This window comes from Lysinibacillus sp. NPDC093216 (assembly GCF_050280325.1).
Taxonomy (GTDB): domain Bacteria; phylum Bacillota; class Bacilli; order Bacillales_A; family Planococcaceae; genus Lysinibacillus.
Genome location: NZ_JBNNVB010000027.1, coordinates 1 through 57671, shown reverse-complemented (window position 1 = coordinate 57671; position 57671 = coordinate 1). Strand labels below are relative to the sequence as shown.

Below are 57671 nucleotides of genomic sequence, written 5' to 3'. Positions count from 1 at the left end.
TGATATCGCAGTAGCTGCAGGCAATGGCTTCGGTCAATATGGTGAAGGCTATGTGCGGGTTGGCTTACTTGTTAGCGAAGACCGCTTACGTGAAGCGATCAGTAGAATTGAAAAATTAAACTTATTTAACTCATGAAGTAGACTCTACCCGAAAAAATGTTCCATTAGCTCAAACTTGCTATGGGAACGGTTTTGTCTCTTTCTTGCGGATTCTTTCGCAACTAAATATTATAACAAAATAAAAAATTTTAAAAATTCAATTGACTTACTATATCCTATAATTTATATTAGTTCTATCGGATTTACAAAAAAATATTATAAATCTCTTATCAAGAGTAGCTGAGGGACTGGCCCTATGAAGCTCGGCAACCTCCTTTTTTAAGGAAGGTGCTAAATCCTGCAAACGATCATCGTTTGAAAGATAAGAGAGGACACTTTTTTATGAGCCTCTCTTAATTTTTTTAAGAGAGTTTTTTTTATTTTCAAAAACCGATAAAAAAACTTTGGAGGTATGTTTCATGAAAAAGAAAAATAAAATTTTATTAGGTTTAGCAAGTCTCACATTAGTAGCAGCATTAGTAGGCTGTGGTACTAAAGAAAATAGTAAGGATAGTCAAAGTAAGGCTATTAATGAAAATAAGATTGTAGTAGGTGTAACTTCTGGTCCACACGAACAAATTGCTGAGGTTGTAGCAAAAGTTGCCAAAGAAAATGGCTTAGAGGTAGAAGTAAAATCTTTCTCTGATTATGTTTTACCAAATACATCGTTAGCAGAGGGCGATCTTGATGTAAACAGTTATCAACACAAGCCATTCCTCGAGACATTTAACAAAGATCACAATACAGATTTAGTGCCAGTTGGAAAAACAATTTTAAATCCTCTAGGCATATACTCTGAGAAATATAAATCATTTGATGACGTTCCTGATGGTGCAACGTTCGGATTACCAAATGATCCAACAAACGGGGCTCGTGCTCTATTTGTCCTTCAAGAGGCGGGCTATATTAAATTAAAAGACGGTGCAGACTTAACAGCATCTATTCGCGATGTGGAAGAAAACAAAAAGAATTTGAAATTCATTGAATTAGAGGCTGCACAAATTCCAAAACAGCTTAGTGAAGTAGATGTAGCAGCTATTAATACAAACTTCGCTCTTGATGCTGGCATTAATCCTAAAAAAGACTCCATTCTTTTAGAATCTACGGACTCTCCATATGTGAATTACATTGTAGTACGTGCCGAAAACAAAGATGACCCAACGATCAAAAAATTTGTTGAAGCTTATCAATCTGATGAGGTACGCAATTTTATTGAAAAAGAATTCCAAGGCTCTGTAATTCCAAGCTGGTAAGTGACGATTAAGGACCATTCATAAAATCAAGAATCTGCGGGACTCCTACAGGAAAGCTAGCAGATTCTTGATTTATAGAAGGACTAAGAAAGGAGATATCACCGTATGATTCAACTAGAAAATATAACAAAAGAATTTAAAACTAAAAATGGTATCGTCAAAGCAGTAGATGGTATTAACTTGCATGTCAAAAAAGGTGAAATTCATGGGGTTATTGGCTACAGTGGTGCAGGAAAAAGTACTCTTATTCGCTGTGTCAATTTATTAGAACGTCCAACAACAGGAAAGGTATTAATCGATCATGTAGATATTACTTCCCTTTCTCTAAACGACCTTCGCAAAACTCGTCAAAAAATCGGGATGATATTCCAGCATTTTAACCTTTTAAAAACAGCGACTGTTTACAACAATATCTCGGTACCATTAAAGCTTCTAGGCTATAACGACTCCGAAGTGAAAAAACGCGTTGCAAAATATGCAGAAATTGTTGGCCTAACAGAGAAATTAGATAGCTATCCTAGCCAGCTTTCAGGTGGTCAAAAGCAACGTGTCGCTATTGCACGTGCCCTTGCCCAAGAGCCTGAGATTTTGCTCAGTGATGAAGCGACAAGTGCACTCGACCCCGAAACAACTGACGCCATTCTTGAGCTTCTCTTGAAAATTAATCGCGAGCTAGGCATCACTATTTTACTCATTACACATGAAATGAATGTTATTCAAAAAATTTGCGACGATGTATCTGTTCTTGAATCAGGGGCGGTTGTGGAATACGGCTCTGCTATAGACCTATTTTCAAAGCCTCAGCATCCAACGACACGAAAGTTTTTAAATACCATTTCTCAACGTAATTTATCCCCTTCCCTTATCGAGCAATTAAATGTTTCAGGAAGTGTTATTCGTTTAACATTCCTTGGTGAAAGTACAGGGAAACCATTACTAGCAGAAGTGAGTAAAGTTTATGATGTTCAACCGAATATTTTAACCGCCAATATCATTGAATTAAAAAACGGCATTGTCGGTAATATTGTCGTGCATCTACACGGTGAAGCACATATCGTAGAAAAAGCACTTAAGTATTTTACAGAAAACGGAGTAAGCGTTGAGGAATTAGGAGGCGAATTAAATGAATAGCATTCAAAGCTTCTTTGCAGATTGGTCAGATGTTATTGGGAAATCCATTATCGAAACCTTCCAAATGGTCGGGATTTCATTATTTTTCTCTATTTTAATAGGGATCCCATTAGGGCTTTTAATTGTTTTAACTCGCCCAGGACAATCGTTTGAAAATAAATTTCTCTATCAATTTTTCAATTTATTTATTAATATTATCCGCTCTGTACCGTTCATTATTTTACTATTCTTCATTTTACCGTTTACGAAGCTAATCGTCGGCACAACTATTGGTGTAAAAGGTGTTATTGTACCGCTTGTTGTTTATACAACGCCTTATATTGCGCGACTTATGGAAACTGCACTTTTAGAAGTTGATCCGGGTGTTGTGGAAGCTTATACAGCAATGGGTATTAAACGTCGTCATATTATTTGGAATGTCTTATTACGAGAGGCGCGCCCATCCATTATTTTAGGTTTAACGATTGCCACAATCGGTCTTATAGGAGCAACAGCAATGGCAGGAATGGTTGGTGCTGGTGGTCTAGGTGATCTCGCATACCGTTACGGTCATTTACGCTATGAGGTCGATGTAATGTATGCGACAGTGTTTATCTTAATCATTCTTGTTCAGATTATTCAATCAATAGGTAACCGCTTTGCTGCGAAGTTAAAAAAAGATTAGTAGGAGGATTATGATGACAAAGACAACACATAGCGATCTACTATTAAAAAATATTAATGCACAAGCCCCCTTTCCTATTTGCTTTGCAGATTTAGAAAAGGCAGTTGCAGAAAAAATGGAAGCTGGTCCGTTTGGTTACATCCGTTCAGGCGCTGGCGGTGAGCAAACATTAAGGAATAACCGTACAGCCTTTGAAAAATACTCTATTATTCCACGCTTTTTACAGGATGTTTCAAGTATTGATACATCAATTGAACTGTTCGGAAAAGTACACCCAACTCCGTTCTTATTTGCTCCTGTTGGCATGAACAGAATGGCGCATGACGAAGGAGAGCTAGCCGTAGCACGTGCAGCTGATCAATTAAAAATCCCTTATATTCAAAGCACAGTTTCAAGCTACGCACTCGAGGATGTGGCACAAACAGCTCCCACTGCTACTAAATGGTTTCAATTATATTGGTCAACAAATGAGGAAATTGCCTATAGTATGGCCGCTCGAGCCGAGGCTGCCGGTTTTGAGGCTATCGTTTTAACTGTAGATACAGTCATGCTTGGCTGGCGTGAAGAAGATGTTCGCAATCAATTTTCACCATTAAAGCTTGGGTATGCACGAGGAAACTATATGAATGACCCTATTTTTACTGCTTCCTTACCAGATGATTCATTTGAGTCATATGTACAAGGCGTGTTGCAAAATATATTCCATCCAACATTAAATTGGGACAATGTACGTGAATTAAAGCGCCGTTCGAATCTCCCTATTTTGTTAAAGGGAATCTTACATCCTGAAGACGCAAAACTAGCTATAGAAAACGGCATTGACGGAATTATCGTATCCAACCATGGTGGCCGCCAATTGGATGGCGTAATTGGTTCACTTGATGCACTTCCTGGCATTGTGAAAGCTGTAAATGGGCAAATTCCTGTTATTTTAGATAGCGGTGTATATCGTGGTATGGATGCTCTTAAAGCACTCGCTTTAGGAGCAGATGCAGTTGCCATCGGTCGCCCCTTCGTCTACGGACTTGCTTTAGCAGGACAGCAAGGAGTCGAAAAAGTAATGACGAATTTATATGATGAATTAAAAGTTTCAATCGCATTAGCGGGGGCAACATCTATAAAAGGACTTCGCGATATCACATTGGTGAAAAAAGATGGAGTCGATAGTAAATAAATTTAATACTGATGAACGCTAAAAGCAGCGTAAGTCATTCACTCAAAATAAAGCGGTCCTGCATTTCGAGGTGGCGATCCGTCTCTTCGAGGGTTTTATCCGGCATTTCGGGGCGGCTTTCCGTCTCTTTGACGTTTCTATCCGTCTCTTCAGGGGGTTCTTTCCGTCGCTTTGTCGTTTCTATCCGTCTCTTCGAGGGTTCTTTCCGTCACTTTGGCTCTTCTTTCCATCACTCTGTCGGGGCTTTCCATGATTTTGGCTGTTCTATCCACGACTTTGGCGGGGCTATCCACGATTTTGGCTGTTCTATCCACGACTTTGACGGTTCTTTCCGTCGCTCTGTCTTCTATCCGTCTCTTCAGGGTAGCTTTCCGTCGCTTTGACGTTTCTTTCCGTCACTTTGGCTCTTCTTTCCGTCACTTCGGCCTTTCTATCCGTCGCTCTGTCTTGTATCCGTCACTTCGGGGGTGCTTTCCGTCGCTTTGACGTTTCTTTCCGTCGCTTTGGCTCTTCTTTCCGTCACTTCGGCCTTTCTATCCGTCACTCTGTCTTATATCCGTCACTTCGAGGGTGCTTTCCGTCGCTTTGACGTTTCTTTCCGTCGCTTTGGCTCTTCTTTCCATCACTCTGTCGGGGCTATCCATGATTTTGGCTGTTCTATCCACGACTTTGACGGTTCTTTCCGTCGCTCTGTCTTCTATCCGTCTCTTCAGGGTAGCTTTCCGTCGCTTTGACGTTTCTTTCCGTCACTTTGGCTCTTCTTTCCGTCACTTCGGCCTTTCTATCCGTCGCTCTGTCTTGTATCCGTCACTTCGGGGGTGCTTTCCGTCGCTTTGACGTTTCTTTCCGTCGCTTTGGCTCTTCTTTCCGTCACTTCGACCTTTCTATCCGTCGCTCTGTCTTGTATCCGTCACTTCGAGGGTGCTTTCCGTCGCTCTGACGTTACTATCCGTCGTTTTGACTCTTCTTTCCGTCGCTTCGGCCTTTCTATCCGTCGCTCTGTCTTGTATCCGTCACTTCGAGGGTGCTTTCCGTCGCTTTGACGTTTCTTTCCGTCGCTTTGGCTCTTCTTTCCGTCACTTCGACCTTTCTATCCGTCGCTCTGTCTTGTATCCGTCACTTCGGGGGTGCTTTCCGTCGCTCTGACGTTTCTATCCGTCGTTTTGGCTCTTCTTTCCGTCACTTCGGCCTTTCTATCCGTCGCTCTGACGTTTCTATCCGTCGTTTTGACTCTTCTTTCCATCACTCTGTAGGGGCTATCCATGATTTTGGCTGTTCTATCCACGACTTTGACGATTCTATCCACGATTTCGGCTGCTTTATCCACGACTTTGACGATTCTATCCGTCGCTTTGACCATTCTTTCGATCACTTCGCCGGTGCTTTCCGTCACTTTGGCCCTCTATCCGTCACTTCGATGGTTCTTTCCGTCACTTTGGCCCTTCTATCCGTCACTTCGATGGTTCTTTCCGTCGCTCTGTCTTCTACCTGTCACTTTGGAGGGCGCTTTCCGTCACTTTGGTCCTTCTATCCGTCACTTCGCCTCTTCTATCCGTCGCTCCATCTTCTATCCATCACTTCGACCTTTCTATCCGTCTGAATCTAAAAAAGGGCTACCTCACAATTGAGGCAGCCCCATTTCTTATTGAATAACGCCTAGCTCACGACCGACTTTTTCATAGATTGCTAGAGCGTCGTCCAGCATTTCTTTTGTATGTGCCGCTGTAGGCATGTTACGAACACGTCCTGTGCCTTTTGGAACCGTTGGGAAAACGATTGATTTAGCGTAGACGCCCTCTTCAAATAGGCGACGTGAAAATTCCTGCGTAAGCTTTTCATCACCAATAATACATGGTGTAATTGGTGTTTCAGATGCACCGATATTAAAGCCTAGCTTAGCAAGACCCGCTTTTAAATAATCGCCATTTTTCCACAACTTATCGTGAAGCTCTGTTGAGTCAATCAGCATTTGTACTGCTGCTGTAATTGCTGCTACATCACCTGGTGGTAATGCTGTTGAGAATAAAAATGGACGAGAACGTACTTTTAGCCAGTCAATTAAATTTTTCTTACCTGCTACATATCCACCAACAACACCAATTGCTTTAGAAAGTGTACCAATTTGGAAGTCAATTTCTTTTTCTAAACCGAAATGCTTCACAGTACCCTTTCCTTTACCTGTTACGCCTGATCCGTGTGCATCATCGACGTATGTTATTAACTCAAACTCTTTCGCAATCTCAACGATTTCTGGTAATTTTGCAATATCACCGTCCATTGAGAATACACCATCAGTAATGACCATGACTTTATTGTATAAGCCTGATTCTTTTGCTTCCTTTGCCTTCGCACGTAAATCGTCCATATCTGAGTGATTAAAGGCAATGATTTTCGCACGTGATAAACGACAGCCATCAATAATCGATGCATGGTTTAATTGGTCTGAAAGAATCGCATCATTTTTATCCATAACAGCTGAAATAGCTGCCATATTACAGTTAAAACCTGATTGGTAAGAGATCGCTGCTTCTGTACCTTTAAATTCAGCAAGCTTTTCCTCTAATTTTACATGTAAATCAAGTGTGCCATTAATTGTACGAACTGCTCCAGCCCCTACACCGTATGTCTCAATTGTTTCTTTAGCAATACGCTTTAACTCTGCATTCGTTGCTAAGCCAAGATAGTTGTTTGATGATAGATTAATTAGATTTTTGCTACGTACCTGAATAATTGGTCCGTTTGCTCCCTCTACTGGATCAATTTCATTGTATAAGCCTTGATCGTGTAAGGCTTTTAGGTTTTCATCTAAAAATGCATTCAATACTTTTGACAAGCGTATCATCCTTTCCTAGGAACACTATTCTAGTTCCTAGTGTAGCACAAGCATACTATTAGAAAAATTACTTTGTTAATCTTTCGAATAGTGGGGCAGTTTTTTCTCGCCAAAGGGATGATGATATACAATTATCTAATAATCGACGGACAGTATACTCCGCTTCTGCGTAACGCTTCGAATAACCCATTGCATCCTGCATCGCCTCTTTATACTTTGCCCGAATATCTTCAATTCGAACTTCTGCTTCCTGTGAAATTGCGCAATGTTTCCCTATATCGAAAATTTCATCCCCTAGTCTTCCGTCCTGTGGGTCAAAGATATGAGGCTCTGTACTATCAAAAATACAGAAATTCAATTCCGGGATAATAACCATGTCAACCGAGTTTGAATCCAAGCCACACCAAATAATTTGTGCATCAAGTCCTCTTGCATTTGCTTCGTCTGCTAAACCTTTCATTAAAGAAGATTTACCTGTACCTGGCTTCCCTTTGATCATCAATCTTTTAGATACATTTTTTGTTATGCTATCTACTGTATTTTCGGCGCCTCTCGGTGTTAATGTTCCGAGTAAGCGATGGGTGCGCATTCCTGTTTTGTTTAAGACGATTGATTGGAAAACATCTGTCTTTAAATTTTCAACCTGATCATTCAACGCCTGCCAGTTCATACAACTCTGAGTGACTACTTCCCAATCATCATGGATCTTTATAGCATTATTAAGCTTCGAAATACACTTCTCACACCATGACTCTCGTTCCGTCATTGCATCAGCGAGCTGTTCGCCGACCCTTTCAAGCTGAATTTCTTCTAAGCAATCATAAAATGACATCACCCGATGCTTTGTTCCAAGGAAAACCGGTTCAATCCCCCACCCCGATGACCATACAAATAGTCGATTACATCCTTGAACATACACTGCCTCAACAATATCCTCCAGCAAAGCATGCTTGAACCACTCCACTGCAAAGCCTTGCTTCACATAAAAATACCCAAGCTCTTTAAGAAGCTCTGATCCTTTAAACGTCGGTGCACCCTGCAAAATATAAACTAATTCAGCCTCATCCATCATTTCTTTATATAAATGTTTAATTCCTTGCCCAGTCAGTGCGTGTCCATAATAGTAGGTCACATTTCCGTTCAATTTCGATCCCCCTTTATCTTATGCCTTGCATTATATGAAGGAACCTTAAAAAAAATGAAGAGCTACTTTTATTTTTTACAAATAAAAGTAGCTTCTTATTTAATAGAATGGCTTCATGCCCTCTATATTACCAATACACTTCATCAATACCTTTCGACAATAAGGTAACGAATATTGCACAATATAGCCTGATGTTAAAGCAATCATCACAGTGCCAACGCCAACAGGACCTCCGAGTAACCAGCCAAGAATTGTTACAAGCACCTCGATACCCATTCGTGCTGTTTTAATCGTTCCTCCAAATTTTTCAACAAGAATCATCATTAATGTATCCCGAGGACCTGCCCCCATATTCGGAGCAATATACATACCACAGCCAAAACTTAAAACAAATAAACCTACCACAAAATAAGTTATCTGTATGCCATAAATATTTGTTGACGGCAATAGCCAATTAAAAACATCTATAAAAGATCCGATAAGTAGCATATTGAGCCATGTCCCGATTTTTGGCCATTCTCTTAAAACAATTGAAGTTGAAATAACAATTAAAAGCCCTGTTAAAATAGACCATGTACCAATTGATAAACCCAAATTCTGAAATAAACCCACATGCAACACATCCCAAGGGCTCGTTCCTACGATTTTCCCTTTAATGGACATTGTAATTCCAAGCGACATCACTATTAAGCCACCAATAAAAAACGTCCAACGCCACCCCGTAATTTTCCTCATTTCATATCCTTCTCTCTATGTATGATATTGCTCTAACAGCACCCTATTTTCTACAAAAATCCTACTCTTACTTCCTGACAACTTAAATAAAAAAACTACCCAGCATATCATTCTTGGGTAGTGATAATTGGTGCGAGCTTTGCCTTTGTTGCAGCGACTAAATCATCTAGTTGTACATGGATTTGCATGCCGATTTTCCCGGCACTTACAATAATACTTCCTTGCTCTTGAGCCGACGCGTCGATGACAGTTGGATAAAGCTTTTTCATCCCGATTGGAGAGCATCCGCCTCGTACATAGCCTGTATAGCTGAGCAACTCCTTGACAGGGAGCATGTCGATTTTCTTCTCGCCTACAACCTTTGCAGCAGCTTTTAAATCAAGCTCATCTGCTACAGGGATAACAAATACAAAAAGCTTTTGTGCACTTGCCTTTGCTACTAATGTTTTGAAAACGCGAGAAACTGGGTGACCAATTTTTTCAGCAACCGAAATTCCGTCAACTTGGCCGTCACCAGTCTCATATTCAATTACTTCGAACTGTATTTTTTGTTGCTCCAACAATCTTATAGCATTCGTTTTTGCATGCTTTGCCTTAGCCATGTTAAAAAACTCCCATCTGCAGCATTAGGCTATCATGGAGAACATAGAGTCACTTCCTGGTGGATAGCCATCTTTCGCCATTTGTATATGAGTAGCATATTTTTCAGAAGCGTATTTAAATGTTCGCGCCTTATATGCCTCTGCATAACTCTTACCGAAAATTGTATCTGCAAATGGATCCAATTTCAATTCCTTCGAAAAACGTTCTGGTACTTTAACTTCAATTACTTCACGTACAAAAGTAGGCTCATCTAGATCACTTTCATCTAGCTCTTGGCCATTTAATTGTGCTTGCATTTGTTGTATTTGAGCATTTGCACTTGCCGCTACACGTAAATCTTGTGGTGATGGCTGCGCGGGTGCTAGCGCTGTATTCCTCACCTGATCTAAAATTTGTAACGTCTCCTCATCTACATGCTCTAGCTGTGAATTTTCAAGAGCTTCAGGCTTTTGCGTTTGCTCATGAGCGAGCACATTCTTTTTCGTTTGTTGCAAATCTTGAATGATTGCTTGCTGTTGAGGCGTAATTTCGTTGGATTCCTCTTTTTGTTGCTCATAGAGTTCTTGATCTGTATGCCCTAAAAGTAAATTTTCTAGCTCAAGCAATAACGGATTTTTCTTTGGCTGAAAATACAGTGAGTTTTTTCGATATGCATCACCCGCTTGTTTTCGCTGTAAAATCTTTTTACGATTATACTGTGATGTAATTCTTTCTTGTTCTATTAAACTTGATAGTTTCATATAAATTCACCTCGGCTTTCTTATTTAATATGCAAGTTAAATAATAGATATGATAATCTCTTCTCTAATAGTTTCTGTACACTAATTATCGGAATTTTCTTTACCAAATTCAAGAACAAATTAATACTAAGCTCCTAAAGGAATAATCCCTTTTCGATAAAACAAGCACAAAGACCTATCATCAAATTCGTTTTTTCGTTCATTTATTACTGTAATATATAATTTCAATAAAAATTATTACTGTTACCACTTTATAAATGGTGTTAATTCACCACTAAAAAAACAGTCCCTCAGCAAGGACTGTTTGTTTCTATCTATCTTTTTTAGGTTTAATAAGTATACTTTTATAGGCTAAGTAACCAAGCCATGCTCCGAGTGTATTTAAAATTAAATCATCAATATCTGCCGACCCAACTGTAAAAATAAACTGGATAGTTTCTACCGCTAGACTAGAGAAAAAGCCTGCCCAAATAACTGTCCGAGCTTTACGAAACTTTTTTGATAATAACGGAAGTAAAAAGCCCATTGGGGTAAATATTAATAAATTGCCTAGTAAATTAATAATAATGATATCCAAATTAAAATACTGAGAGTAATTTATATAGCGAAGAATTGTATCAAAGGGAATAAAATTTGTGGTTAAACGCCAGTCACTATAATCAAACAGCCCTAATTCATTTAGGGAATATTCGCCATTTAATAAAATAATGATTACATTCACAAGACGATCAATGACCAGTTTATAAAAAGCTATAACGGAATAAATACAAAAAAATATCCAACCTGTTACCTTGATTGGTAAATAATATGTATCTATCAATGAACGATAAGGTAATGGTAGCTTGGCACTACCCTGTATATTATTTTTTGTCATGCCTATACCACCTACTTCCCTATATCCTCTCATCATTTTAATATGCTCCACTTCCCCAAGCAAGTGGTAATAATAAGATGGGTAAAGCGTTTTAAAGCATACTAGCATATTAGGAGTACTTTTTCCCTCTATACTATACGTTTGTCCAGGTTCAATTAGAAAGACAAATAAACAAATTTTAACAAAATACCCCCTCAGATGAACAAAAAAAGCTGCCTCAATTTAACTGAGACAGCATTCTTTCAGACTTTATACTGGATTTACTCCGTGCTTACGTTCTGAGAATAATAAGTACTTCGACATATACAGCTCTAAACGTGATTCAAGTGCTTTTCTTAAATCATTTGGCTCAATAACATCGTCAATGATTAGCTCTGAAGCTAGACGATAAACATCGATTTCCTCTTGATATTCCTTGCGTTTCTCTGCAATAAAGCTCGCTTGCTCCTCTTTTGGAAGTTCAGCAATTTTATTTGCATATACTGCGTTGACCGCTGCCTCCGGGCCCATTACAGCAATTTGTGCGTTGGAAAGCGCAATACAGCAGTCTGGCTCAAAAGCCGGACCTGCCATTGCATACAGCCCTGCACCATATGCCTTACGAACAATGACCGTTAATTTAGGGACAGTCGCCTCACTCATGGCAAAAATCATTTTCGCACCATGGCGTATAATCCCAGCTTTTTCAACTTGCGTACCAATCATAAAGCCTGGTACATCTGCAAGGAAAAGAAGCGGAATATTGAAAGCATCACAAAGAGAAATGAACTTTGCTGCTTTATCAGCTGAATCATGGAACAAAACGCCACCCTTTACGCGCGGTTGATTGGCGATAATTCCAACGGATTGCCCATTAATGCGCCCTAATCCAGTAATTAATTCTGGAGCGAATAATTTTTTCACTTCACAAAACGAATCTTCATCAATAATACGTTCAATTAGTTTATACATATCAAAAGGAACGTTTTGATTTTTTGGTATTAGCTCTTCAATCGATTTATCAAATGAAGCTGGTGGCTTTGGAGCCTCTACCTTACCGCGCTCTGCATAATTATTCGGGAAGTAGCTCAAATATTTACGAGCATAGGCAATTGCTTCCTGCTCGCTTTTAGCAAGTACATCTCCGCAACCGGAAACAGAACAGTGCATTTTCGCTCCACCCATCGTTTCCAAATCTACCTTCTCACCAATAACCATTTCCGCCATACGCGGGGATCCTAAATACATCGATGCATTGCCCTCTACCATGACCACAATATCGCAGAATGCAGGGATATAGGCACCTCCTGCTGCAGAAGGTCCAAACAGTAAACATATTTGAGGGATTTTACCTGAAAGCTTTACCTGATTATAGAAAATGCGTCCTGCTCCTCTTCGACCAGGAAACATTTCTAATTGGTCAGTAATACGTGCACCTGCCGAATCGACTAGATACAGTAATGGGCAATTTAGCTTTTCGGCTGTTTCTTGAATACGAATCATTTTTTCTACTGTACGTTTACCCCAAGAGCCAGCTTTAATCGTCGAATCGTTTGCTAATACACAAACAGTACGGCCATGGATTTTACCGATTCCTGTTACAACGCCATCTGCCGGTAAGTCACCAGCTAAGCAGTTTGCGTACAAGCCATCCTCTGATTGCAGCCCATCATCTAATAATAATTCGAGTCGTTCACGTACAAATAGTTTTCCTTGCTGCGCATTTTTATCGTGATATTTTGGTAGACCACCTGCTAAAATTTGTTCCTTCATTGTTTTAGTCGTATTTTCTGTCGGTACATTGCTCATATTTAATTCCTCCTTTTGCCCATTCGGTTACGCCTTAACATAATTGCGATAGCACTTCGTATAACTTCTTCCTTACATTACAATAATCGGTTCATCACCCTAGCGTGGGGTTGATTTCCGTTACGGCTGGACGCTTTGCCGCTGACGCTTCGCTTTCGCGCAGAGCAGAGCTTCCTGGGGGCGTCCGATGAGCCGCTTCACTCGCGGGGCTCGCTCCAGGGTCTCATCTGTGACGTTGATCCCCAAGGAGTCGCCAGCCTCCACTCCAATCAACTTATACATGTGGCATACTTTTAAAAAATATATCCACAACTTTTTGATGATGAGCATAGATTTTATTGTTTTTAAAATCCTACTTTAAAACCATTCAAAATCCTTCATCAGAGTCTTTACTTCCCTAAGTATTGCGGTGTTCGCTTTTCTTGGAAAGCGAGTAAGCCCTCTAATCGATCTTCAGTAGGAATCAGAGCATTATATGCAAGTGATTCGATTTTTAAACCCGTAGCTAAATCTACTTCAACCCCTTGATTCATGGCGATTTTCGCCTGAACTAAAGAAAGTGGAGCATTCTTTGCCATTTCGAGTGCAAGCTGCTGCGCCTTTTCAAGTACTTCATGCCCCTCATGAACATACTCCACAATACCGTAGCTTCTCGCTTCCTCTGCATTTAATCGACGTGCTGTATAAATTAATTCCTTCGCTTTTCCAATGCCAATTAGTCGTGGAAGTCGTTGCGTGCCTCCTGCCCCTGGGATGATGCCGAGAGATGTTTCCGTAAGGCCAATCTTTGCATGTGCAGCTGCAAGACGTAAATCACAGGCTAACGCTAGTTCGAGTCCGCCACCAAAAGCAACACCATTTAGTACGGCGATAACTGGTTGAGCGAGTGCTTCTACCTTTGCTACCGTCGCCCCGATTAATTGCACAATCTGCTTTACTTGTCGGTCTGGCATCCCTTTACGCTCTTTTAAATCTGCTCCTGCGCAAAAAGCTTTTTCCCCTGCTCCTGTTAGTAAGACAACTCGCACGGCCGGGTCACCGTTTATGTTGTCGAGAGTCGTGCTAAGTTCTTGGAGAAGTTGTACTGACATTGCATTCGCAGCTTCAGGTCTTGAAAGTGTAATAAGCCCAATGCAACCATCTAATAATTCAAAACGAACGAGTTGCGTCATAATTGACTCGCACTCCTTTCATTACGGGCAATCGCCATTTGTTTAGAGGCAACTGCTTTCCCTAGTTTCTGTTCAATAAATAGCGCAGCCTCTAGCACTTTATTCAGCTCTACACCCGTTTTAATACCCATTTCATCTAATAAATACAGTAAATCTTCCGTAGCTACATTACCTGATGCTCCTTTGGCATACGGACAGCCACCAAGTCCACCAAGCGCACTATCAAACTTCGTAATTCCCATTTTTAAAGATTGAACAATATTCGCTAGTGCTGTGCCACGTGTATCATGAAAATGCATCGTGAAATTTTCCGCAGGGTATCTTTTTAGCAATTCTTCTAAAAGACTTTCCACCTGTGTCGGTACACCAACACCAATCGTGTCACCCAGCGAAATTTCATCGACACCCATTTCTAATAATTTTTCTGTTACTCGTAAAACCTTTTCTGGTTGTATGTAGCCTTCATACGGGCACCCAATTACCGTTGAGATATAGCCTCGTACATTTTTATGCGCTGCCTTTGCCCCTACCACAACTTCCTGTAATATCGGAAATGTTTCATTAATCGATTTATTAATATTACTTTGATTATGGCTTTCACTTGCCGACATAAACACGCTCACTTCATCTACTTCAGCCTGCAATGCACGTTCTAATCCACGCATGTTCGGTACTAGTGCCGCATACGTGATATCTTTTTGGCGTTTAATGGCTTGAAGCACCTCCACTGCATCAGCCAGCTGTGGAATCCACTTCGGATGCACAAAAGAAGTTACCTCGATATAATTCAATCCAGTTTGACTAAGTAAATTCACTAACTGTACTTTATCGGCAGTTGCAAGATGCGTTTTCTCATTTTGCAAACCGTCACGAGGACCCACTTCCTTTAACGTGACATGCTTTGGTAGCTGCATAAAGAAACCTCCTTATTCGATTTCTAAAATATCATCATCAACGTTAATGAAATCCCCTTCGTTCGCAATGATTTTTGTGACCACGCCATCTTCTTCTGCTGCAATAGGAATCTCCATTTTCATCGACTCTAAAATTGCCACATCTTGTCCTGCTGTCACTTTCTCGCCCTCTGCTACAACGATTTTCCATACTGTTCCTGCCATGCTCGCTTTAACTGTTGCCATTGTAAATCCCTCCAAATGTATGAATGTACGTCTAGCGCATTCGCACTAATATTTAAGTGCGAATGCTTTAATTTATTTTGTCTCTGCTAATTGCGGTAGATAATATTCTTCTACAAATTTAGTTGTTGTATAGCCCTTTAAAAATTGTTCATGTGTGACTGTTTTCAGTAGCATTGGAATATTTGTTTGAATTCCTTCTACTTTATACGCTTTAAGCGCCTCGATAAGTCGTTCACACGCAATTGCTCGTGTTTCTCCCCACACTACTAATTTGCTAATCATCGGATCGTAAAAAGGTGTTACCGAAGTGCCAGCCTCTACGCCACATTCATGGCGAATACCTTCACCTGTTGGTAATTCAAAAGCCGTGATTGTGCCTGGAGAAGGGAAAAAGGTCGAAGGATTTTCGGCGTAGATGCGTACTTCAATCGCATGCCCTTTTCTTTGAATACTATCGCGCGTAAATGCTAATGGTTGTTTTGCCGCAATCTTTAATTGCTCCTCTACAAGATCCAGTTTCGTAATTTCCTCAGTCACCGGATGTTCCACTTGTAAGCGTGTATTCATCTCTAAAAAATAAAAGTTTTGCTCCGCATCTACTAAATACTCAATCGTTCCAGCATTCACATATCCAATATGCTGAACTGCCTTGACTGAAGCATCTAACATACTTTTTCTTGTTGCTTCAGAAATGAAAGGAGATGGTGCTTCCTCAACTACTTTTTGATTTCTACGTTGAATCGAGCACTCCCGTTCAAATAGTGGTACGACATTGCCATCATGATCCGCAATAATTTGTACCTCGACGTGATGAGGATTAGCAATAAATCGTTCCATATACATCGTGCCATCACCAAAGAATGACTGTGCACGCTTTTGATTTCCTTCAAAGGCTTTTGCCAATTCTTCTGCATTTTCTACGAGCTGCATTCCGATACCCCCGCCGCCAGCAGAAGCTTTTAACATAATCGGATAGCCTAGACGGGCAGCAATTTCAATAGCTTCTGTTACATCTTTCACCGGTGTCTCTACGCCTTCAACAATTGGTACACCTGCTGCCTTCATTGTTTTTCGGGCTTCTAATTTACTCCCCATCGAAGCAATCACGTCCGCGCTTGGCCCAATAAAAACTAAGCCCGCCTCTGTACAACGTTTAGCAAACTCAGCGTTTTCTGATAATAAGCCATAGCCTGGATGAACAGCTTCAGCACCGCTTTCCTTCGCTACTTCAAGAATACGATCAATATTTAAATAACTTTGTGCAACAGGTGGTTTTCCGATACAGAACGCCTCATCCGCTTCCTTAACATGTAAGCTTTCAGCGTCTGCCTCGGAATACACCGCAACTGTTAGGACATTTAGTCGTTTGCATGTTCTAATAACGCGTCTTGCTATCTCTCCACGATTTGCAATTAAAACCTTTTTGAACATAACACCGGCCCCCTTCTTACTTCACTGCTGGAACAAAACTCTCTCGTAATCTATACTTTTGAACTTTTCCTGATGCAGTCATCGGATAGTCGTCGATAAAGAAAATATGTCGTGGTATTTTATGTCTAGAGATTTTATCCCGACAATAATCTCGAATTTCTTCCTCTGTTGCCTGCTCTTCTTCACGCAAAATGATCCAAGCTGCCGCTTCCTCTCCATAAACAGGATCAGGAACACCTGCAACCTGTACATCTGCAATTTTCGGGTGTGTGTAAAGGAATTCTTCAATTTCTCGAGGAGATATATTTTCACCGCCGCGAATAATCATATCTTTTAAACGCCCTGTTACACGTACATAGCCCGCCTCATCCATCGTTGCAAAATCCCCGGTATGCAGCCAACCAGCCCCATCAATTGCAAGAAGCGTTTCTTCTTGGTTTTTATAGTAGCCTTTCATGACGTGGTAGCCTCTCGTACATAGCTCCCCTTGCTCATTTGGCGCAGCTTCTTCGTCTGTACCAGGAACGACGATTCTAACTTCCAGATTCGGCAATGCACGGCCAACGGTTTCTACCTTTAACAATAGCGGGTCATCTGCTCTCGTTTGTGTAATAACAGGCGAGGATTCTGTTTGTCCGTAACAGATCGTAACATCCTTCATTCCCATTTTGTCGATCACGGCTTTCATCACCTCAATAGGACAATTAGAGCCTGCCATTACTCCAGTGCGTAACGTTGATAGATCGAAAGACGAAAAATTCGGTAAATTAAGTTCGCTAATGAACATCGTTGGTACACCATGTAACGCTGTACATTTCTCTTTTTCAACTGTTTGTAGCACTTCAGTAGGTGAAAATTCCTGCACTGGTACCATCGTCCCGCCACTAGTCGTAATTGCTAATGTGCCAATTACACAGCCAAAGCAATGGAAGAATGGAACAGGGATGCATAAGCGATCTTCGTATGTTAAACCCATACATTCTGCAATATTAATCGCATTATTAACTAAGTTATAATGCGTTAACATAACACCTTTCGGAAAACCTGTTGTTCCCGAAGTATATTGAACATTAATAACATCATCATAATGAAGCTCTTGCTGCCTTTGATCTAATTGCTCCTCTGTTATTTGCTTTGCAGCCGATAACACATCAGACCAGTTTAGCACTCCGGGGTATTTTGTCTCGCCAATTAAAATAACATTTTTCAATAAAGGCAGTCGCTTTGATTGCAAATTACCCGGTTCACAATGTTCAAGCTCTGGACATAACTCTTGCAGTGTATTCATAAAAGAATGGTCTCGATAATTTTCAATTAAAATAATCGTTTTTGCATCGGATTGCTTCAATAAATATTCCAACTCACTTGAGCGATAATTCGTGTTGACAGTGACGATCGGAGCACCCATTTTACCTGTACCAAATTGCAGCTGTACCCATTCCGGGACATTGGTCGTCCATACTGCAATATGCTCGCCCTTCTCTATTCCAAGAGCCATTAACCCTCTAGCTACTAAACGACTTTGCCGATTGAGCTCCTCGTAGGTCATTCGTAAATTCCTGTCTGCATACACTAATGCTTCCCGCTGTGGATATTTTTCCGATTGTTCGTCTAGCAATTGACCAATAGTTTGATACACAAGTTCTGCCATGAAAATCCTCCTTTTATGCTATTTAAGAAATTAACAGCCAATTAAACGAGAAATAACGAGACGTTGAATTTCAGACGTTCCCTCACCGATTTCCATTAACTTAATGTCACGCAGATGACGCTCTACGTCGTATTCTTTCATATAACCTGAACCGCCATGAATTTGAATGGCTTGATTACAAGTCCGGAAGCCCATTTCAGAAGCAAATAATTTTGCCATTGCCGCTTCCTTACCGAACGGTTTCTTTTGATCTTTAAGCCATGCCGCCTTATGTACTAACGTACGTGCAAGCTCTATCTCCATTGCCATATCGGCCAATTTAAATTGTATTGCCTGTAGTTTTGAAATGGGTGCACCAAATTGTTCACGTTCTTTTGCGTATTTTAATGATTTCTCATAAGCTGCCTGTGCAATTCCTACAGATAATGCAGCAATGGAAATACGCCCTCCGTCTAAAGTATTTAAAAATTGGCTAAATCCGCGTTTTTCATCCCCTAAAAGATTAGCCCTTGGTACACGAACATTTTGCAAAATAATCTCACATGTATTGGAACCACGTACGCCCATTTTGTCGTAATTGCAGTTGATCGTTACGCCAGGAGTATTAGTTGGCACAATGATAGCTGAGATAATTTTTTTACCATCTTCACGTTTACCTGTCACTGCAGTCACAATAATTTGACGTGCATGGCCAGCATTTGTGATCCAGCATTTTTCACCATTAATGATGTAATCATCACCATCAATTACGGCTGTTGTACGTGTCCCACCAGCATCTGAACCTGCATTGGGCTCTGTTAGACCAAACGAACCTAATGTTTCTCCCTTCGCTAACGGAACAAGCCATTCCTGCTTTTGCTCCTCTGTACCGAAATTATAAATAGGCGAAGCACCTAGGCTAACTGCTGCTGCATAGCTTAATCCTGTGCCGCCACACGCACGACCGATTTCTTCAACAGCAAGTGCGTAAGAAACAGTATCTCCGCCTGAACCGCCATACTCTTCAGGAAACGGAATACCTAATAAGCCTAGCTCTGCCATCTTTTCAAAGCTCTCTATTCTCATCGTCGATGTCTCGTCAACCTCACGAGCATACGGTTTAATTTCATTTTCAGCAAAATCACGTACCATGTCTCGAATCATTGCTTGCTCTTTCGTTAGTTCAAAGTTCATCCCCAGTCCCCCTAATGTTTAATGTGCCATAGCGGATTTCGTTCAGATGTCAGTTGCAATAAATAAATACCGACTAGTCGGTTTGTTTTAAATATTAATAAAACCAGTCTCTTCCTTCGCTGCTGGCTTCTCCTTAACCATAAATTGAACTGCTTCTTCCATTGCTTGTTCAGTGACAATCGCACGCAATACCATATCCGTAAAGACTTCTGTAATTTCCTCCATTGTTAATGGACCTGATTGCTTAAACCATTTGTATGTCCAGTTAATCATCCCAACAATAGCCATCGTTACAATAGTACAAGGTAGTTCTGTACGAAAATCCTTTGTTTGCTGGCCTTCCTCTATGACTTTTTGTAAAATATCCCGATATTGATCTCGTTTTTTATGAATAATTTCACTATATTCCTCTGGCAATGAACGGCTTTCCTCATAAAAAACAGTAATATGTGCTTGATACACATCAAATACTTGGGTCAGTGTTTGTAGCATCGCACATAAACGTGTAATCGGTGTATCGTATTTGTCATATGCCTCCTGCGACTGTTTAATAACATACGAAATAAATACATCGTGAATTTCATACAACAATTCATCTTTCGATTTAAAATTATGATAAAATCCACCCTTTGATGCACCGATGTATTCAACAATGCGATCAACAGTTACATTGTGATAGCCATCTTGCTGAAATAGCACTACAGAAGCGTCAACAATGCGTTGTTTTAACGTTTTCTTTACCATAGGCATCTATCATCCTTCTTTATAACTCTTTACTCCATCACTCTTTATAATTAGAAAAAGTTTTGGGTCATCACCATATTGTGTAGTTGATTTCCGTTCCGGCTGGGCGCTTTCCTGGGGGCGTCCGATGAGCCGCTTGGGGCAACAGGATGTTGGTCACGAAGGCGTTATCACAGGACGTGATGCTTTTAGCCTTCGTTCCCCTATGTGCTCGCTCCAGGGTCTCGGGCCAACACGATGTTGGTCACGAAGGCGTTATCACAGGATGTGATGGTTTTAGCCTTCGTTCCTCTATCGCTGATCCCCGAGGAGTCGCCCAGCCTCCACTCCAATCAACTTACGCACATGGTATATGTTTTAGCAAAATGCCATCCCATCTATCGGTGACGAAACCTAATTTTTCTTAATTATAAAAAAACTATGACACCATTAATATAGCATTCACAAAAATTGGTGTCTAGCACCATAGTAGATTTTATTTAAAATTACGAGAATTTATTTTACATAAAGCAGAATTTTTCAAATCACCACATATCAATTTCGCCTCGGTCTAATTGTAGCTGACGCTTCGCTTTCGCACAGAAAACATTTGTAGCTGTCGCTTCGCTTTCGGTACAAGAGAGATTTGTAACTGCCGTTTCACTTACGTTACATAAAACACTTGCTGAATGAAGATACGCAAACATACAATTACTGTATGATTTCCAACTTGTTTTCATTACTAAAATCCAAAAAAAATTCTCTAGCGCTGTATAAAAACACTAGAGAATCCCAAAAACATGATTATGAAGCTTTTGGTATTTTACGTAACCACGAGATGATGATTGCAATAATTAATGCAAAGCCTAAATACCCCATTGTTGAATAAACCTTCCCAACTAATGTCGTGAACCCTACTAAACTCGCGACAAAGCCTATTAAACCAATCACCACGATACCTATTTTAAAATATTTATGATCAGGTGCTATAAAACGTACTGCAAACGCATAAAGCATCCCTACAGCTGTATTGTACATCATGCCTAATAAAGCAATGGACATTAAGATACCCACTACAGGATGAATTTGTTTTGCTAGCTCTAATGTCGGCATTGCTGCCCCACCAACTACGTCCATTTTAACGAACATAGCGATATTAATTAGTATGATTAAGACACCGAGCATTAAACCCCCAAGAAGACCGCCTAAACCAGCAATCTTGCGCTCTTTTACTGTTCCCCCCATAACAATTAACATCGCAGTACCAGCAGCTATGTTATAAGATACATAGAGAAGTGCCCCCAATATCCAATTTGAAGCCGCAGATGTTTGCTCTTGCGCTAACACATTCTGTTCTGCGATGGTTAAGTCCATTGTGAAAATGGAGTAAATTAAAATAATAAAAACGATCCCCATTAAATATGGTGTCACTAAAGCTATTATATTAATAATATTTTTTACATTTAATAGCAATGTTAAAATCGTAATGATTACCATAAAAATACTGCCTATCATCGGATTTATATTAAACATTTGCTCGAATGTTGACCCCGATCCAGCAAACATAACAACCGCAACACCAAATAAGAAGAATGTAATGACAATATCTAATAGTACCCCTACATAACGTCCCCCAATTTGATAGATAACCTCTTTATGAGAGGTCGTTTGCGAATCTGCTCCTAATTGCGCTAGACTCATCCCTAAAAAGGCAAATGCGATTGTTGCGACAATTCCCCCAGCTATGCCGTAAAGACCGAAGCTCGTAAAGTATTGCATAATTTCTTGTCCTGATGCAAAGCCAGCACCAACGATTAATCCTACAAATGCGCCACCTATCTGCCAACTTTTTTTCATAGAACACCTGCTTTTTCTAATCAATTATTTTCATAGGCTTCCTAACGAAATATCATTCTTGTACTACTCAAGCCACGTTATTTATATGTTTTCTGCGCTGCTGTGAATAAATCGATTGTCTCCCTATTCACTTCATAGCCGATCCCCGCTTTTTGCGGAACTTCAATATAACCGTCCTTCACTATAACTTCTGGATCAATGATATCTTTTTCCCAATAACGGCTTGAGCCTGCAGTATCTCCAGGTAAAATAAAATTCGATAATGTAGTTAATGCCACATTATGTGCACGACCAATACCAGACTCCAGCATGCCGCCACACCAGACCGGGATGTTATTTGCTTCACAATAATCATGTATTTTCTTCGCTTCTGTTAAGCCACCAACACGTCCAATTTTTATATTAATAATTTTAGTACTGCCTAACTCAACAGCTTTACGTGCATCTTCTAATGAATGGATACTTTCGTCTAAGCAGATTGGCGTCTCGATTAACTTTTGTAATGCAGCGTGGTCAATGATGTCATCCGACGCCAATGGCTGCTCGATCATTGTTAAATTAAATGCATCTAGCTGTTTAAGTGTTTCAGCATCTGTGAGACGATAAGCTGAGTTCGCATCCGCCATAAACGCCACATCAGGGAACGTTTCACGTAATGTACGCATTACTGCCACATCCCAACCTGGCTTAATTTTGATTTTCATTCGTTTATAGCCTTCATTCACAAAGCCATCTACTACCGCTACTAAATCCTCGATTGATTGTTGAATACCGATACTGATCCCTACCTCAATATTGTCCTTCTTGCCACCAAGTGCCGCCGCGAGAGATTGATTCGTCTGTTGGGCATAAATATCCCAAATAGCACCTTCTATCGTTGATTTCGCCATATTATTTTTACGAATCGGTTTAAATAGCTCATTGACCTCATCTGGATGCTGAAGCTCTTTATTTAAAATAAGAGGAATTAAAAAATCTTCTAGCATATGCCAATTCGTTTGCAATGTTTCCTCGTTGTACCACGGTGAATGGAACGCTACAGATTCTCCCCAACCGATTGTCCCTGCCTCATCCTTGGCCTCTAAAACTAAAAAATCTTTATCATTAAATGTACCAAAGCTAGTTGTAAATGGTTCTTTTAATTTCATCTTTAAATGTCGAATTGTAATTTCTTTAATTTTCATATTAATTTGCTCCTTCCAGACTTAAAGTTTCTAATTTTACGAGGACATACTCGTTGTAATTTTCTTGCTGCTGCAATTGAACTGCAGCATAACCTTGTGCAAATAATCGCTGTAAAATATGTCGCGTTTTGAAACGCCATTCCAATGCTAATGTCGGGTCTTGCAGCTTCAATGCTTGAAAGTCCTTCGGCACAGGCAATGTATATAAATTTTCGTTATATTTTAAATCTTCAGTTATATCTAAGTATGGGAATCCTTGTTCATTTAGTACACAACTTGCCACTGGTACGGCATCAGTTGCATCTATTGAAACACTTTTACTTACGTAATCAGAGGTGATATACCAGCACACCTCAAAACGATCTGAAGGCAGTCCCTTATTTAAGCCATCCTGCATTTCTCCATAGCAATTTTCTATATACGTATAACAAATACCATATAATTTAGACAGATTGAGAAAACCATTTCGTGTTTCCAGCGGATCAAAGGTCCACACCATTAAATCATAGCCTCGTTCAATAGCAATAGCTTGCTGGGCATATTTTAGTTTTTCACCTATTCCTTGGGAGCGGTAATTTTCGTCTATCCCCAACATATGGGAGCATAAATAACTTTTGCCCTCTCGAAACCCCGAAAAACCGTAGCTAAAGCCAACTAATTGATCACCATCAAAGGCACCAACAACGATACCGCCATTTTTCACAGCCGTTAAAGTTTGATGAATGGGAATAGAAGGCATCCCCCAAACGTCATATTCCAATTGCTGAACTTGCTCCAGCTGTTCGATTGTCTTTATTTCCCTTATGTCAATCATCGCTATCACTTCTTTCTATTCTTTATCTCATATTCTATAAAGCTCTTAAAATAGCTCTCGTGATAATGTTCACTCCGGTAATAAGTCGCTCTCGATTAAAAGTCATTTTCGGATGATGTAATCCCGGTGTTACACCACAACCTAAGCCAAGCATTGTTGCTTTCAGGTTCGGACGTTCATACGTATAAAAATGAAAATCCTCTCCTCCAGGAGTGACGACTGGTGAAGCACATGCCCTTTCCCCAACTACGTCAACAATCGCTGAATTCATATGTTGTAATGCCTCATCATTCACTAACGCTGCAACAATATGCGCATCTACATTTAAAGAAATTTTCGCACCATACATCGCTTCTACCGATGCTTTTACACGTTCAATACCATCTGTGATAGCTTGCATTACTTCATTTGTTTGTGCTCGTGCATCGATGCTAAATGTTGCTTTCCCCGGAATAATATTCGTCGAGGTTCCTCCTGCATTAAATTGTGTCATTTTGACTGACGCAGAGACATTGGGGTCCGTCCAAATTTTTTGTAAGCCTTCGACAATCGCTGCCCCTACCTCAATAGCATTAATGCCGAGTTCAGGTCGTGCGCCATGTGCCTCTTCTCCAATAATGGTCCCAGTGAAAAGCTTTGCAGCACCATGGTACAATGCCGGGGCATATGTTCCGTCCCGCAATTCTTTTAACGGACGAACATGGACACCAAATAAGTATTCTAAATGATCGATAAGCCCCTTCTCAACGAATGCGCGAGCGCCCTGTGCTTTTTCTTCAGCAGGCTGAAAAAGAATACGTACTGCGCCAGGGAGTGATTGCTCCATATCCTTTAACACTAGTGCCGTCCCAATAGCCATCGTCATGTGGCCGTCATGACCACAGGAATGATTAGCCTTAAATTCACCATCTACTTCCTGCCATAAAGCATCAATATCCGTACGAAATCCGACTTTCGGTATCCCTTCCCCAATATCGACATACAGTCCCGTCATATCCTCAAACAACTGAGGCTCCATCTGTGCCTCCTTCAATAAATTGGCGATATATTGCGTTGTCTTCTTTTCCTGCCAGCTAATTTCCGGATGCTCATGTAGATGTGTAAAAATATCAGCCAATCTAGGCTGTAAGTTTTGTAAAACTTGATTCATTGTCTTCAACTCCATCGATTTGCTAAAAAGCTATTTTGGAAATCATCATATTTTACGCGTTGATTTTCATAATAGTCGTGATCTTGTGCAGTCATACCTGCAATCAGTGTATTTAAAAATGAAATCAGTGCTGGCATTGCGTCAATCGTAGACATTTCCTGTTGTTCATTCACAAAGGTAATCGTTGCATATTGCGTAATAGGTGCAATTTTAGAATCTGTAATACCAATAATCTCGCAATTTTTTTCTTGAATTTCAGCTGCAAATTGAATCGGCTCTTTAAAATAGCGATGGAACGATAAAATAATGACCACACTATCCTCATCGATTTCTTGTAAAGCTCTAATGATTTCACTAGTTTCAAAATCTAAAAGCATTACGTTAGGACGTAGCATATTTAACGTAAAATACAACCATTGTGCCGCTAAATGGGAAGAACCATTCCCAGCAATATAGATTTTTTTCTTCGTATGTAGCAGGTTAGAAGCACGATTAAAATCTTCCTCGTTAATGTTCTTAGCAACATTTAAAATACTCGATGCATCCTTTTCCATCGTTTTTTCATAAAAACGTGGTGTTTCAAAAAGTACCTGCTTTGATTGCAAATAATTGTGCAAGCTACTAGTATGGCCTTCATTGAATAGATGCATCGTAATCTCCCGCTGCAACTCAGCATAACCCGATAATCCTATAGCGTAGCAAAAACGGATAACCGTCGTTTCACTTACCCCCGCCTTTTCCCCCACATAAGCAGCTGAATGAACACCAACAGTCTGCAAATTTTTGAGGATAAAGATCGCTACCTTTTGCTGACTCTTCGAAAGCTCCTGATATTTATGTTGAATGACTTGTTGAATTGTTTGATTATCCATCAAAGAAGTACATCCTTTTTATCTTAGTTTTTGAAGTTTAAACTTCATTTTCATGTTACATACAGTAGCATAAATATTTTCATAATTCAATATATTTTCTGAAATTTCTGTTTATAACGAATAAAAAAGCGGGAATGTTAATTTATTTAACACTCCCGCTTTTTTTATTTATAACTATTCATCAAACTTCATCCCTTTTAACAAATCTGCAAACGCATTATTAATAGGTTCTGCTTCTTTTTCTTGCTGTTTCATGTATTTTTGCACGCTACGCTTATCTACTTTGCCACCGCCTTCTTTTTTACGACGGGCTTCAAATGCAGATAACTTTTCACGATAACCACATTTACATACGAAGATTTGGCCATCACCTTCACCACGTAGTTCTAGCTTTTTCTTACATTGTGGGCATCGTGCGTTTGTAACGCGTGATACGTTTTTACGATGTCCACAATCACGGTCTTGGCAGACAAGCATTTTACCTTTTTTACCGTTGACTTCAAGCATTGGCTTGCCGCAATCAGGACATGATTTTGTTGAGATATTGTCATGCTTATATTTTTTATCACTTGCTTTAATTTCAGCGACTATTTCTTGCGTGTGCTTTTTCATTTCATTGATGAACACATCTTTTTTCAACTTACCTTTTGAAATGAGCTCAAGCTTTTGCTCCCACTCGGCTGTTGTCGCAGGAGAACGTAATTCTTCAGGTACTAAGTCAAGTAATTGACGACCTTTGGATGTAATGTGAATTTCTTTGCCGCCACGTTTTTCGATTAAGAATGAATTAAAGAGCTTCTCAATAATATCTGCACGTGTTGCAACTGTCCCTAATCCACCTGTTGATTTCAAAGTATCTGCAAGCTTCTTGTCGTTCGTTTCCATATACTTCGTAGGATTTTCCATAGCTGATAGTAATGTCGCTTCTGTAAAACGTGCAGGTGGCTTTGTTTGACCAGATGTTTGGGCAATTAGCTTTGTTTTTAATACTTGTCCTTGTTCTAAACGAGGAAGCAGCTGCTCTTTGACATCATCCGTTGATTCTTCATCATCAAAACGATTTTGATATACTTCTTTCCAACCTGCAACTGTTACGGTTTTCCCTTTAGCGATGAACTTCTCCTTACCGATTTGAGCTTGTACTGTTAATTGCTCATATTCTTGTGCAGGGAATAATACTGCTAAAAATCGTTTTACGACTAAATCATAAATTTTACGCTCTTTATCATTGAATGCAGATAAGTTCACATAGCCTTCAGTTGGAATGATGGCATGGTGATCGGACACTTTACTGTCATCTACAAATGATTTATTCGCTTTAACCGGTTTTGTTAAAATTTTATTCGTTAATGTACGATATTCGCCGATGCCACATGCTTTTAGACGCTCAGGTAATGTGCCTACAATATCAGATGATAAATAACGTGAATCTGTACGAGGGTATGTCAGCACTTTATGGGATTCATATAGCTTTTGCATAATATTTAATGTTTCTTTTGCCGAATAGCCAAATAATTTATTGGCATCTCGCTGTAATTCTGTTAAATCATAAAGACCTGGGGCAAAAGATTTTTTAGGCTTGCGATCAATTGAGGCAATCTTTGCATCTTGATTGCCTAATGCTTTGACAATAACGTCGACTTTTTCTTTATTGAAGCTACGTGAATTACCATTTGCGTCTTGCCATGTAAGCTTTAACGAATCTGTTTGTGCTTCAATACCGTAGTACGTTTGTGCTTTAAAGTTTTTAATTTCATCTTCGCGTGCAGCAATCATCGCAACAGTTGGAGTTTGAACACGACCACAGTTCAGCTGTGCATTAAATCTTGTCGTTAATGCTCGTGTCGCGTTTAATCCGATATACCAATCCGCTTCGGAACGGGCAACAGCAGCAGCATATAAATTTTCGTAGTTTTTACCCGGTTTTAAATTAGCAAATCCTTCTTTAATTGCTTTATCTGTAACAGATGAAATCCATAAACGTTTAATTGGCTTTTTCACATTTGCTTTGTCAATAATCCATCGAGCAACTAATTCACCTTCACGCCCAGCATCCGTAGCCACAATGATTTCGTTGACATCATTACGTGTTAATTGTGATTTGACTGCATTATATTGCTTGCCTGTTTGCTTCATCACTACTAGCTTCATTCGGTCTGGCAACATTGGAAGGTCTTCTAAATTCCATGTTTTATATTTATTATCGTAGGCTTCTGGATCAGCTAATGTCACTAAATGACCTAATGCCCAAGTAACTATATATTTGTCACCTTCTAAAAATCCATTCCCCTTTTTATTACATTTCAAAACATTTGCTATATCACGTGCAACTGAAGGTTTTTCAGCAATAACTACACTTTTAACCATATATTTTCGTACTCCTTTACTAACTATGTACTGTCTAATATACCATAAGTTCGGGGCAGAAATTGATTAGAGCTACCTTCTTATTCTTCATAATAGTCATTGTCGGGGAACTGATTAGGTAAGCAAGTTAAAATGATCAGGTTCCCCACAGAGCTGATTAAACGGTTAATTTAAGGCTGTTTTCTAAAAGATTGTTGCTGTTAAAACATAAAAAAACAGAATAAATCTACAAAACGTGTAGAATCAACTCTGTTTTTTGGTTTGATATTTCGTAAATTGAATATTTAACTAAAGTACCTGTTTATCAATATTAGGATTATCAACCATCACATATAACGTAGCCCAATCGGAAACTTCTTCCCTTGTCATTTCACTTTTAAGAACTAATTTTTACAGTTGGTTGCTCCATTCTACACCACCCAGCTATCCTAAACTCAAGCCCCCGTTAGTGCAGTAAGGATTTAACAATTAGTGCTACGAATTATTTTAATGTGTTAGTTTCTCTATCTATTAGATGTTTACCTAAATCTACATTTGCTCTTTCATAGCCAGCCGTGACTTTCCAACCAAATATATTATTCTGGATTTTCACGTTTGATGTCGTATTAATAACATCTGAACCATTTGTTCTTAATAACAAATAATAAGTATTAGATACATCTGTTTCAACAACATCTATTAGCTGTGTAGAATCATTATCAAACACCGTTGTTATATATTTTTCAATTGCTTCATCACGAGTTGAAAAGTGAGTGGAATATTGATAAATACCAAAGGAAATAATAATTATGACCACGATTGAAAATAAGTAAATCAATAATTTTTTATACTTATTTTTCATGCTACCCCTCCTCTTTTACTTTTCTAGAAACTAATCCGACACCCTACAGAAAGTACCTACTTATTAAACTCGTTAGTTCAATAGGAATTTAATTGTTTGAACTAAACTCTATTAAATTAGATATATTGTATTCTTTTTCTATTTGTTCATTTTTATTGTTAGTCCATGACACGGTGATTTTTTCATTATTAAACGCTTTTCTAATATCATCATCATTCAAACCTTTTGTATAAAAAACAAATTCGTGGTGGTATGTTGCAAAATTTTCATTTTCATTATCCTGACTATACCATTCACCATTCCAATATCGTGTGATGTCATCTATTCCATTCAACACTTGCGGCAGATTCTCAAATTTATACATTTCGATTTTTCTTTCTTTCACTGAATCTGTATGTTCCATAGTGAAATTAAACTCAAAAATTTTAAAGTCTTCCTGCTTTGGTTCAATTAAATCTTTAGTAGCACCAATTTTTCTGTATTCTTCATCACTTACTGGAGAAACCTTGGCTTCAATTTCTATCAGTGGTGCTTTATCATTACATGCTGTTAGTAATACTAAACAAACTAACACAACGAAAATCAAACTTAATTTTTTCATAATCACACTCCAATATATTCAATATTTGGATATCCAAATTATAACATTAACTCTTCAACTAAACTCCCCCGTTAATTGAATAAAATTGCCTAATTTAAAGAGCAAATTCACGTTAATTGTGAATTTGCTCTTTTTCTATGCTTCAAAAAAATGTTTACGATGAACTGCATACTCAAACTCTCAAAACATATGTTGAGTTAACAGAATGTTCACAAAATAGAAAGGGGATGAATGAATGGATGCTCGAACTTTCAGACCTCGGAATGTGATTTGTATGACAATTGTTGTTTTTATATCGATGTTAATTGGTTACGGTATCTATATAAATTTTATTGATGTTCCTTTTCCATGACGGCCTTATTTCTTTAACTGACTTAACAAGAATTTTCGGTTGTCTAGTATGCGCTGATCTTTTGGCTTAAATTTACGCGCTGCTTCATTATGCTGATATGCATTTTCATAAAGACGCAAGCAATTGTATAACAAGCTTAGCTGTAAATGTGGAAGCCATGTGGAATAAGCATGCTTGTGTGTAGCCATTGTCTGTTCTATAGGTTGCTGTAATGCTTGTGAATACCAGTAAATAGCCTCTTTATTTTTCGATTGCTTCATAAAAAAGTGACCGATTCGACAGCATGTTTCTGGTCTTGGTCGATCATATAATAATGATTGTAAAATAGCTTGTGTTGCTTGTTTTGAATCGTGTAGCTGTTGGTAGCAATCCGCTAAATTTAAGCAAGCTTGAATTTGATTATCAGCAGGTCCTTTTGCGGAATCTAAGAAAATATTATAGTGATTGATTGCTTCTAAAAATCGCTGATGAATTTTGAGCTCATTTGCGTAATGAAAAGTTTCTCTAGCTGAAAATGGGTGCCCTTCTTTCTTTAAACGCTCATAAATATTAATATTGCGATGAATATCACTTTTTCTTGGCAAATGTGTAATTGCTATATCACTATGATAGAGCTGGCCTGTTACGTCTAAATATTCATGGACGGCACCCTGCCACTGAAAATTACGTGCACGTTTTACGAGACGAAATCTTTTTTCACTGGATTCTACACAGCCATCTGCATCGAGCGTTACATAATAATCCATGGAAACAGCATCGACATTTGGATGATAAAGTGACTGTTTAAGTTGTAGGAACTTTTGCTGATGTTCTGTTGTGATCACGTCATCTGCATCGAGCCATAAAATAAAATCTTTCGTAGCTTGTTGAAAGGAAAAGTTTCGAGCTTTGGCAAAATCATCGCACCAGGTAAAGTCGAAAATTCGAGAGGTATAGTTTCGGACGATATTTTTTGTACGATCAGTTGAGCCCGTATCAATAATATTGATTTCATCCACTAAATGTTGAACGGAGTCTAGGCATCTTTCAATAGTACATTCTTCATTTTTAACAATCATACATAAACTAATCGTAAACATCGGTCCCCTCCTTTTTTTGTAATAATATATGCAAGCTTAAAAATTTAACGAGGCTATTTACCATTTTATCTCCTAATTTTTTTAATTTATCACCCAACTTTTCCGTTTTATCGACATACGCCTCAAAAAGCACAAAAAAACGAACGCTACACACACGTTCGTTTTTAGTCTTATAAATATTGTTCACGCCACCGTAGTTGTTCTTTTTCTGTAAGCTGTTGTTCTAGGTGCGAATCCCATTGATTTAACAGTGCATTCCATATACGAACGAACAAAATATTTTGTTCTTTATCGTGAAGGACAAATTCAAGGCATGGGATATCATTGATTTGTTTAGCGTCTGTTTCAACAATTTTTGAAATTATTTTTTGAGAGGCTCCGGCTCCAGCTTCAGCTTTTTCCCCATCCTCTTGCTGTAGCGCTTCTATTAACATTGCTTCTTCGAAATGCTCCTGCTTCTCAGCCTCTTCATCCACATAGCGATATAGCTCTGGTAGATCATCGTATTCTTCTATATTGTCCTCGTCGACAGCAAGAAATGCAAGATGGCATGGGCTATAGTAAAGATTAGCCATTTCTACATCTAGCTCCTCTTCGAAGATGCCACGTTCCAGTTGCTGCTGTCCTTTAGAGGTTAATCTATAGAAGTTTTCCGTTTGCTCAATAAGACTTACTCGAGACATTAACGATACTAAATCCTCAATAAATAACGGATCGACTAGTAATAGCTCACTTAATTCTTGTGCGTTTGCAAAATCCGCTTCCTGTATGCTCATTAACAGCATTGTCATCAAGACATCCATCGTAGAACGACGAACTGGTTCATAGGTCACTTCTACTGTTCGAATCGGGATGCTCCATTGATCGGTTTTGACGATTTTAATATTGCGATTTTGCTGAATTTCTCGCATTAAGCGCTGCTGTAATTTTGACAATCTACATCACCTGTCCTTCATGATTACGCAAGCCGTTATAGGATTTCACGGTCTTTAACAGATTGCTGTACATCTCTCGTGTATCTGGATGCTTCGCACGTTTGGCAAACATCTCAGCACTTCCGACAAGTAATAATAGTTCCCGCGCACGAGATAAGGCAACGTTTAAGCGGCGATAATCTCTTGCAAAACCAACGTCTCCCCCTTTAGGCGTATTACGTACCATACTAACTAATATGACGTCCATCTCCATACCTTGGAACTTATCGACTGTCCCTGTTCTAAATTGAAGATGCGGTAGCTGTAATTCCTGTTGCAGAAGGCGATTGATTTTCTTTACTTGCTCCCCATAGAAGCTAATTACTCCAACACTTTTTTGTGCATCCTGAGGTATACGTCCAGCTGCTTTAGCTTCAATAACAGACTTATTCAAATCTATTAAAATACGACGAATTGTTTGTAATTCACCCTCATTGTAACGACTCGTTCCGCCCTTTACCTGCTCCTCTAAATAAGGTTTTTCAGTTGGAATATCAACCCATAACAAATGATCATCTCGGTTTACAAATTGTCCTTCTAGGCAATGGTCTCGTGCTGCATCCGAATCTGGTAAACCACATTGCAAACCATTTTCCTCTTTCGCGTAAAACGGTGTAATACTGTGCATAATTTTTTCATGCATTCGATACTGCAATGCCAGCATTTGCTTATGTGTTTGCGGTAAGTTATTAAATAAGCGTTCAAACAGTGATTCACGCAGTAAATTTTTCAACTCCTGTGCGCCGTCAAAGTTTGGATTTCCATCGAGCATTGCTTTTAATGTTTCCTCCAACGTATCGTCTCCAAGTAGTGGAGGTAGCTGATGATGGTCGCCTACTAAAATAACTTTCTTCCCCTTAAGCATTGGCAATAATAGCTCTGGTGGTGTTGCCTTGGATACTTCATCAATAATGACAACATCAAATGTCGGGTAGTTCTCCATAAACTCCTTACTTGCCGAAGCAACACATGTTGTACCGATAACATTCGCATGACGCACATATAATTTACGAATTTCATCTAAATCATATTCAGTAGCATTTTGCAGCTTGTCACGCCATTGCTCTTGTAATTTTTTTCGAAGAGGTAGTTGCTGTTCCTTGCGCTGTAATTCCACTATTGCTGTTTTCGAAGATGCAATTGCTTCCACCACTTCCTCGGAAGTGCGCTCTGGTGTTGATTGTAGAAGCTTTGTGCAAGCTGTGAGCTGCTTCTCCTTCTTCAGTCCAGCTATATTAATTTCTTTTATATTTTCTTCTAATTGTGTTAGCTGTTGTTCAATCTCTTGTAAGCTAGTCTGCGCTGTTTGAAGTGCCGCTTTCTTTGGTAGAAGCTGTGTATGAGCATGCTCTACTGCCTCAAGCTGTTGACGTGCTGTTTGAAGAGAAGATTTCGATTGTGACACAAGCATTTTTAAATGTTCTACAGACTCTTCTGGCTCGGCATCAATTTGGAATGCCTCAGCTAGCTGCTGAAGTCGTTCTGTATGTTGTAAAAATGGCTGCAATTGTCGCTGTAAGCTTTGAACGTCAAAGCTAGTAATCGCGCATTCTTGATGTACTAAGCCACCAATACCTTTACGCAAGGATTCAAATTCCCGATCTTTATGATCTTGTTGTTGTTTAAGAGCTACACCTTTTTGCCAGACAAAATCACGACGCATATATAAACCGAGCAAGAAACTCTCAATTTGCTCGGCAGGCGGTGTTTGTTCATCTTGAAAGGCTGTATTAAGCTGCGCAAAAACACCTGTTAAATTTTGCAACGAAAACGATTGAACTTGCTGCACTCTACTTTTAGCAAGGGCACGTTCTTTTTCTTCACCAGATACTAACGATTCCAGCTTTGCGATCGCTTTTTGCAAACGTGAATTGATGGTTGCCCATGCCTCTAAATCTTTGGCATCCTCTAAATGCTGCAAGCGATTAATTTGCTGTGACAGCACATAGGATGGGCGAATGTGATAGTGCTGTAAAAATCGTTCAATTCGCTCATAGGACGTTAAATTACTAATATATTGTTCGGCTTCCTTCATTAATCGAAGACGATTATTTTCCTCTTCATATTTCGATTGGATATCTTTGAACTGCAGTGCTAAATGCTGCTTTTGCTCTTGCAGCTCCTTATATTGAGCAGCTGCTTCCAATTGCTCCATTTTTTGAGTAGTTTCTTCTATAGTAAGCTTTAGCTGCTCTATAGATGGGCTTTCAGCAAGGGTTTGCTCGAGCGACTTTACAGCAGGCTCGATTTGCGCCAGCTGTTTTTCGTAATGCTCTTTATGTGCCTCATTCTCCTGCTGTTCAGCTTTTGCTGCCTTTAATTCTTTCTTTAACGCTTGTATTTCCTGCTGTAAAATGGGCTCGTCAATTGTGGCCTGTTCTTTTGCAGCTATTTCCTTTGTTAACTCCTCAAGCCACGCCTCAAGCTTTTCTAGCTCTTCTTCAGCCTTGGTAATACTTGATTTTAGTTCTTGTTCACGTTCTGTAAAGGCTGTAATTTCCTCTTCGATCGCTGCAAGAGTTTGCTCACGCCAATGAAGCGCAACATTTTCCTCAATAAATTTCTTACCCTCTTCTTCAATACTTTCCGTTCTACCGTAACGTAAAATTCGAATTTCTTGATTGGAAAGAAGTCGTCCTAATGCATTATCCACGGCTAGATTTGATTGAGAAGCCACGAGTGTTTTTAAGCCTGCCTTAACATTTTGCTGACAAATTTCAGAAATAACAGTTGTCTTCCCTGTACCAGGAGGTCCTTGAATGACATACAAATCTTCAACAGACAATGCTCCTAAAACAGCCCGTCTTTGATATTCGTTTAAATTATTGTGAAAAACAATATCCTCTCGAAGCTTTGATGCTCGGACAGTTGGACGTTTTTCAAATAGTATTGTCTCTAAATTAGGGTTAACTGCCTCGCCTTTTTCTAGCTTTGTAAAACCATTGCGCAATCGTCTAATTTGACTCAATGTCGCAAAATTACTAAAGCTTGCTTGCTTTGAACGAAGGTTAAGTTGATCTTTACGTGCTAAATCCTGCACAAAGGGCTTTAAGTCAATTTCTATTGTCTGCTTCCCTGCATGAGCCTTTAATACTTGTCCAATTTCACCGCGTACCCCTTGAATGCTCACACTTAACCCTTCAAGCTTCTTCCATTCCTTCGATTTTATATATGGGCAGACAATTGTCAGCCTAGTAAAATCTTCATTAAAATAGCTTTGCTTAAACTCTGTATGAATATCATCAATGGTCGCATCCCGTTCTTGAATTTTTAAATAGCCTTCCCAGCTCGAGATACGCTTTTTCACATATTCCGTGCGTTCCTCGGCTATCGGTAGCCCTCTTATTTTCGTATGAAGATCAAGCGGTATCCCTGCTCCATTATTAGGTCTTGTAACAAATTCTAATGCTGCTGGTAAGCGCCGGTTTGTATTGATTGGGCCCCGCATATGTACAAAACGAATATTTGTAGCTAGCAATCCTTCAACCTTTAGCACACAATCCATAATGGCTGTTTTCTCAGCAATGACGTCGGTTAGCCTTTCATTTTGCTCCGCATTAAAATAAATCGATAAAAATGTTTCACCAACTGTTTTTGCTTTGCGCTTTTCGATATAGACGGTGAATGTTTTTTGTAAGGCAAAAAAGGCATGCTCATTTGCTGAGCATTCCTCTACCGCTTCCTTCGCCTTATTAGTCAATATTAGACTACAGCGTTGTTTTTCTAGTATAGCGATGTCCTGCATGAGCAGCCCTCCCTTCCGTTTCACTAAAAATCTATTTTATCACATCGTAAAAGGATACTTGAAAAGAAAAATCCCCTGCACAGTGATTTCTTTCCACTGCACAAGGGATGAATTTTATTTTAATGTTGATCAATCGGTTCTTTCGGCAATGTTTTGCTCATTTCACAATACTGTACAAAAACACGAGCCAATTCACGTAAACGTCTATGAACATCTTCGTCGACAATCTTATTATCTGCATCAAAGTGAGATGTGTGTGTGTATACATAGTTCGGCGTTACAAGTGCACGGAAGTAATCTAAAATTGGTTTCAACTGATTTTCTACTACTAAATGGTGCTGATACGTACCACCATTTGCCACAATCGATACAGGCTTATAGCGCATTGTTTTCGGATGCAAGAAGTCAAATGCATTTTTTAAAACGCCTGGAATCGATGCTTGGAAAATCGGTGTAGCGATAATATACGCGTCCGCTTCTTCGAACTTTTGAATCATTTCCTTCATGTCATCATTTAACGGTGAACCGTCTACAATTTGATGCTTATATTGACTAAAATGCATAATTTCTAACTCGAAACTTGCATCTAATTCTTTAATATATTGCTCCACTTGTTCTAAAATAGCACCAGTTTTACGACCAAACATTGTGCCATCAACGAGTAAAATTTTCATTTTCACTTTGCCTCCACATTCATTTCTACAATAATATTGTAACAAATGAAAAGAGGCACGGAAAGAATTGTGGTGGTTGAAACCGTAAATTCAGTCTTTAGGCGGAATGGAGTCTACGCAGGAAATATGATTTTGAAAAAGACTTTGGCATGTTGATTGTTTGTTATTAAAATAATATTTTCACAAATGAATTTGTTACTACTACTTAGAAGACGCTGATTATTACTACGGGCTACTCGCTTCCCTGCGTATTAAGTTGATTGGAGTGGAGACTGGGCGACTCCTTGGGAATTAGCGATAGAGGAACGAAGGCTAAAACCATCACATCCTGTGATAACGCCTTCGTGACCAACATCCTGTTGGCCCGAGACCCTGCAGCGAAGCGAAGCGGCTCATCGGACGTCCCCTGGAAGCTTTGCTCTGTGCGAAAGCGTAGCGACAGCAACAAAGCGCCCAATCGAAACGGAAATCAACTCCACGTTACGGTGATGAACCTTTATTTATCCTGACGACGTTGGAATTTTACTTCTTTATCAACAACGGTTTCCTCTATTTTATATTTATCTCGATTAATCACGACTTCACGATTTACTTTATCGCCTTCATCGTTAGAACTCGATAATTTGCGATTATCCCAATTAAATAAATTCTCCCTTGAAACATCCTCACCCTGCGTTTCAGGGAAATCTAGCTTAGCCAATTCCTGAGATGGATAAATTGTAACCGGCTGTTTATTGCCATACAGCGCAATAACGATCATCGCCTTCGCAACCTGGGAAGCTTCTATAGCTCTTGAACGCTTTAATGGCCCAACTAATAACGGCTTTACTAGCTTTAAAGCTTTCTCTCCCGCCTTTTCACCTAAGCGAAATTCCTCTCTATCGCCAACCAATAAAGATGGGCGAATAATTGAAAGTCTCTGTAAACCTAGCTCTATAAGGTCATGTTCAAGCTTTCCTTTTACTCGATTATAGTAAAATGATGAACTTTCATTTGCCCCCATTGCTGTAATGACTAGCATATGTGGGATTCCTCGATTTTTCGCTAATGAGGCAATTGTTAGCGGATATTCAAAATCAACTTTCTCAAATTCCTCACGTGATCCTGCCTTTTTAATCGTTGTTCCTAAACAACAATAAAGCTCATGTGCAAATTCGATATCTTTTTCCTCTAAAGTATCAAAATTACGAATTTTTACTTCTAGCTTCGGATGCGTAAATGCTAGCGCTCTTCGTGCAATAACCGTAACTGAAACATATTCATCGTTTTCACATAATTGTTCTACAAGAGAGGTACCTGTTAATCCAGTAGCCCCTACAACAATCGCTGCGCGCATTCCCATTGGTTGTACCCCCTTCTATGTTCATATGTCCCAGAAGTCACTCTGCCGGAACAATAGTTTTGCTGAAAAACTGCAACAATCCTATGTATCTTCTTGCAAACTCTACTTTATTTATCGGTCAAAGAAAGAGCTCTTACTCATTTAATTTTATGTTTTTATCAATTATGCCTCGGTCAAAATGATTTAATAATCCTAATTTTTTACACATACTTGCCCTTCATCCACCATAGTTTAAATAGACGGATGAAAGGATGGGATACATTTGCAAAACGAAATTCAAACAACGGAACTAAAAAAGACGATTGTTTTCATTATTGAAAGCTGTATCGATAAAGGGCTGTATCCTTTTGAACGGGTTGCCACGCTGGCCAAGCTACTTACAAATGAAAAAGTTTTCATATTTGTAAAGACCCCTTCAAATGATGGGATTCAAATTTTAATGAATGAAAATCTCTCGCCAATCTTATTTGAACATTTCGATGAGCTACCAAAGCAAATGAAAGGTATTCAGCCTGATTTAATTGTAAGGGATGGTCGTAACTCTGAAAGCTGGCAAGTACAAAATTTACGACCATTCTGCAAAACAATCATTCATTTTGATGATTTGGGTGAAGGTGGCCAAGCCTGTGACTGTGTATTGCTAGCACTCTATCAAGAAGTTAAAGATTATTTACCATCTCATTATATTGGTGGTAGTTTCAACTTCGCATTACCACAAGCTTTTCAGAATTTTGATGATCGACCAGACAGTAAAATACCTGAAAACCCACCTCATATTGTTGTTGCTTTTGAGGATGGGGACGAGCATAACTTAACCTACCGTACTCTTCGACACTTAACGCAGCTACAAATTCCACTACAAATTACAGTGATGATTGATGCTAGCTATCGACACGCAACCGATGATCTGCAAATGATGGTGCTTAGTCGTCGTAATACTGCCATTCTTCGTGATAAAAACGCACTCCTTAAACTATTACCAAAAGCAGATGTTATTATTTGCAACGCTAACTATACACCTTATAAAATCGCCTCTTATGGTGTACCTTGTATTACTCTTGCACAAACTGAGGCTGAGCTATTACATGCCTTCCCTCGCGAACAGAACGGCTTTATTCACCTTGGACTAGGTCGCAAAATGAAGCAATCACAAATTCAAAACGCTGTCATGGAATTTTTATTACATGAGGCCCGAAGCGAACGAGCTGTTAAAAAACAACGACAGCTCAATCTAGCAAGTAACAATGAAGCACTACAGTCATTACTTTTAGATTTCGCTTACGATCGACACAATATCGCTTCTACTTAGTGATTCTTTGCAGGTGGATATGATACAATATAGTAGAAATTTCACTTTCATTTTAAGAAGTGAATTCAAGCAACATAAGTACCCGATTGATAGTAACTAATAAGCGGTGGGGGATATAAAAACCTCCATCGCTTTTACACGCTTTCGTTATACAAATAAACACATAAAGGAGCAATCATCATGCCATCAAAAAGTGATATTGAATATCAAATTAAAGAACTTAAAATGGATTATATGAATTTACAAGGCGACATCGAAAAGCTTGAATCTACAGGTCATAATGATCAAGTAGCAAAAGCAGAGCAACGCCTTGCAAATATGGAAGCAACGCTAGCGGAATTAAATAAACAATTAGCAGAACTATAAAAATGATATTAGCGGTTATAAAAAAAGCTTAGCCGCTATCTCGGAGGAACATATATGGCAATATTAACAGTTGAAAATTTAGGTCATTCATTCGGTGACCGCACGCTTTTTAAAGATGTCTCTTTTCGTCTAGTTGAAGGTGATCATATTGGTCTTGTAGGTGCAAACGGTGTTGGTAAGTCAACATTAATGGGCATCATTACGGGCCAAGCAATCCACGATACTGGTAAAGTTGAATGGCTTCCAGGAACGCATTATGGCTATTTAGATCAGCACACTGTATTGACAGCTGGTCGAACTATGCGTGATGCATTACGTGACGCCTTTCTCCCTTTATATAAGAAAGAAGAAGAGCTTAATGAAATTACAGGAAAAATGGCTGAAGCAACACCTGAAGAATTAGAAGTTTTACTAGAGCAAATGGCTGAGGCGCAAGATGCTCTGGATGCAGGTGATTTCTATTCGCTTGATATGAAAATTGATGAGGTTGCACGAGGTCTTGGTCTTGATGCAATCGGCTTAGACCGTGATGTCGCTGCTCTTTCCGGTGGTCAACGTACAAAGGTTTTACTAGCTAAGCTATTACTTGAAAAACCAAAAGTATTATTACTAGATGAGCCGACAAACTATCTTGATGAAGAGCATATTACATGGTTGAAAAACTATTTAAAGAACTATCCACACGCTTTCTTACTAATTTCGCATGATACAGAGTTTATGAATGAAACGGTGGATGTTATCTTCCAACTAGAGTTTTCAAAATTGACTCGCTATACTGCGACATATGAAAAGTTTTTAGAGCTTGCTGAAATCAATAAACGCCAGCACATCGATGCTTATGAAAAACAACAGGAATTCATTAAAAAACAAGAAGATTTTATTGCGAAAAATAAAGCTCGCTACTCAACTACTGGTCGTGCAAAATCTCGCTCCAAGCAGCTTGACCGCTTAGAGCGTATCGACCGTCCTGAAACAGCTGTAAAGCCTGAATTCGGCTTTAAAGAGGCACGTTCTTCTGGTCGTTATGTAGTAGAGGCTGAAAACTTAGTCATTGGATACGACAAGGAAAAGCCATTACTTCTTCCACTTACATTCGCTATTGAACGTGGAGAAAAAATTGCTCTAGTCGGTATGAATGGTGTCGGTAAATCAACATTATTAAAAACGATGTTAGGCAAAATAAATCCGCTAGATGGAAAAGTGATTCGTGGTGACTATCTTTACCCATCTTACTTCGAACAAGAAGTAAAAGCTGAAAAAATTACACCTATTGATGATGTGTGGAATGCCTTCCCTTCTATGGAGCAAGCACAAGTACGTGCAGCATTAGCACGCGCAGGACTAAAAACGGATCATATTACTCGCCCACTTAATTCTTTATCTGGTGGTGAGCAAGCAAAGGTACGTTTATGTAAGCTCATGATGGATGAAGCAAACTGGCTTCTATTTGACGAACCGACAAACCACTTGGATGTCGATGCAAAAGATGAGCTAAAGCGTGCCATGAAAGAATTTAAAGGCACAATCGTACTAGTAAGCCATGAACCTGATTTCTATGAAGGTTTAGCGACAAAGGTTTGGGATGTCCAAGACTGGTTTACTTCAGGACAACAAAACTAGAAATATTATCAATATGGGCAGTTACCGGCGTGATTCATGGATCACTCGGGACTGCCCTCTTTTTTGTTTTGTGCCTCGATTGTGGGTAGTATCAATTTGACGGTGGCTTTGAGCTACATGAGTGGTTTTTTGGTCTACCTGAGCAGTTCCTTGGTCTACCTGAGCAGTTTCTTGGCCGACCCGATCAGTTTCTTCGTCTACCCGATCAGTTTTTTGGCCTACCTGAGCAGTTCCCCTACTATCCAAGCTATTGAAAACAGCCCTCTTCCCGGCCCCAAAATAAAAAATTTATTTATCTATGCATAAAAGCCAGCATAAAATCATATTAATAATCAGTGGATTAACAATATATCTATCTCCTTTAAATCAGACTATTTCTCTCTATATTAGAACAGCTCTCTTTATACTATGAACTTCTATTATTAATATTGAGTAAACTTACATCATTGTAAGCTGAATTTGCGAAACTTTTCGCTCTTTTACGCGTATATTTTAGTGTAGTAGAAAAAATTCATTTCTGTTTAAAATTTTTCAAATAACTATTGATTTATATATAGCTTACTAGTAAGATATATGTATAACCTAATTAACTTACTAATAAGATATATATTAAATATAATCCTAAAAAAGAAAGCGGGGAATGAAGAATGACAGTTACAATTTATTCACAAGCGAGCTGTTCTTCATCCAGAAAAGCATTAAAATGGTTAAAAGATCACAAAATCGAATATAAAGAAAAACGTATTACTTCACATCCACTAACACTTGCTGAATTTAAAGAAATTTTAAGCATGACAGAAGATGGAACAGACGAAATCATTGCAACTAACTCAAATGATTTTAAAAATTTAAATGTTGATATTGATCAGCTCTCTATTCAAGAGTTGTTTGCCATCATCCAAGCTCACCCAAGAATGTTACGAAGCCCAATCTTAATTGATGAAAAACGTATTCAAGTTGGGTACAATGAGATGGACATTCGCCGTTTTATTCCACGCAGAGTACGTGCTTATGAGTTAAACGCGATGACAAGATTGGCACAAGAAAGTTAAAACAGTTTTGGAGTTGACCTTATATGGATCAAGAAAAAGAAAGAGCCATTACCTCGTTGTTTGAAGTAGTATCTTCCATTGAGCGTAAGTGGGCAAACGAGTGGAATAATCATAATGTACTCGGCTTTTCAAAATCCCATATTTTAATTTTAGACTACTTATCGCAGGAGGGACCAAAGCGCCCTTCTGCCATTGCTGATCGGTTAAAAGTGACGACAGGTGGTGTCACTGTTTTAACAAGTAAGCTCATTAATGCTGGCTTTATTGAAAAAACACAGCATGCAACAGATCGCCGAGCATCCCAATTGAAAATTACAGTTGATGGCGAAAATATTTTAGAAGATTCCCGTCAGCAAGTTAGCGCAATTATACAAAATATGTTTGGTATGCTGTCAGCTGATGAGGTACAAACATTACGAGATATTTTTGCAAAATTACTCAACGTTGAACCTAATCGACATGAGTAAACGCTTCATTTTCACACCGTAAAAAGTTAGATATGAATCTAACTTTTTGCGGTGTTTTTCTTTTTGGGCGAGTTTACGGTAACTTCCCCACCCCAATCGCTTCTATCAGCGATTTCCGATGCTTTATCAGCGATTCTGAACCTTTTATCAGCGATGTTTGGGGTTTTATCAGCGATTCTTGCTCTTTTATCAGCGATGTTCACCGGTGTTGACGGAAATAACTGCAGAGTGATGGATAGAACAGGCAAAGTGACTTGACTAAAGTCACTTTGTCTAGCGGTGGGATTTCGAGGTTTAGCAGAGTTCCTTGCTTGTTAGCGGCGCAACTCTTTGCTTTAGCGGCGTTCTTTGCTTGGTTTGCGGCGCAACTCTTTGCTTTAGCGGCGCTCCTCCTTTGGTTAGCGGCGCAATTCACAGTTTTAGCGGCGAATCCCAGTATAAGCTGGGAAATTTAGCAAAACTAAAGTCAGGGTTGAAAAACTTTGTATAGAATTTTACACAATATTAAGGGTTTGACTCGGTTTACCGGCGATTCTTGCTCTTCTATCAGCGATGTTCGGGTTTTATCAGCGTTTCTGCCCTTTTACCAACGATGTTCGATGCTTTATCAGCGATCCTAGCTTTTTTATCAGCGATGTTCGGGGTTTTATCAGCGATTCTTACTCTTCTATCAGCGATGTTCGAAGTTTTATCAGCGATTCTTGCTTTTTTACCAGCGATGTTCGGGGTTTTATCAGCGATTCTAGCTTTTTTACCAGCGATGTTCGGGGTTTTATCAGCGTTTCTTGCTCTTCTACCAGCGATGTTCGAGATTTATCAGCGATTCTTACTCTTCTACCAGCGATGTTCGGGGTTTTATCAGCAATTCCACCCCTTTTATCAGCAATGTTCATCCTCATCCTCCCTTGCTATAAAAATCCACACAAAAAAGATGCATCGCAAAATAATTTTGCGATGCATCTTTTCTTGGATTGGCCGAGCGAATACTTCCGACTAAGTAATTATGCTAGTGCGACCAATGCATTTAATTATGCTGGCAGCACAGACTCTACTATGGATGCATCGGCCATTAGCATTTCTTTTAAACGAGCTTTTGCTCGGAATAAGCGCGATTTCACAGTACCAATTGAAACTTTCATAATTGATGAGATTTCTGCAAGTGAAAATTGGTCTATGTAGAAATACCATAATGTTTTACGATAGATTGTATCTAATTGACCCATTTTATCCTGTACTAATTTAGTAACAATATCTTTTTCAATTTTTTCTTCTGTTGAAATGTCATTGTTGGGAACCAAATCTAATATCGGTACGTCTAATGTTTCAGGTTGGTTCATCATGTATTTACTACGTCGTGTCTTTTTACGATAGCGATCTCTAAATGTATTCATTGTAATTGTTGTTAGCCAAGCTTTAATATGCTCCACCTCGGCAACGCTATCTTCATAGCGCACAACTTTTACCCATACTTCTTGCATTAAATCTTCAGCTTCTACATTATTGCGAGTAAGTTTTAAACATAAGTGGTATATGTAACGATTGTATTCTTCATATACGCCTTCTAATTTTTCATTCATTGTGTATTCCTCCGCTTCTTGTTCTTGCTTCTATACACATTCTCGCAAAATAATGTATTACACTCTATCGTATTGGCTTTCAATTACATTACAATCGTGTAAGCTTAATTGCTTTCACTTGTAATATTCGTAAATAATGTTTTATTACTATATTTATTATTCGGAGAAAAGCTTTATAACACGCCCCTACTCCTTCTTTTTTATTGTATATTCAATAGTATTCCCTTAAATTTTTTAACGCAAAATAATTCGGATTTTTCATACATTTTAAACACTTAATACAACAGTCCCATTCGAAAAGCAGAAGCGACAACTTGAGTACGGTTTTTTGCTTTTAGCTTTGTCATTAAACTACTGACATAATCTCTTACTGTGTGCTCGCTTAAAAACAGGAAGCTACCTATTTTTTTATTGTCATACCCTTCTGCTAATAAACCCAAAATCATTGCTTCCCGTTCAGTTAAGTGAAGCTCTGAGGATTTCTCCGCTTTTTCACCTTTTCTTGATAAAAATAACCCTAAGCGTTGCCCAACTTGTTCAAGTAACTGTAATTCATCTTTAGTGCAATCAAATTCTTCACCTAGCTGATCAAATGTCAGCCACCCAAACAATTGATCTTCATGAATAATCGGTATAAAAATCACAGAGGACAAATCAAATAATTTTATATGCGCTTCTTTTACATAATTTTTAGGGTTTCTTAAATAAATAGGTTTCTTGGAACCAAAAACTAAATGTTGTGCAGTGAGCTGCCCCTTCATGCTCTGTACTTTTGAAAGCTCCGCCCCAATGACCCCGTAGAATTGATTTGACCATGGGGCATATGCATAAAAGACGCATCTTTTATATCGAAAATACTCTTCACATTTTTTTAATATATAGGCTAAATCTTGATATCCCGAGCAACGAATTAATAGCTTATTAAATTGATCTAGGAATAGAAGGTTTTTCAGTTCCAAACTTTCATGTGATTTGGAATTTGTCTTATACTCTTCCTCATACTTGTTATAACTTTGAACAAGATAAGTAAACATCGATAGTAAAAACATTAATATTACGTTCATTCGGCTATGTTTCTGTTGAATCATAAAGGTAATCAAGGACTTCTCAAAAATTAATTGAAACAGGTTAAAGCTTCTCATATCTATAATGGATAATTGTGATTGAAGCCACGTATCTAAATAATCACCATATGCTTCATTTATATCTTCAATATCGATATGAGTTAACAGAAGAATAAACGAATCCAACAGCATCGTAGTCCTTTTTCGTTCCGACTCAGAAATAGAAGGCTCTAGATTAAGATAGATATTTATATTTTCTTCTAGCTGTTTGCTATAGATTTTAATAAACAAGACGAATTCTTGGAATGTAACTTCTTCATTTGAATGGGTCATATAAATCCTGCTCCTTCACAATTAATTACCCTATAAATGGACGATATAAACTCAATATTATACAGCATCTTATAGGATAGTATTTCAGAATCAAACGAGTATGATGTAAATATACCAACAGCAAAATAAAAGGCGGGATAAAAAATGAAATTAAAAGATAAAGTAGCAATCGTAACAGGTGGCGCAAGTGGCATTGGCGAAGCGACTGTTCGCCTATTTGTTGAAGAAGGAGCAAAAGTAGTTATTGCAGATTTTTCTGATCGTGGACAAAGCGTTTCAGAAGAATTAAATAGTAATGGATATGATACTCTTTTCGTCAAAACAGACGTAACAAAAGAAGAGGATATCAAAAACATGATTAATGAAACGGTTAATAAATACGGTAAGCTAAATATTATGTATGCAAACGCTGGCGTAGCTGATGATGCTCCAGCACATGAATTATCCTACGAAAAATGGAAAAGAACGATTGATATTAATTTATCGGGTGTATTTCTTTCTGATAAATATGCAATTGAACAATTTCTTAAACAAGGTACAGGCGGTGTTATCGTTAACGCTGGTTCCATTCATAGTTTTGTTTCCTTACCAGCTCCAACAGCCTACTCCTCTGCAAAAGGTGGCGTAAAACTGTTAACACAAAACTTATGTACTACTTATGCAAAAGAAGGCATACGTGTTAATGCCGTATGTCCGGGATACATCGAAACTCCCCTACTCTCTGAAGTAGATGCTCAACAGAAAGAATATTTAGCTTCACTTCATCCACAAGGCAGACTAGGAAAACCAGAGGAAATAGCAAAAGCCGTGCTATTTTTAGCAAGCGATGATGCAAGCTTTGTCAATGGTACTACCCTACTTGTTGATGGCGGCTATACAGCTCAATAATCTATTACATGGTCTGAATTCGGTACATTTTACCGGGCTCAGATCATTTTTTTCTCTCAAATTCAAAAAAATGTTATATGATAAATGAAATACTATAAAAGGAGCTGGTTATATTATGATCTTTTCACCATTATTTGAACACGATGTACCTGAAGTTATTCTCCCTTAACGGAGAATCTTCATATCTCCGTTAAGGACAGGTATTGTCTAGAGATAACGGAGGGGAAAAAATGAAAAATACCTTATTAGGTTCCTTATATTTATCACTTGCTGCTAGCATTTGGGGCGGCATGTATGTAGTAGTAAAGGTAGTTGTCGATACCGTACCACCTTTAGAATTAGTATGGCTACGCTATATGATTGCAATAATTTCTTTGATCATCATTGGCATTATTACAAAACAATCGTGGCGAATTGATAAACGAGACTGGCTGTTAATCTTTATGATTGGGCTAATTGGAAATACGATTTCTATCGTTGCCCAAGAGATGGGTACTATGCTGTCTACTGCTCAAATGGGCGCCATCATTACAGCAACGACACCGGCATTTATGGTTGTTTTTGCGAGATTCATTTTAAAAGAAAAAATCACTTTAAAAAAAGCTGTTTCTATTATTCTAGCGACATTTGGGGTCTATATGATCGTAGGAAGTGCACATATCGATTCCTCACATCAATTAGGTGGGGTTGCTTTACTAATCGCTGCCCTAACCTGGTCACTGATGTCCGTCCTTATTAAACGGGTACCGGAGCAGTATTCACAAATCGTTGTCACTAGCTACGGAACACTTGTCGCTATCATTGTTTTAACACCTTTAGCCATTCCACGATTAAAAAATTTAGACTTCCATGCTATGGTAGAACCATCAATCTGGGGCGGCCTACTCTACTTAGGCGTTATCTCTACAGCGTGTGGTTTCTTACTGTGGAATCGTGGATTACAGATGCTGAACGCCGCAAGTGGTGGTTTATTTTTCTTCTTTCAACCAATCGTCGGCACCTTCCTAGGATGGCTATTACTAGGCGAACAAATCGGCCTATCCTTTTGGGCTGGAACTGCATTAATCTTTAGCGGTGTACTATTAGTTATTCGAGAATAAACATTAAAAGCTGAATGATCTCTCTCATTCAGCTTCTCTTATGTTGCAGAAGACCACTCTACTTTAGTTCATAGAATAGTTTATTTCACATAACGCCGTAAGTGTTTTGCTGTATATGAGTTTTCTATATCCAATAAGTCGATAGGATAACCTTCAAAAAGAACATTTCCTCCTAAGTTTCCACCCTCTACCCCCATATCGACGATCCATTGTGCTTGGCTCATAATTGGTAAATTATGTTCCAATACAATTAATGTTTTCTTTTTACTTAAAAGTTTTTTAAACAACACTAATAAATTATCAATGTCAGCTTCGTGCAACCCTGTACTTGGCTCGTCCAGCACAATAAGGTCATTACTTGGATCACCCAATATTTTTGCAATTTTTACCCTTTGAAGCTCCCCACCTGAAAAGGTGTCTAAACTTTGACCCAAGTGTATATAACCTAAATTCGCCATAATTAAATTGGACATAATCCTTTGAATACCTTGATCACTAAAAAATTCTTTGGCCTCTAAGGGCGTCAACTGGAGTACATCGTGAATACTCAATCCCTGCCACTTAACTGAGAGTGCTTCGTCGTTATATCTTTTCCCATGGCATTTCTCACAAACCTGATCAACGTCTCCCATATAGGCCAAGTCGAGTGTTACATGACCTTTCCCCTTACAAACAGGACAAGCACCCTTTCCATTGAAGCTAAATAAAGATGCACTTTTATGGGATGCACCAGCAAACAGCTCTCTTATTTTATCGAATACATTTAGATAAGTTAGCAAATTGGATCGATTGCTCCCATGTATAGGGCTTTGATCCAGTACTCTAGTTTTAGGATACTTTTTAGTAAATAAATAACGTATCAATGTACTTTTCCCAGAGCCCGCAACACCTGTCACAACAGTTAAAGCCTGTTTAGGTATTTTGACAGTTGCATCCCGAACATTATAAAGACTGACATGATTAAGTGTATAAAATGATGGAAAAGCAATTTTGTCTGTGGTGACTGTATGTTTTTTTGATAAAGCTTTTCCAGTGAGAGTATCAGAAATTAGGAGATCAGGATAGTTTCCTTCAAACGTTATCCTTCCTCCATTTGCCCCCGCATACTCGCCAATGTTGATGATATAATCAGCAGTTTTAATGATATCTGGATCATGATCAACTAAAACAACTGTGTTTCCTTTTTTCTTCAACCCATAGAAAATTCGATTGATGCCAACAATATTCTCTGGATGAAGTCCAATGCTTGGCTCATCAAAAATGTACAAAACATCTGATAATGAACTAGTCAAATGCTTCGTCATCTTTATTCTTTGAGACTCTCCGCCCGAAAGTGTTGTTATATTTCGGTTAAGGGTGAGATAATTTAGCCCTACTAACTGTAAGCTTTCAAGTTTTCCAATTAAATCTTCAATAATAAGTGATACAGTTGGATTATCGATAGATTGTACAAATGACAATAAATCATCAATAGACATATCCACACAATCTGCTATAGATTTACCTTTTATTTTAGCTGAATGTACTGTTTTATTTACTCTAGTACCCAAGCAATCTGGACAAGTACGAATTTCAAGGATTCTATCTAAATCAGATTGATATTTGGAATCTTCTTTTTCTACGAAACTTTTTTGAATCCTAGGAAGCACTCCGACATATGTAGAAGTCTTTGGCCAACGCTCAGTGGGGTTCTTCGGAGCACTTCCTTCATTGTAAAGTAGAATATTTAACTCTTCTTCTGTATATTGAGAGATATTTTTATCATTATCAAAATTCCCTGTCTCCGTATAGCGTGTTAGCCGCCAACCGCCAGGCTGAAATGTAGGAAAATTAATGGCGCCCTCATTAAGTGATTTGTCAAAATCAATCAATTTATTAACGTTAATCTGTTGCGTCTCTCCAATACCTTTGCAAACCGGACACATCCCATCCGGATTATTGAACGAATATGCCATTGAATAACCAATAAACGGAGTAGCCATTCTAGAAAACAGCAAACGCAGACTTGTATAGATGTCTGTGAATGTACCAACAGTCGAGCGAGCATTTCCTCTGACTTTTTTTTGATCAATGACTATTGAAACTGGCAAATTTTCTATCTTATCAACGACAGGCTTATCAAAATGCGGTAGTAATTGTTGAATATAACTAGAATAGGTCTCGTTTAATAGTCTTTGGGATTCAGCAGCTATAGTATCGAAAACCAAAGACGATTTTCCTGATCCAGATACACCAGTTACAACAGTGATTTTATGCTTTGGAATATCAAGAGAAATATTTTTTAGGTTGTTTGTCTTTGCCCCCTTTATTGAAATAAACTCATTCATGATCCTTCTGCCTTTCATCTTTAAGAGCCTTGGAAAACTTCATTGATAGCTCCGAAAACAACACCAACTCTTCCTCTGAAAATACTCTACCTGCAATTTCGTAAAGTTTGTCATGACCAGCTTCTATGTTTGTTATTAGCGCTTTTCCATCGGCAGTCAACATAGTGAATAACTCTCTTCCATCTTGGACATTTGGTTTTTGCTCCAGATAGCCTAAATGTTTTAGGTCTCTCAAAGATTTAGACAATTTCGTTCTACTTACCCCAAGAATAGTACTTATTTCTGAAGGTAATAATCTTTCTTCCTCTGATAACAGATGCAAAATATCATATTGTATCCAACTTATATCTTGCAAATTCACTTTATTTCTCTCTGCAACCAATTCACACTGCAAATTAACTAGAGTATTTTTTATATTTTCCACCTATTTCACCTCAAACATAGTTTCTATTTAGAAATTATATTTTTTTAGCAATCAATAATCAAGAATATACACTCCACATAATATTCGAACAGTTTCAATGTTAAGGTGATAGCCGAGAAATATCCAAGATACTATGAGGTTGATTTCTGTTACGACTGGGTGCTTTTCTTGGAGGTTAAGTGGGCATACGTTTAAATGTCCTCCTCAACTTTAAATAATGAATCAAGATGGACTCTGCCCCGCTTCATAGAGCATAATAAAAACCACTCAAATACGAGTGGTTGAATAAAACTTATTAAAGTTTGATAAAGATGTGCATTCCTCAATTAGTTTGAGATAAAAGATTCCGAACTTAGGTGCTCACAATATTCCCTTATTAATTTCCATTCATCATTTTGTTCTTTCCTAAATCTCTTAACAAATAATTTCACTACATCTATAAATTTCCCATCCATTTCAAAGGTTACCCAAAACGTTGCAATCACTTCATTTTCAGATGCAGGTGTAATGTGCAATTCTTTAAAGTGCCATTTTGGATCATGACCTTCATAATGTTTATATGCCTCTACCCAACCGTTACAAGTTTCTTCGTATCCCCAATCTGAAATATCAGTACCAGGTCCAACCCACCGTACTACTATATCCGGTGAAATCAACGCATTCATTTCCTTTGCATTGCAACCATTCCATACATTTTGAAAATGATTAAAAAAACTTTGAAAATCTTCGATTAAAGTTGTCGTAGAAGACATTTGAAAACCCCCTCATAAAATATAGTTCACTAAATACATTAACATAAACTAAAGATTTGGAATTTTTTATAAAAACATTCCTGTTTGTAAATTAAATAATATACTTAGATTCTCTTTTTGGCACCTTGCTATCGATAAGGCTCTTTGCATTCTCCCTATATACAAAAATGCTCCTTCACTAAAGTTTTAGTATAAATTTCTTTTAAATAGCCCACATTAAATAGTAGTGAACCACATCTAATAGTAGTATAATCAATTTAGGCTATCCATAAAAAATAAAAAGGATGGTTTTCTAAATTGAATAACAAATCATATACGTCCAAAATTTTTATTCAAACAGAGACATTTTTGACACAGTGGGCAAAAAATTCATTAACTGATGAAGAATTAAGAGAGCTTGAATTTGAAATCGGTAATAACGGTGAATATCACGATTTCGTAGAAGGCACCGGAGGAGTGAAAAAGTTCCGTTTTTCTCCAAGTAGTCAAAATCGCAGTAAAAGTCACGCTTATCGCGTTTATTATTTACCTATGGATCATAGCCACTTTATTTTTTTAATGACAGTTTACGATAAGAAAGTAAAAATAAACCTAACAAAAGCTGAAAGAAATGCAATAAAAACAGTTGTGCAAAGATTAAAAGCAAGCGTAAGGAGTAAAACCCATTAATTCTTTCATGACCTCTAAATATTAAATTTTATAAATATTTCTACCACACTAATGCCCAGATTTTTTGAAGCAGAACCCGTATTAAAAAATGTGGAGAGGAAATTTAATCAATATCCATTTTCTTTAGGGGGTAAGCACTTATGACTAACCAATTTTTTGATGACATGATGAAAAGTATTCAACAAGCGCAAGATTTTATAGAGGGTAAGCCAGGTAGAACAAGATCCCGTGAGATTATTGTAAGAGAGTTACCACAATATAATTCTCAAGCTATTAAAGAATTACGTACTCAATTACAATTAACGCAAAAATTATTTGCTGGTTTAATGGGCGTATCAGTTCGAACAGTGGAATCTTGGGAAAATGGTCAAAATCAACCTAATGGTTCAGCAGTACGCTTGATGGAATTTCTTAAAAATCATCCTCAATTAAAAGAAGAGATCATTAGTGGCGATGATGAAATGTACTTATAATGATAGTCACAACCTCTGAAGTTGATCCAAGAAGTCCTTTTTTACATGACTTTCTGGATCAACTTTTTCCTTTTATCTAAATAAATAATATCCCCATATAAAACTGCACCTTAGATTTCTTATCAACAGTTTGACTAACACCTGTGGAATGTATAACCAACTTGAGGTTTAAATCAAATTCATTGAACTACTCCCACCCTAATGCAGTCTCACAATCAACTTCCGCCAATATTTTATATGACGATAAAAAAATTTAGTTACATTGATATTGACCCTCCCCTTACAGGAAGCATTATATTTAAAACAGGAGGTGATTGTTATGCTTACAATCGGTGAGTTTTCAAAGATCTCACATCTCACATTGAAGACTCTTCGCTACTATGATGAAATTGGACTTTTAAAACCTGCATTCATAGACGCTAAAAACAACTATCGCTATTATAATATTTCTCAATTAGAAACAGCTTTATTGATTGCACGCTTAAAAAGCTATTTATTTTCGTTAGAAGAAATCAAGGTTATTTTAGCTAATTGGGAGGATGCCGAACTTCTTCACTCTAAAATGAAAGCCAAGCAGGAAAATCTGACACAACAGATTACATTTTATTCTTCGTTGTCAAAAAAATTAAAGCTTGATATTCAGCTATTAGAAGAAGAGGAAAATATCATGGGTTATTTAGATCAGATTGAGATTAAACTTGTGGATCACTTAACCTATCATATAATATCTCAACGAAAACAAATAAATACCGCTGATTTTCTAAGACACTTTAATGAGTTGTTTAGTAAAATTTTGTTTGAGAATTTATCACCTATTGCTAAACCACTCGCTATTTTCCATAGTTCAGAATATGAACCTGAAAATTATGATGTAGAAATTGCCATTCCTCTTGCATTGCCCACAAATAAAACAAAAGTATTTAATCCTGGTCTTTGCGCAATGGCTACGCTTATTGGCTCTTACTATGAATTACCTTCTATTCATACAAAGCTGCATGTTTGGATTGCTGAAAATAACTATAAACTGAACGGTGCTCCGTTTGAAATTTATCAAACGGACCCCTATAGCACACCGGAGGAGAGTAATATCATTGAGGTATATTTTCCTATAAAATAAATGAAGGAGCGTCTCACAATGTATGGTATTAACAAGTCAACGATAAAAGAAAAATTCTTGATTTTAGTTGCTGAGATTATCTATTTAATCATTGCCTATTATTTACTTTTCATTACATATGACAAATCAGGCATTTCACTAGGGCTTTTTATTGCATTAATTATTACAGCTATACGATTAACAGCTATGATGTTTATATGGTTGCCTAGGGGGATTGCATGGCAAGAAGCCATCATGAATAGTCTAGCTTTCGGGATTTATTATTTAGGTTTCCCCATTTTAATGATTACTAGTAATCAGGATCCAAACTTAATAGTACTTATTGTAGGCTGGATATTATTTTTAGGTGGCAGTATGTTAAACACGGTTTCAGAATTACTTAGAAAACCTTTTAAAGACAATCCTGAAAACAAAGGTAAACTATATACAGGCGGTTTATTTAAATATGCGATTCATATTAATTATCTCGGAGATTGCCTTTGGGTACTAGGCTTAGCGCTAATCTCTAACAATATTTATAGTTTGCTTATCCCTCTATTTTTATTCTTAGTATTTATTTTTGGCTATATTCCAAAATCTGATGATTACTTACAAAACAAGTACGGAGAACAATTTACATTATATAAACAGAAAACTAAAAAACTAATTCCTTTTATTTGGTAAATAGTAACGAAATTTGAAAACGGAGTATTCAAGATCACCTATTGTAGGGTGATCTTGAACTCGTTAACCAATTACCATTTCAACCAGTTATCTAAAGTAGCATTTCCTAACTCAATGTTGTAATCAGCAAACGCTTGTTGTTTCGGTGTTAATTTCTTTTCCACAAAAGAAAAAGCCTTACTGTGCTAGAAGTAAGACCTTTCTACTGCGGTAAAATATTTAATTGTCGATAGCTAATTTTAGATACCTTGGAAGAGCTACGCCACCATATCGTAAGGTAGAATTGTGCTTTATAGTGCATCCGTGCACTTGTTGATTATGTTATTTATTAATCTCGTTTACTAAACTATTGATAAGGTCAATAAGTGATTGCTTGGTGCTCTCGTCTTTCACTGTGGCATTATCATTAAATTTAGTTCCGACAGCCGGAACTAGCAACGATCCATTTTCAACAATAATCGTATCAATCATGCCTAGAGTAAGTAGTAAAGATTCATGCGCTTTGTCTCCTCCAGTAACTGATGGAGAAGCTGTTATAACAGCTACGGGTTTTTTATAAAGTTCGGCAGACGAAACAAGCCACTCTAAAGAATTTTTCAAAACTCCTGGAACACTTTTTGCATATTCTGGCGTACAGATTATAAGTGCATGTGCTTCAGCTAACGTTTTTCTAAAATTCTCTACAACAGCTGGTGGTTCCGTTCCATCTATATCTGGGTTGAAATGCGGAAGATCTTTTATTCCGTTATAAATAGAATAATCAATACCTTCAGGAATAAAAGCTGCTAAAGCCTTTAATATATTCGTATTAGAAGAACCTTCTCGAATGCTACCTGAAATAGCTATTATTTTTTTATGTTTCTCCATTCTATCACCTCTTGCATAGAATACTTGCACAAATACATAAAAATCAAAAATTTTGAACTATCTTATTGAATAGTAACTTAATCCCGCATTCATCTCACCTATAGAGGTGAGAGACTTCCATACCTGACACTTTGCTTTCGCTTCGTATGTTTAAGATATTATATCCCCTTGTATTGGCTCATTACCATCTTTAAAGGATACGAATGGACTTTCCATATACAATATCCGGGGAATCCATTACCTGAAAATGAATATGAGGTTCTGATGAATTACCAGAGTTTCCGCATTTCCCAATAAGTTGCCCTTCTGTTACGATGTTGATTTTACTAAAATTGCGTTCTTTTTAAAATGTGCAACCATACTAAATTCATTATTAGCATGTTCAATCACGACATAGTTTCCTGCTGCATTACGTTCATCCATTTCAACGCTTCGATTTCTTTTTAACAGTTATATTAATTTGTAGGATATAGCCATGTCTTTGGGGTTTGTGGGCTAGATTGGATATAAAATAAAAAACGCCAACTTGATAGCTGGCGTTAACATTTTGTGGCTGAATCCTATGTGATTGATCCAATAGTTCAGGGAGAGACTCATAAATCATTTTATTTTCCTAGCTTTTCATCTTTGATTGGCAAGTCGTTTAGTAAAATATCTTGAAGGGCGTTTTTCAGCTGCACATACTGCTGCTCTGAAATGTTGGTTTGCTTCATTACTTGACGTGACACTTCAGGTAGCTTTTGGCGTACTTCAATTCCTGCTTTTGTTAAATAGATTTGCATTTGTCGCTCGTCGTCTTTGGAACGCTCACGACGGACGTAGCCTGTTACCTCTAACTTTTTTAATACTGGTGTTAATGTACCAGAGTCTAAAAATAAACGTTGCCCCAATTCCTTCACCGTAATTTGCTCATCGTCCTCTATCGCTAGTATGGCAATATAACCTGTATAAGTTAAATCGTATGGCTTTAATAACATCGTATATTGTCGAATGATTTCCTTTGAAGTCGCATACAAAAGAAAGCATAGTTGATTATCTAAATGATTCGGCATGGGAATCCCCTCTTAAAGTACTTTTGATACTAATATTAAAAATAAAGTTTCTACTTGTCAAACACAATTAAATTGTATACAATCTATTACGCACAATTAAATTGTGCACAATCTAATTTAATTGTGCCACATAAAAGGAGGTTAATCTTATGAAAGAATTATATACAACAACAATGATTAATAACGGTGGCCGTAATGGTAAATCGTATGCAGAGGATCAATCGTTATCATTAAATATTGCACCACCTGGCTCGAAATTAGCGGATGTTACAAACCCAGAACAACTATTTGCAGCAGGTTATAGCGCTTGCTTTAATAGCGCGTTAGATTTAATTAAACGTCAAAAGAAAATTCAAGGGGCATCAACAATTAAAGCAACGGTTAAACTAATGGAGCAAGCTGCATTTGACTACGTGCTTGCTGTTGACATTGAAGGACATATTGAAGGCTTATCGATTGAAGAGGCACAGCAATTATTAGAAATTACACATACCGTTTGTCCATATTCAAAAGCGACAATGGGCAATATCAATGTAACAATTAAAGCGGTTTAATTTATATTTAGTAAAAGAGGGAAATAAAATGACAACAACTAAACCAGTAAAACAAATTATGCACGAGCGTAAATCAGTTCGTAAATACAATGCTAACACAACGATTTCTCGTGAAACGATTATGCAACTGTTAGAAGATGCAACTTCATCCCCATCTTCAAGCAATATGCAGCCATGGCGCTTTATCGTCATCGATGATAAAGAAATCCAAAAGAACATTAATATTTTTTCATTTAATCAAGAACAAATCGAAACAGCATCTGCCATTATCGCTGTCATTGGAGATACAGAAATGTATCTAAATGCAGAGGAAATTTATGCAAAAAATGTTGAGCTAGGCTATATGCCTGAAGAAATTGCAAGTAAGCTTGCCCAGGATTCCCTAGCAATGTATGGTGCGATTCCAAAAGAAGCGCTTCTAAATATTGTTCACTTTGACGCAGGCTTAATTTCAATGCAAATTATGCTATTAGCGAAGGAAATGGGCTATGATACAGTCGCAATGGGAGGCTTCGACAAATCAAAATTTGCTGAATACATGGAGTTACCACCGAACGAAGTACCTATTTTATTACTAGCGATTGGCGAGGCAGCTGGACCAGCTTATGGTTCTTCACGTCTTCCAATTGAGCGCCTTGTACGCTTCAATAAATAATTTATCGGTTGTACGATCGATTTTGGCAATGTCCTTGAATGCATTTGGAGGACATTGCTTTTTTATAAATGACGGATTGTAATATTAAGTGCAACACCTAGAAGTCAATATAAAGGAAGCCCATAACGACCTCGTGTAGAATGTAGTTACCACACAAACATTC

The 57671-nt window shown here is 38.2% G+C and carries 57 protein-coding genes and 1 riboswitch (1 of these 58 running past the window's edge); of the genes, 19 read left to right on the top strand and 38 right to left on the bottom strand.

Going from position 1 to position 57671, the window contains the following annotated elements; genetic code table 11:
- The 6 genes from ACQKOG_RS22170 to ACQKOG_RS22145 all read left to right on the top strand — a co-directional run.
- Nucleotides 1–136, top strand: partial view of a pyridoxal phosphate-dependent aminotransferase gene (locus ACQKOG_RS22170; RefSeq protein ID WP_427448275.1) — the 3' end only. The gene continues 1034 nt to the left of window position 1, outside the view; the window shows 136 of its 1170 coding nt (coding positions 1035–1170); its start codon lies beyond the left edge, outside the window; it ends in the stop codon at nucleotides 134–136.
- Nucleotides 137–323: 187 nt separating this feature from the next.
- A riboswitch (SAM riboswitch) is annotated at nucleotides 324–428 on the top strand.
- A 90-nt stretch (nucleotides 429–518) separates the two neighbouring features.
- Nucleotides 519–1352, top strand: coding sequence for a MetQ/NlpA family ABC transporter substrate-binding protein (locus ACQKOG_RS22165; RefSeq protein WP_370083705.1), 834 nt, complete (start codon nucleotides 519–521; stop codon nucleotides 1350–1352).
- A 105-nt stretch (nucleotides 1353–1457) separates the two neighbouring features.
- A complete protein-coding gene (locus ACQKOG_RS22160) occupies nucleotides 1458–2483 on the top strand; it encodes a methionine ABC transporter ATP-binding protein (protein ID WP_370083707.1) in 1026 nt (341 codons plus the stop codon).
- Nucleotides 2476–3147 carry a methionine ABC transporter permease gene (locus ACQKOG_RS22155; protein WP_370083709.1) on the top strand — a complete coding sequence of 224 codons (672 nt, stop codon included), beginning with the start codon at nucleotides 2476–2478 and terminating at the stop codon, nucleotides 3145–3147. Before ACQKOG_RS22160 ends, ACQKOG_RS22155 begins: the two co-directional genes overlap by 8 nt.
- A 13-nt stretch (nucleotides 3148–3160) precedes the next feature.
- On the top strand, nucleotides 3161–4321 hold the full coding sequence (locus tag ACQKOG_RS22150) for an alpha-hydroxy acid oxidase (protein ID WP_427448274.1): 1161 nt from the start codon (nucleotides 3161–3163) through the stop codon (nucleotides 4319–4321).
- A gap of 128 nt (nucleotides 4322–4449) precedes the next feature.
- Nucleotides 4450–4704, top strand: coding sequence for a hypothetical protein (locus ACQKOG_RS22145; protein WP_427448273.1), 255 nt, complete (start codon nucleotides 4450–4452; stop codon nucleotides 4702–4704).
- Nucleotides 4705–5411: 707 nt separating this feature from the next.
- On the opposite strand, the gene ACQKOG_RS22140 is transcribed toward ACQKOG_RS22145, so the two are convergent.
- From ACQKOG_RS22140 to ACQKOG_RS22000, 29 genes are all read right to left on the bottom strand, one after another.
- Nucleotides 5412–5714 carry a hypothetical protein gene (locus ACQKOG_RS22140; protein ID WP_427448272.1) on the bottom strand — a complete coding sequence of 101 codons (303 nt, stop codon included), beginning with the start codon at nucleotides 5712–5714 and terminating at the stop codon, nucleotides 5412–5414.
- A 249-nt stretch (nucleotides 5715–5963) separates the two neighbouring features.
- On the bottom strand, nucleotides 5964–7163 hold the full coding sequence (locus ACQKOG_RS22135; RefSeq protein ID WP_427448271.1) for a glycine C-acetyltransferase: 1200 nt from the start codon (nucleotides 7161–7163) through the stop codon (nucleotides 5964–5966).
- 58 nt (nucleotides 7164–7221) lie between these two features.
- Nucleotides 7222–8298 (bottom strand): nucleotide kinase, encoded by a 1077-nt coding sequence (locus ACQKOG_RS22130; RefSeq protein WP_370082451.1) that lies wholly within the window; start codon nucleotides 8296–8298, stop codon nucleotides 7222–7224.
- A 99-nt stretch (nucleotides 8299–8397) separates the two neighbouring features.
- A complete protein-coding gene (locus tag ACQKOG_RS22125; RefSeq protein WP_370082453.1) occupies nucleotides 8398–9033 on the bottom strand; it encodes a YczE/YyaS/YitT family protein in 636 nt (211 codons plus the stop codon).
- 107 nt (nucleotides 9034–9140) lie between these two features.
- A complete protein-coding gene (gene ybaK, locus ACQKOG_RS22120; RefSeq protein WP_370082455.1) occupies nucleotides 9141–9635 on the bottom strand; it encodes a Cys-tRNA(Pro) deacylase in 495 nt (164 codons plus the stop codon).
- A gap of 24 nt (nucleotides 9636–9659) precedes the next feature.
- Entirely contained in the window at nucleotides 9660–10376 is a 717-nt protein-coding gene (locus ACQKOG_RS22115) for a hypothetical protein (protein WP_427448270.1), read from the bottom strand.
- A gap of 310 nt (nucleotides 10377–10686) precedes the next feature.
- Nucleotides 10687–11250, bottom strand: coding sequence for a VanZ family protein (locus ACQKOG_RS22110; protein WP_370082460.1), 564 nt, complete (start codon nucleotides 11248–11250; stop codon nucleotides 10687–10689).
- 249 nt (nucleotides 11251–11499) lie between these two features.
- Nucleotides 11500–13038, bottom strand: coding sequence for an acyl-CoA carboxylase subunit beta (locus tag ACQKOG_RS22105; protein WP_370082462.1), 1539 nt, complete (start codon nucleotides 13036–13038; stop codon nucleotides 11500–11502).
- A gap of 389 nt (nucleotides 13039–13427) precedes the next feature.
- The gene (locus tag ACQKOG_RS22100) at nucleotides 13428–14210 is read right to left on the bottom strand and encodes an enoyl-CoA hydratase (RefSeq protein ID WP_370082464.1); all 783 of its coding nucleotides are present in this window, start codon (nucleotides 14208–14210) and stop codon (nucleotides 13428–13430) included.
- The gene (locus ACQKOG_RS22095; protein WP_427448269.1) at nucleotides 14207–15124 is read right to left on the bottom strand and encodes a hydroxymethylglutaryl-CoA lyase; all 918 of its coding nucleotides are present in this window, start codon (nucleotides 15122–15124) and stop codon (nucleotides 14207–14209) included. Before ACQKOG_RS22095 ends, ACQKOG_RS22100 begins: the two co-directional genes overlap by 4 nt.
- A gap of 12 nt (nucleotides 15125–15136) precedes the next feature.
- Nucleotides 15137–15349 carry an acetyl-CoA carboxylase biotin carboxyl carrier protein subunit gene (locus tag ACQKOG_RS22090; protein WP_031418413.1) on the bottom strand — a complete coding sequence of 71 codons (213 nt, stop codon included), beginning with the start codon at nucleotides 15347–15349 and terminating at the stop codon, nucleotides 15137–15139.
- A 72-nt stretch (nucleotides 15350–15421) separates the two neighbouring features.
- Nucleotides 15422–16780 carry an acetyl-CoA carboxylase biotin carboxylase subunit gene (locus ACQKOG_RS22085; protein ID WP_370082468.1) on the bottom strand — a complete coding sequence of 453 codons (1359 nt, stop codon included), beginning with the start codon at nucleotides 16778–16780 and terminating at the stop codon, nucleotides 15422–15424.
- 16 nt (nucleotides 16781–16796) lie between these two features.
- Entirely contained in the window at nucleotides 16797–18431 is a 1635-nt protein-coding gene (locus ACQKOG_RS22080) for an AMP-binding protein (protein ID WP_427448267.1), read from the bottom strand.
- A gap of 30 nt (nucleotides 18432–18461) precedes the next feature.
- Nucleotides 18462–19604 (bottom strand): acyl-CoA dehydrogenase, encoded by a 1143-nt coding sequence (locus ACQKOG_RS22075; RefSeq protein WP_370082471.1) that lies wholly within the window; start codon nucleotides 19602–19604, stop codon nucleotides 18462–18464.
- Nucleotides 19605–19691: 87 nt separating this feature from the next.
- Nucleotides 19692–20348 carry a TetR/AcrR family transcriptional regulator gene (locus ACQKOG_RS22070; protein WP_370082530.1) on the bottom strand — a complete coding sequence of 219 codons (657 nt, stop codon included), beginning with the start codon at nucleotides 20346–20348 and terminating at the stop codon, nucleotides 19692–19694.
- Between the two features lie 524 nt (nucleotides 20349–20872).
- Nucleotides 20873–21067 carry a hypothetical protein gene (locus ACQKOG_RS22065; protein WP_370082473.1) on the bottom strand — a complete coding sequence of 65 codons (195 nt, stop codon included), beginning with the start codon at nucleotides 21065–21067 and terminating at the stop codon, nucleotides 20873–20875.
- Between the two features lie 64 nt (nucleotides 21068–21131).
- Nucleotides 21132–22184, bottom strand: coding sequence for a YkvI family membrane protein (locus ACQKOG_RS22060; protein WP_370082475.1), 1053 nt, complete (start codon nucleotides 22182–22184; stop codon nucleotides 21132–21134).
- A 77-nt stretch (nucleotides 22185–22261) separates the two neighbouring features.
- On the bottom strand, nucleotides 22262–23368 hold the full coding sequence (menC, locus tag ACQKOG_RS22055; protein WP_370082477.1) for an o-succinylbenzoate synthase: 1107 nt from the start codon (nucleotides 23366–23368) through the stop codon (nucleotides 22262–22264).
- Between the two features lies 1 nt (nucleotide 23369).
- The gene (locus ACQKOG_RS22050; RefSeq protein ID WP_370082479.1) at nucleotides 23370–24182 is read right to left on the bottom strand and encodes a GNAT family N-acetyltransferase; all 813 of its coding nucleotides are present in this window, start codon (nucleotides 24180–24182) and stop codon (nucleotides 23370–23372) included.
- 34 nt (nucleotides 24183–24216) lie between these two features.
- Entirely contained in the window at nucleotides 24217–25332 is a 1116-nt protein-coding gene (locus ACQKOG_RS22045) for a M20 peptidase aminoacylase family protein (RefSeq protein WP_370082481.1), read from the bottom strand.
- A 5-nt stretch (nucleotides 25333–25337) separates the two neighbouring features.
- Nucleotides 25338–26204: a MurR/RpiR family transcriptional regulator gene (locus tag ACQKOG_RS22040; protein WP_370082532.1), complete on the bottom strand. Its 867-nt coding sequence runs from the start codon at nucleotides 26202–26204 to the stop codon at nucleotides 25338–25340.
- Nucleotides 26205–26378: 174 nt separating this feature from the next.
- On the bottom strand, nucleotides 26379–28571 hold the full coding sequence (locus ACQKOG_RS22035; RefSeq protein ID WP_427448265.1) for a DNA topoisomerase III: 2193 nt from the start codon (nucleotides 28569–28571) through the stop codon (nucleotides 26379–26381).
- Between the two features lie 481 nt (nucleotides 28572–29052).
- A complete protein-coding gene (locus ACQKOG_RS22030; protein ID WP_427448264.1) occupies nucleotides 29053–29412 on the bottom strand; it encodes a hypothetical protein in 360 nt (119 codons plus the stop codon).
- An 88-nt stretch (nucleotides 29413–29500) separates the two neighbouring features.
- Complete coding sequence (locus ACQKOG_RS22025; protein ID WP_370082486.1) at nucleotides 29501–30013, bottom strand: hypothetical protein; 513 nt, start codon at nucleotides 30011–30013, stop codon at nucleotides 29501–29503.
- A 357-nt stretch (nucleotides 30014–30370) separates the two neighbouring features.
- Nucleotides 30371–31444, bottom strand: a complete 1074-nt coding sequence (locus ACQKOG_RS22020; protein WP_415730970.1) for a glycosyltransferase — start codon at nucleotides 31442–31444, stop codon at nucleotides 30371–30373.
- A gap of 170 nt (nucleotides 31445–31614) precedes the next feature.
- Nucleotides 31615–32379: a hypothetical protein gene (locus ACQKOG_RS22015; protein ID WP_427448263.1), complete on the bottom strand. Its 765-nt coding sequence runs from the start codon at nucleotides 32377–32379 to the stop codon at nucleotides 31615–31617.
- A gap of 1 nt (nucleotide 32380) precedes the next feature.
- Nucleotides 32381–36163 carry a DEAD/DEAH box helicase gene (locus ACQKOG_RS22010; protein ID WP_370082492.1) on the bottom strand — a complete coding sequence of 1261 codons (3783 nt, stop codon included), beginning with the start codon at nucleotides 36161–36163 and terminating at the stop codon, nucleotides 32381–32383.
- A gap of 119 nt (nucleotides 36164–36282) precedes the next feature.
- Nucleotides 36283–36837 (bottom strand): NADPH-dependent FMN reductase, encoded by a 555-nt coding sequence (locus tag ACQKOG_RS22005; protein WP_370082494.1) that lies wholly within the window; start codon nucleotides 36835–36837, stop codon nucleotides 36283–36285.
- Nucleotides 36838–37333: 496 nt separating this feature from the next.
- Nucleotides 37334–38179: an oxidoreductase gene (locus ACQKOG_RS22000; protein ID WP_370082496.1), complete on the bottom strand. Its 846-nt coding sequence runs from the start codon at nucleotides 38177–38179 to the stop codon at nucleotides 37334–37336.
- Nucleotides 38180–38441: 262 nt separating this feature from the next.
- On the opposite strand from ACQKOG_RS22000, the gene ACQKOG_RS21995 reads away from it, so the two are divergent.
- From ACQKOG_RS21995 to ACQKOG_RS21975, 5 genes are all read left to right on the top strand, one after another.
- A complete protein-coding gene (locus ACQKOG_RS21995; RefSeq protein WP_427448262.1) occupies nucleotides 38442–39488 on the top strand; it encodes a PseG/SpsG family protein in 1047 nt (348 codons plus the stop codon).
- 180 nt (nucleotides 39489–39668) lie between these two features.
- Nucleotides 39669–39854: an SE1832 family protein gene (locus ACQKOG_RS21990; RefSeq protein ID WP_285397488.1), complete on the top strand. Its 186-nt coding sequence runs from the start codon at nucleotides 39669–39671 to the stop codon at nucleotides 39852–39854.
- A 54-nt stretch (nucleotides 39855–39908) separates the two neighbouring features.
- On the top strand, nucleotides 39909–41474 hold the full coding sequence (locus ACQKOG_RS21985) for an ABC-F family ATP-binding cassette domain-containing protein (protein ID WP_427448261.1): 1566 nt from the start codon (nucleotides 39909–39911) through the stop codon (nucleotides 41472–41474).
- Nucleotides 41475–42121: 647 nt separating this feature from the next.
- Entirely contained in the window at nucleotides 42122–42526 is a 405-nt protein-coding gene (spx, locus tag ACQKOG_RS21980) for a transcriptional regulator Spx (protein ID WP_053484570.1), read from the top strand.
- Between the two features lie 23 nt (nucleotides 42527–42549).
- Entirely contained in the window at nucleotides 42550–42993 is a 444-nt protein-coding gene (locus tag ACQKOG_RS21975; protein ID WP_402870830.1) for a MarR family winged helix-turn-helix transcriptional regulator, read from the top strand.
- Between the two features lie 659 nt (nucleotides 42994–43652).
- Here the strand turns inward: ACQKOG_RS21975 and ACQKOG_RS21970 are convergent.
- From ACQKOG_RS21970 to ACQKOG_RS21960, 3 genes are all read right to left on the bottom strand, one after another.
- A complete protein-coding gene (locus tag ACQKOG_RS21970) occupies nucleotides 43653–43886 on the bottom strand; it encodes a hypothetical protein (protein ID WP_427448260.1) in 234 nt (77 codons plus the stop codon).
- 135 nt (nucleotides 43887–44021) lie between these two features.
- A complete protein-coding gene (locus ACQKOG_RS21965; RefSeq protein ID WP_132360114.1) occupies nucleotides 44022–44570 on the bottom strand; it encodes an RNA polymerase sigma factor in 549 nt (182 codons plus the stop codon).
- A gap of 275 nt (nucleotides 44571–44845) precedes the next feature.
- Nucleotides 44846–45967 (bottom strand): LuxR C-terminal-related transcriptional regulator, encoded by a 1122-nt coding sequence (locus ACQKOG_RS21960; protein WP_402870839.1) that lies wholly within the window; start codon nucleotides 45965–45967, stop codon nucleotides 44846–44848.
- Nucleotides 45968–46111: 144 nt separating this feature from the next.
- On the opposite strand from ACQKOG_RS21960, the gene ACQKOG_RS21955 reads away from it, so the two are divergent.
- Both ACQKOG_RS21955 and ACQKOG_RS21950 read left to right on the top strand, forming a co-directional pair.
- Nucleotides 46112–46855, top strand: a complete 744-nt coding sequence (locus ACQKOG_RS21955) for an SDR family NAD(P)-dependent oxidoreductase (protein WP_370082511.1) — start codon at nucleotides 46112–46114, stop codon at nucleotides 46853–46855.
- 230 nt (nucleotides 46856–47085) lie between these two features.
- Entirely contained in the window at nucleotides 47086–47955 is an 870-nt protein-coding gene (locus tag ACQKOG_RS21950) for a DMT family transporter (protein WP_427448259.1), read from the top strand.
- A gap of 80 nt (nucleotides 47956–48035) precedes the next feature.
- Here the strand turns inward: ACQKOG_RS21950 and ACQKOG_RS21945 are convergent, their stop codons facing one another.
- From ACQKOG_RS21945 to ACQKOG_RS21935, 3 genes are all read right to left on the bottom strand, one after another.
- A complete protein-coding gene (locus ACQKOG_RS21945) occupies nucleotides 48036–50282 on the bottom strand; it encodes an ATP-binding cassette domain-containing protein (RefSeq protein WP_427448258.1) in 2247 nt (748 codons plus the stop codon).
- Nucleotides 50275–50706, bottom strand: coding sequence for a MarR family winged helix-turn-helix transcriptional regulator (locus ACQKOG_RS21940; RefSeq protein WP_370082516.1), 432 nt, complete (start codon nucleotides 50704–50706; stop codon nucleotides 50275–50277). Before ACQKOG_RS21940 ends, ACQKOG_RS21945 begins: the two co-directional genes overlap by 8 nt.
- A gap of 326 nt (nucleotides 50707–51032) precedes the next feature.
- Nucleotides 51033–51458 (bottom strand): hypothetical protein, encoded by a 426-nt coding sequence (locus ACQKOG_RS21935; protein WP_370082517.1) that lies wholly within the window; start codon nucleotides 51456–51458, stop codon nucleotides 51033–51035.
- Between the two features lie 297 nt (nucleotides 51459–51755).
- Here ACQKOG_RS21935 and ACQKOG_RS21930 point away from each other — a divergent pair, with 297 nt between their 5' ends.
- The 4 genes from ACQKOG_RS21930 to ACQKOG_RS21915 all read left to right on the top strand — a co-directional run bounded on the left by ACQKOG_RS21930 (nucleotide 51756) and on the right by ACQKOG_RS21915 (nucleotide 54380).
- Nucleotides 51756–52127, top strand: coding sequence for a hypothetical protein (locus ACQKOG_RS21930; RefSeq protein WP_370082518.1), 372 nt, complete (start codon nucleotides 51756–51758; stop codon nucleotides 52125–52127).
- A gap of 140 nt (nucleotides 52128–52267) precedes the next feature.
- Entirely contained in the window at nucleotides 52268–52600 is a 333-nt protein-coding gene (locus tag ACQKOG_RS21925; protein ID WP_370082519.1) for a helix-turn-helix domain-containing protein, read from the top strand.
- Nucleotides 52601–52919: 319 nt separating this feature from the next.
- Nucleotides 52920–53717: a MerR family transcriptional regulator gene (locus ACQKOG_RS21920; protein ID WP_370082520.1), complete on the top strand. Its 798-nt coding sequence runs from the start codon at nucleotides 52920–52922 to the stop codon at nucleotides 53715–53717.
- Nucleotides 53718–53735: 18 nt separating this feature from the next.
- The gene (locus tag ACQKOG_RS21915) at nucleotides 53736–54380 is read left to right on the top strand and encodes a methyltransferase family protein (RefSeq protein WP_402870844.1); all 645 of its coding nucleotides are present in this window, start codon (nucleotides 53736–53738) and stop codon (nucleotides 54378–54380) included.
- A 321-nt stretch (nucleotides 54381–54701) separates the two neighbouring features.
- Here the strand turns inward: ACQKOG_RS21915 and ACQKOG_RS21910 are convergent, their stop codons facing one another.
- The 3 genes from ACQKOG_RS21910 to ACQKOG_RS21900 all read right to left on the bottom strand — a co-directional run bounded on the left by ACQKOG_RS21910 (nucleotide 54702) and on the right by ACQKOG_RS21900 (nucleotide 56299).
- Nucleotides 54702–55247, bottom strand: a complete 546-nt coding sequence (locus tag ACQKOG_RS21910) for an NADPH-dependent FMN reductase (RefSeq protein ID WP_427448256.1) — start codon at nucleotides 55245–55247, stop codon at nucleotides 54702–54704.
- A gap of 190 nt (nucleotides 55248–55437) precedes the next feature.
- Nucleotides 55438–55542: a hypothetical protein gene (locus ACQKOG_RS21905; protein WP_427448280.1), complete on the bottom strand. Its 105-nt coding sequence runs from the start codon at nucleotides 55540–55542 to the stop codon at nucleotides 55438–55440.
- A 310-nt stretch (nucleotides 55543–55852) separates the two neighbouring features.
- Nucleotides 55853–56299, bottom strand: coding sequence for a MarR family winged helix-turn-helix transcriptional regulator (locus ACQKOG_RS21900; protein WP_370082526.1), 447 nt, complete (start codon nucleotides 56297–56299; stop codon nucleotides 55853–55855).
- Between the two features lie 149 nt (nucleotides 56300–56448).
- Between ACQKOG_RS21900 and ACQKOG_RS21895 the strand changes: the two genes are divergently transcribed.
- A complete protein-coding gene (locus ACQKOG_RS21895) occupies nucleotides 56449–56853 on the top strand; it encodes an Ohr family peroxiredoxin (protein WP_049667871.1) in 405 nt (134 codons plus the stop codon).
- Between the two features lie 28 nt (nucleotides 56854–56881).
- Entirely contained in the window at nucleotides 56882–57508 is a 627-nt protein-coding gene (locus ACQKOG_RS21890; RefSeq protein ID WP_370082528.1) for a nitroreductase family protein, read from the top strand.
- Nucleotides 57509–57671 lie beyond the last annotated feature (163 nt).

Bases quoted from the DNA above. Each gene is read 5' to 3' on its own strand.
- ACQKOG_RS22165 (WP_370083705.1), top strand. From the start codon at position 519: ATGAAAAAGAAAAATAAAATTTTATTAGGTTTAGCAAGTCTCACATTA.
- ACQKOG_RS22160 (WP_370083707.1), top strand. From the start codon at position 1,458: ATGATTCAACTAGAAAATATAACAAAAGAATTTAAAACTAAAAATGGT.
- ACQKOG_RS22155 (WP_370083709.1), top strand. From the start codon at position 2,476: ATGAATAGCATTCAAAGCTTCTTTGCAGATTGGTCAGATGTTATTGGG.
- ACQKOG_RS22150 (WP_427448274.1), top strand. From the start codon at position 3,161: ATGACAAAGACAACACATAGCGATCTACTATTAAAAAATATTAATGCA.
- ACQKOG_RS22135 (WP_427448271.1), bottom strand. From the start codon at position 7,163: ATGATACGCTTGTCAAAAGTATTGAATGCATTTTTAGATGAAAACCTA.
- ACQKOG_RS22125 (WP_370082453.1), bottom strand. From the start codon at position 9,033: ATGAGGAAAATTACGGGGTGGCGTTGGACGTTTTTTATTGGTGGCTTA.
- ybaK (WP_370082455.1), bottom strand. From the start codon at position 9,635: ATGGCTAAGGCAAAGCATGCAAAAACGAATGCTATAAGATTGTTGGAG.
- ACQKOG_RS22115 (WP_427448270.1), bottom strand. From the start codon at position 10,376: ATGAAACTATCAAGTTTAATAGAACAAGAAAGAATTACATCACAGTAT.
- ACQKOG_RS22110 (WP_370082460.1), bottom strand. From the start codon at position 11,250: ATGACAAAAAATAATATACAGGGTAGTGCCAAGCTACCATTACCTTAT.
- ACQKOG_RS22105 (WP_370082462.1), bottom strand. From the start codon at position 13,038: ATGAGCAATGTACCGACAGAAAATACGACTAAAACAATGAAGGAACAA.
- ACQKOG_RS22100 (WP_370082464.1), bottom strand. From the start codon at position 14,210: ATGACGCAACTCGTTCGTTTTGAATTATTAGATGGTTGCATTGGGCTT.
- ACQKOG_RS22095 (WP_427448269.1), bottom strand. From the start codon at position 15,124: ATGCAGCTACCAAAGCATGTCACGTTAAAGGAAGTGGGTCCTCGTGAC.
- ACQKOG_RS22090 (WP_031418413.1), bottom strand. From the start codon at position 15,349: ATGGCAACAGTTAAAGCGAGCATGGCAGGAACAGTATGGAAAATCGTT.
- ACQKOG_RS22085 (WP_370082468.1), bottom strand. From the start codon at position 16,780: ATGTTCAAAAAGGTTTTAATTGCAAATCGTGGAGAGATAGCAAGACGC.
- ACQKOG_RS22080 (WP_427448267.1), bottom strand. From the start codon at position 18,431: ATGGCAGAACTTGTGTATCAAACTATTGGTCAATTGCTAGACGAACAA.
- ACQKOG_RS22075 (WP_370082471.1), bottom strand. From the start codon at position 19,604: ATGAACTTTGAACTAACGAAAGAGCAAGCAATGATTCGAGACATGGTA.
- ACQKOG_RS22070 (WP_370082530.1), bottom strand. From the start codon at position 20,348: ATGGTAAAGAAAACGTTAAAACAACGCATTGTTGACGCTTCTGTAGTG.
- ACQKOG_RS22065 (WP_370082473.1), bottom strand. From the start codon at position 21,067: ATGAAAACAAGTTGGAAATCATACAGTAATTGTATGTTTGCGTATCTT.
- ACQKOG_RS22060 (WP_370082475.1), bottom strand. From the start codon at position 22,184: ATGAAAAAAAGTTGGCAGATAGGTGGCGCATTTGTAGGATTAATCGTT.
- menC (WP_370082477.1), bottom strand. From the start codon at position 23,368: ATGAAAATTAAAGAAATTACAATTCGACATTTAAAGATGAAATTAAAA.
- ACQKOG_RS22050 (WP_370082479.1), bottom strand. From the start codon at position 24,182: ATGATTGACATAAGGGAAATAAAGACAATCGAACAGCTGGAGCAAGTT.
- ACQKOG_RS22045 (WP_370082481.1), bottom strand. From the start codon at position 25,332: ATGAATCAAGTTTTACAAAACTTACAGCCTAGATTGGCTGATATTTTT.
- ACQKOG_RS22040 (WP_370082532.1), bottom strand. From the start codon at position 26,204: ATGGATAATCAAACAATTCAACAAGTCATTCAACATAAATATCAGGAG.
- ACQKOG_RS22035 (WP_427448265.1), bottom strand. From the start codon at position 28,571: ATGGTTAAAAGTGTAGTTATTGCTGAAAAACCTTCAGTTGCACGTGAT.
- ACQKOG_RS22030 (WP_427448264.1), bottom strand. From the start codon at position 29,412: ATGAAAAATAAGTATAAAAAATTATTGATTTACTTATTTTCAATCGTG.
- ACQKOG_RS22025 (WP_370082486.1), bottom strand. From the start codon at position 30,013: ATGAAAAAATTAAGTTTGATTTTCGTTGTGTTAGTTTGTTTAGTATTA.
- ACQKOG_RS22020 (WP_415730970.1), bottom strand. From the start codon at position 31,444: ATGTTTACGATTAGTTTATGTATGATTGTTAAAAATGAAGAATGTACT.
- ACQKOG_RS22010 (WP_370082492.1), bottom strand. From the start codon at position 36,163: ATGCAGGACATCGCTATACTAGAAAAACAACGCTGTAGTCTAATATTG.
- ACQKOG_RS22005 (WP_370082494.1), bottom strand. From the start codon at position 36,837: ATGAAAATTTTACTCGTTGATGGCACAATGTTTGGTCGTAAAACTGGT.
- ACQKOG_RS22000 (WP_370082496.1), bottom strand. From the start codon at position 38,179: ATGGGAATGCGCGCAGCGATTGTTGTAGGGGCTACTGGATTAACAGGT.
- ACQKOG_RS21990 (WP_285397488.1), top strand. From the start codon at position 39,669: ATGCCATCAAAAAGTGATATTGAATATCAAATTAAAGAACTTAAAATG.
- ACQKOG_RS21985 (WP_427448261.1), top strand. From the start codon at position 39,909: ATGGCAATATTAACAGTTGAAAATTTAGGTCATTCATTCGGTGACCGC.
- spx (WP_053484570.1), top strand. From the start codon at position 42,122: ATGACAGTTACAATTTATTCACAAGCGAGCTGTTCTTCATCCAGAAAA.
- ACQKOG_RS21975 (WP_402870830.1), top strand. From the start codon at position 42,550: ATGGATCAAGAAAAAGAAAGAGCCATTACCTCGTTGTTTGAAGTAGTA.
- ACQKOG_RS21970 (WP_427448260.1), bottom strand. From the start codon at position 43,886: ATGAACATTGCTGATAAAAGGGGTGGAATTGCTGATAAAACCCCGAAC.
- ACQKOG_RS21965 (WP_132360114.1), bottom strand. From the start codon at position 44,570: ATGAATGAAAAATTAGAAGGCGTATATGAAGAATACAATCGTTACATA.
- ACQKOG_RS21960 (WP_402870839.1), bottom strand. From the start codon at position 45,967: ATGACCCATTCAAATGAAGAAGTTACATTCCAAGAATTCGTCTTGTTT.
- ACQKOG_RS21955 (WP_370082511.1), top strand. From the start codon at position 46,112: ATGAAATTAAAAGATAAAGTAGCAATCGTAACAGGTGGCGCAAGTGGC.
- ACQKOG_RS21950 (WP_427448259.1), top strand. From the start codon at position 47,086: ATGAAAAATACCTTATTAGGTTCCTTATATTTATCACTTGCTGCTAGC.
- ACQKOG_RS21945 (WP_427448258.1), bottom strand. From the start codon at position 50,282: ATGAATGAGTTTATTTCAATAAAGGGGGCAAAGACAAACAACCTAAAA.
- ACQKOG_RS21935 (WP_370082517.1), bottom strand. From the start codon at position 51,458: ATGTCTTCTACGACAACTTTAATCGAAGATTTTCAAAGTTTTTTTAAT.
- ACQKOG_RS21925 (WP_370082519.1), top strand. From the start codon at position 52,268: ATGACTAACCAATTTTTTGATGACATGATGAAAAGTATTCAACAAGCG.
- ACQKOG_RS21920 (WP_370082520.1), top strand. From the start codon at position 52,920: ATGCTTACAATCGGTGAGTTTTCAAAGATCTCACATCTCACATTGAAG.
- ACQKOG_RS21915 (WP_402870844.1), top strand. From the start codon at position 53,736: ATGTATGGTATTAACAAGTCAACGATAAAAGAAAAATTCTTGATTTTA.
- ACQKOG_RS21910 (WP_427448256.1), bottom strand. From the start codon at position 55,247: ATGGAGAAACATAAAAAAATAATAGCTATTTCAGGTAGCATTCGAGAA.
- ACQKOG_RS21900 (WP_370082526.1), bottom strand. From the start codon at position 56,299: ATGCCGAATCATTTAGATAATCAACTATGCTTTCTTTTGTATGCGACT.
- ACQKOG_RS21895 (WP_049667871.1), top strand. From the start codon at position 56,449: ATGAAAGAATTATATACAACAACAATGATTAATAACGGTGGCCGTAAT.
- ACQKOG_RS21890 (WP_370082528.1), top strand. From the start codon at position 56,882: ATGACAACAACTAAACCAGTAAAACAAATTATGCACGAGCGTAAATCA.